Here is a 57,671-nt window from a genome sequence, read left to right as displayed (position 1 = left end):
GATACGGCTTGACGCCGGTGATCTGCGAGCCGAGGTGGCAGTGCAGCCCGGTCAGCCGGAGCCTCGGCTGGCCGAGGACGCGGGAGACGGCGTGCTGCGCGTGTCCGTCGCGCAGCGACAGCCCGAACTTCTGCCCCTCGGACCCGGTACGGATCTTGGCGTGGCCGCCCGCGCCGATGCCGGGGGTGATCCGCAGCATCACTCTCTGTTCGGCGCCCGGCGGGACCGCGGCCGCGATCCGGGCGATCTCGGCCGGGCTGTCGATGACGATCCGGCCGACCCCGAGGCGCAGTGCCGTGCGCAGGTCCTCGGGCGACTTGGCGTTGCCGTGCAGCAGGATCCGCTCGGCCGGGAACCCGGCGGTGACGGCGAGTTCCAGCTCCCCGGCCGAGCACACGTCCAGGCCCAGCCCCTCCTCCTCGACCCAGCGCGCGAGGGCCCGGCACAGGAACGCCTTGGCCGCGTAGTGCACCTCTGCTTCGGGGAAGGCGTCGCGGTAGGCGCGGCAGCGGCGCCGGACCTCGTCCTCGTCGAGCACGTAGACGGGGGTGCCGTACTGCTCGGCGATCCCGTCGAGCGCGACCCCGGCGACGGACAGTCTTCCGTTCGGGCGGTCCGCGGCCGAGGCGGGCCAGACGGACAGATCGTCGTCGGCGGGGCGGTGAGCGGAGGAAGGGCGAGAGGGGCGGGAAGGGTGAGAGGGGAGGGAGGGGAAGGAGTGGAGAGAGGTGACGGTCATGGCGGCGGCGCTCCCTTTCAGCGGGCCAGGGCGGCGGCGGACCAAGCGGACCAAGCGGACCAAGCGGGCCAAGCGGGCCGGGTGGACAGGGGCGGCAGGGTCGCTTCTGCCGGCGCCTGCGCCCGGGTCGATGCCGGTGTCGGCGCCTGCGCCCGGGTCGATGCCGGCGTCGGCGCCGGAGCGGTGAGCATGGGGTCGACGATCAGCGCGTCGACACCCAGCGGCGCGACGAGGGCACGCAGGGCCGGTACGGCCAGCGGCGCGCAGGCGTGCCCGGCGCCGAGGACGGTCCGCAACCGGCCGGGCGTGGTGAACGCGACCGCCGTACGCCGTCCGACGGGCGTACGGAAGAGCCGCACCGCGCAGCCGTGTGCGGCCGGCCGGACGGGGACGTACAGCAGCCGCCCGGCCGGCACCCGTTCGCAGGGTTCGGCGTCGTCTCCGTACGCGTACAGGGTGGCGGTCATGGCGGTCCTCCCGGAAACGGGTGCCCCGCGCCGTGCGCGCCGGGCCGTCATCCGTCACCCTGCCCGTCCCCGGCGCCGCCCGGACCTGCCCTGACGCGCTTCTGACGGCCCTTTGACGCGATTCGCCCGAGTGCCCCGCCCGGGTCGCGGCTGTGAGGGTCCCGCGCCCGTTTTCGAGAGGTTTTCCCGATCCCCTCGAACGACCCCCGCGGACCTGGCACTCTTGCCGTCGTGACGTACGTGGTGACCGTGGAAACGTGCATACCGGACGGCGCCGCCGAGCTCGACGCGCTCGGCCGGTTCGGCGCCGTCGTCCTCCTCGAACGGGGCTTCGGCTCGGTCGCCGGGGTCGAGGGCCCCGACGGTGCCGCCGTCGATGTCTTCGACGTGACCGTGGCCGCCCACCCGGGTGGCGCCGTGCTGACCGTCAGCGTCGGGGCACCCACCCTGGAGACGGCCGAGGACGCGGTGGGGGCCGTGACCCAGGAGGTACTGGACCGGGCCGAGCAGCTGACCGGCTGGCTGGTGCTGAGCAGCGAGGTCAGGCTGCACACCGAGCTCGCGCGGGAGAGCCTGGCCGCCGCCGACGGGCCCGGCGCCCCGCCCAGCGACCCCGCCCTGCGCCGGGCCCGGCACACCGCCCGGCCCGGCGCCGGCCCGCAGGCCCCGCGCCCCTGGCGCACTCCGCGCCCGGAGGACGGCGACGGTCCGGACGTGCTCGGCGCCCTCGCCTCCCTCGGCGGGCTCCCCTCGCCCGGCGGATACGACGGGCCGGGCAGCGCGGACGACGACCACGACCCGTGGGGCCTCGCCGGCCGTGACCGCGTGTCCGGGGATCCGGGAGACGACGAGGACGCCGACCTCTGGGCGGACGTCGTGGAGGAGGCCCCCGATCCCGAGACGGAACTCCGTTTCATGGCAAGCCGGTTGCGCGCCTTCGACCCGGCCGTCTTCGCCGCCTCCGGCGACACCGCGGCTCTGGCCGCCGGTGCCCTCGTCCATGCCGCCGAGGTCCTCATCGACGAGCTGTACGACGATGTGCAGGTCCTCGCGGAGGAGGACACCGACGTCGCCTCCTGTGAGGGCCACCTCTGGCACCTGGGCCGGCTGCCCGTCCGGCCCGGGTCCCGCTACGACGAACTCTTCGCGCGCCGCTTCCTGGTGACCGCCGTCGCACTCACCACCCGCTTCACCGACGGGAGTTTCCGCCGTCTCGGCTGCCCCGCCGAGGACATGGTCCTGCGCTTCCTCCTCGAACAGGCCCGTGTCGCACTCGACTTGTACGGTCTTCTCGACGAGGCCGTGGCCACGGCCCTCGACCGCTTTGGCGCCCATGTCCGCAAGGCCGCCGGCCCCGGCCCGCACGGCTGCCGGGAGGCCTCGGCCCGGGGCGGGGCCGCCGGATGGTTCGCCCCGTTCGACGGGGAACGGTACGTCCACCCGTACGCCCTCGACGCGTACGAGACGGAGCCGGGACCGGAGAAGGAGGGCCCCGGCACCTCCTAGCCCGGACCGGAGAAGGGGAGCCCCGGCGATTCCTGCCGCCCCGCCCGCGGGCGGGGCGGCGACGGGTACGGGCAGGGGTGCGCCCTTGCGGCCGTCAGCGCGCGATCCGGTGAGGGCGATTGTGCGGCCGTCTCACCTCACTTGACGGTGACGTAGGCACCCGTGGCCCATGCCGCCGGGGTCGTCGTGTCGCCCGCGAAGGTGTAGCGGTAGGAGCCGCTCGTGGACGCCTTGACGGTGGTCTTCAGATCACCGCCGGCGGCCGACTTGATCGTCTTGACCGTGGTGTAGGTGGTGCCGCCCTTCTTGCGGAACTGCAACCGCACCGACTGGCTGCCGTAGCCCCCGTACCGGCCGGTGTCCCAATTGGCGCGGGACAGCTTGCCCTTCACCGTGACGGTCGCGCCCTTCGTCACCGCCTTCGGCGAGGCGGCGGCCGTCAGGGTGGAGTCGCGCTGGACGCGAAAGCTCTTGAGGTCGTCCTTTTGGACGTAGTCGAAGTCCTTGGCCTGCGCGAACGCCGTGAGCCTCCAGGTGCCCGCGTACGTGTTGAGCATGTTGGAGGCCGGGCCGACCGTGAAGGTCTGCCGGCAGTTCACGCTCGTGGCACCGGACTTGGTACAGGAGGCGTAGTACGTGTTCGGCAGGATGCCGTAGTCCATCTTGGCGAAGGACGGGCCGTGCCACATCAGCACCTTCGCCATGCTGACGCCGGAGCTGTCGGTGACGGTGAAGGAGACCGTGAAGGTCTTCTTGGCGGTGGTACCGAGGACGACCGGCTTGCCGCCGTTGACGACGACACCGGAGATCTTGATGTCGCCCCGGTAGTCGTCGGCCCGCGCGGCGGGAACGGCGAGAGCGGTGAGGGTGGTGAGAGCCAGAGCGCCGGCCGCGACGGCGGCGGAGGCACGAATACGCATAGGTGTTCCCCACGGTGAAAGGGCTCGCGAGACGGCCTTTCGGCTTCCACGTGCCCGTCTGTGTCTGTGGAACCGATGAGTTCCGCGGAGGCGGACCCATGACGGGAGGGAAAAGTTGTACGCCGTCGTGAAGTCCCGCCGGAGGCGATCCCGGCTCCCCGACCGCGTCCGGCCGTTGTCCGGCAGGCGTCGAGTGGACGCACAGCCAGGAATCCGTGTACTCAGAGCCAACGACAACCCGCGGGAACTCGCCGCATTCTGAAGGTGGTTCCTCGCGGAGCGGCAGTGCCCCCACGCGTGCGGCAGCCGAGTGCCGCCTGCGCCGGAGCCGTCTTACAGGGCCACGGGGTACGGGGGTCCCCGTGGTCCTGTAAGACGCCTCCGGCGCGTTCCGGGGCTGTCGGCGCGCGGGCGGGAACGTCCCGAGCGGGCGTCACGTGGCCATGTCGGGGTTCCGGGCAAGGCGGCGGTACTCCTTGGGCGGGACGCCGACGGCGTTGCGGAACGCGCGGCTGAAGTCGGCGGCTTGGCGGAAGCCCCAGCGTGCGGCGACGGCGTGGATCGGGACGGCGTGCTGTGCCGGGTCGGCGAGGTCGCGGCGGGCGCGTTCCAGACGCTGCCGCCGTATCCAGGCCGCGACGGTCTCCTCTTCGTGCTGGAAGAGACGGTGGAGGTAGCTCGTGGAGATGTGGTGCGCGGCGGCGACCACGGAAGGGTTGAGCGCAGGGTCGTGCAGGTTCGCCTGGATGAACGCCCGGATGCGCAGGACGAGGGTCTGCTGATGGGTCTCCGAGGCGAGCGGGCCGTCGGCGTCGAGGGCGTGGGCGAACAGCGCGGACAGCAGGTCCACCACGATCGTCCCCAAGCGGGGGCCGTCGGCGGGCTGGTAGGAATGGGAGCCGTGCGCCAGTTGGGTGAGCAACTGTGCCAGCAGGGCACCGAACCCTTCCTTCGCGGAGAGGTGCAGCCCGGTCAGACGGTCGCGCAGACGGCCCGGGAACGGGAGCAGCGCCGTGGGTACTTCCAGCCCCACTCCGGTATTCAGCCCGTCGGGTGCCGCGATGGACCGGACTTCGAACGGGCGTGACGAACTGAGCACGTTGAAGCTGTCGGAGCCATGGCAGGCCTCATCCCGTTCCCTGCTGACGTGCAACATCCCCTTGATCGGGAGGGTGAGGTGCAGCCCCTCGGGGTCCGATTCCCGGACCAGCCGAGGGGTGCGCCGGAAGATCACCGGGGGGAACGACGACGGCCACGCCGACACGGCGCCGAGGCTCAACGTGCGCTGGACGACGCGGAGATCCTGCTGGTGCTCGCTGACGAGTTCCACCGGAGCGTGCGTTCGGCCAAGGAGCGTGCGCCAGGAGTCGAACCTCTCCTCGATCGGCACATCCTCACTCCGGTACACCGACTCCATCAGCATCGGCGTTCCCTCCTCTTCGTGTACGGACAACCGCCGACGGGCGGCAGGCATGCGAGAGGCGCCCATGGCGGGCACCGGTGTGGGGGGTGGCAGAGCATACCTAAGGCGTGACGGTCGGTGATCTTCGGGTGTCCTGCCCGTCACCGTGCCGCCCTGTGACCCACGCCACCGGACCGGGATGTCACACACGGGCCCCCGTCGGCGTCCTGTGTTCATGGCAGGGACGGACACAGGCGCAGGGGTCGGTACAGGGACCGTCCCGGGGGCCGGCACGGGTGCGGACGACGACAGGCGCACGACGGCGAACGGACAGGAGCGACGGATGACGGACGGCGAACACGGGGAACGGATGATGGACGGCGAACGCGGGGGACGAGAGACGGCGGTGCCGCGGGCCGAAGCCGGCGGCAGGGAAGCCGACCTGGCGACCGACACCTTCGTCACCCACCGGAATCTCCTCTTCACCGTCGCCTACGAACTCCTCGGCTCGGCGGCGGACGCCGAGGACGTGCTCCAGGAGACCTGGCTGAAGTGGACGGGCGTCGACCTGTCGGCCGTACGGGAGCGGCGGGCGTATCTCGTCCGGATCACCACCCGCCTCGCCCTCACCCGGCTGCGCACCCTGGCCCGGCGCAGGGAGTCGTACGTCGGCCCCTGGCTGCCCGAGCCGCTGCTCACCGCGCCGGACGTCGCCGAGGACGTCGAACTCGCCGACAGCGTCTCGATGGCGATGATGCTGGTACTCGAAACGCTGCTGCCGACCGAGCGGGCGGTGTTCGTCCTGCGCGAGGTGTTCGGCATGGAGTACGACGAGATCGCGGCGGCCGTCGACAAGTCCCCCGCCGCCGTACGGCAGATCGCCCACCGCGCCCGGGCGCATGTCGCCGCGCGCCGCCCGCGCGGGGAGGTGTCGGCGGCCGAGACCCAGGGGGTGCTCGACGCGTTCCGGACGGCGGTCGAGACCGGCGACCTGCAGGGCCTGTGCGATCTGATCGCCCCCGACGCGGTGCTGCTCACCGACGGCGGCGGGGTCGTCCGCGCCGCGCTCGAACCCGTCGTCGGCGCCGACCGGGTGATCGCCGTCCTCGCCCGGATCACCACGCTCGGCAGCCTGCGACCGGCCCGGATCAACGGCGGACCGGCGCTGATCGTGGGGACCGGCGGCGAGACCGACACCGTTCTCGCGCTGCGGGTCGACGAGGGCCTGGTCACGGGGCTGTACGCGGTGCGCAACCCGGAGAAGCTGTCCCGGATCGGCCAGGAGGCGGTCATCTCCCGTTGAGGGTTGAGGGTTGAGGGTTGAGGGGGGGGTGAGGACATGGCGGCCCGTTCGTGTGCCCTCGCCCGTCACCCGCGGACTGCGCGACTTCCACGAACGGATGACCACCCGGCCGCAGTCGAAGTTCGCCCGGCTGACGGAGGCGGAGTACGCCGCCGGACCGCACCGTCTGGCCGTCGACGCCCGGGCGGAACCGCCGGACCGGCCGTCCCCCGTGGTCGAGCGCTACGACGTACTGGTGCTGACCCGCTCCCGACCGCCGGAACCACCCGTCCTGGGCAGGGCCGCCCCTCCCCGGCCGGGCGTGGCGGGCCGCGGGAGCCGGCACCGGCATCGGCGTGGGCGGCGGCACCGGCGGCGGTAGGCTCGGCCGGGCCGCCGCCCCCTGCCCGGGCATGGCGGGCACGGCAGCGCGGGGCAGCGGAGGAGAGACAGTGTTCGTCAAGGTGTGCGGGCTCGCCACGACCGCCGACATCGACGTGGCTACCGAGGCCGGCGCCGACGCGATCGGGCTGGTGATCAGCGAGCGCAGCGTGCGCGGACTCGCCCGGGAGCAGGCGGCGCGGCTCGCCGCGCACGTGACGACCGGGGCGACCGGAGTGACCTCGGTACTCGTCGTCAACGACATGCCCGCCGCCGAGGCCGCCGGGCTCGCCCGCGACATCGGCATCGGCGCCCTCCAGCTGCACGGACCCGCCTACGGCGAGGAGGACTTCGCCGAGGCCTTCGCCCTGTTCCCGCACCTGTGGCGCGCCACCTCTCTCAAGGACCGGCCGGACACCCGGGTCGGCGTCTACCGCGAGGAGGTCCTGCTGCTCGACTCGCCCGAGGCCGGTTCCGGTGCCCGCTGGGACCTGTCCCTCCTCGACACCGCGCGGCCCGAGGGCAGCTGGCTCCTCGCCGGCGGTCTGACCCCCGGCAATGTCGCCGAGGCCATCCGGCAGGCCCGCCCCTGGGGCGTCGACGTCTCCAGCGGGGTCGAGTCCGCCCCCGGAGTCAAGGACCCCGAGCTGATCCGCTCCTTCGTCACCGCCGCGAAGACCGCCGGGGCACGGGTCGCGAGCTGAAGCCCGCGGCCCAGGAGGCCCGGCGGGATTCCCGGCCCGCGTACGGCGCAGCGCGGGCCGCCGATGTCGGACCCGACCGCTAGCGTGACCGGGCCGACACCGCACTCTCTCCGGGAGAACGACGACATGGACATCCTGCTCATCGCCGGCCTGTGGCTCGACGGATCCGCCTGGGACGATGTCGCCCTGGAACTGGCCGCGCGGGGCCACCGCCCCGTCCCGGTCACGCTCCCCGGCCAGGGCGACGGCGACATCTCCGCCACCCTCGACGACCAGCTGGCGGCCGTGCTCGCCGCCGTGGCCGACTCCCCTGGGAAGCCCCTGGTCGTCGGCCACTCCGCCGCGTCGAGCCTGGCGTGGCTGGCGGCCGACGCGCGCCCGGACAAGGTGGCCAAGGTCGCTCTCGTCGGCGGCTACCCGGCCGCCCACGGCAGCGCCTACGCCGACTTCTTCGAGATCCAGGACGGCGTCATGCCCTTCCCGGGCTGGGCCGCCTTCGAGGGCCCCGACGCCGCCGACCTCGACCAGCCGACCCGGGAGCGGCTCGCCGCGGGCGCCCACCCGGTGCCCGAGGGGGTGGCGCGGGGCGTGGTGCGGCTGACCGACGACCGCCGTTTCGACATCCCCCTGGTGCTCGTCTGCCCGGAGTTCACCCCCGCCCAGGCCCAGGAGTGGATCGCCGCCGGCGTCAGCCCGGAACTCGCCCGGGCCACCCGGATCGGGTACGCCGACATCGAATCCGGCCACTGGCCCATGACCACCCGCCCCCGTGAACTGGCGCGCGTCATCGCCGAGGCGGCGGAGAACACCGGCTCCTGAGAGCACCCGGCCGGACCGTCGACCGGACACCCGGCCGGTCCGCTGGGCCGCCGGTCAGACCACCTCCCCGGGCTCCGGTCCTGGGACGGGGGAGGGAGCAGGACCGGGAGCCCGGTCCTGCTCCGGTGCGCGATCCAGGCCGCGGCCCGGCTCCCGGTCCGCGGCCCAGCGCCAGAAGTCGACCATCATCCGTTCGTAACGGATGCCGAACTCCAGGGCCTCGCGCTGCCCCCGGGACATCGACTCGCCCACCGCTGCGGCCAGTTGCTCGTACTCCTCCAGGGCGCGAGTGTGCGCGCAGATCTGGACCGGGGCGTGGAGCCCGGGACGCGCGCCGAACCAGAGCTTCAGAATGCTCCGTTCGCGGGCCTCGACCGGGACGAACGCCGTGTCCTCCAGCCACCCGCGCAGTGCCCGTGCCCCCTCCTCGGTGACCCGGAGGAGCCGCCGTCCCCGGCCGCCCTCCCGCCGTACCTCCGCGACGAGCCCCGCCGCCAGCAGCCGGTCGCACTGCGCGTACACCTGCGCGTGCGGGACCGACCAGAACGGTGCGACCGTACGCGCGGCCTCGACCTTCACGTCGTACGGACTGGCCTCGCCGAGCGTGTCGATGACGCCGAGCACCAGGAACGAGGGCGTGGTCAACCGGACATCAGCCATGCCGCGACCGTACACGCCGGGCCTGCGCGCGCCGTGTTCCCCGGGGCGGTGCGCGCCGGCCCCCGGTCGCCGGGGCCGCTCACGACGCTTCCCGTTCGAGGCCCGGGGCCGCCGTCGCGGCCGTTGCCGTGCGGGATGCCGACGGGCCCGTCCGTCGCCCGTGCGCCCGGCGGCCGTACAACACCCGTGCCCCGACCAGGATATGGGCGCTGAAGGCCAGGAAGCCGGCACTGAGGCCCGCCCCCGCCGTCAGAGCCGTCAACTCGTCTACATCCATGGCCCGTTGCAACATCACCGCCGTTCCCGCCGAGAACGCGGGTGCCAGGCACATCGCCACCAGATGGGTGTGCCACTCCTCGCGCGCCCACACCGCGTCGCGCCGGGCCGCCCGCAGGGCGCGGACCTGCGGGACGGCGAGGAGCACGACGTACGGGACGGCGTACGCGAGCAGCAGCCGGCGCCCCGGGGTGCCGTGCCCGGCGAAGCCGTGGCCCAGCCACGCCAGGCCCGCGACGGCCACCGCGTACGCGGCGGCGAGCACCGGAGCGGGCCACCAACGGCCGCTCACGAACGGGTGGTTGTGGCGTCGGTCCATCGCACGGGAGGCGAGTAGGGCACCGAGGACGACGAGCGTGCCGAGAGGCATCAGTGCGACGAGGTTGATCTCCTGGAGCGTGAGCCCCGGATAGAGCGCGGGCAGCGCGCCCCACTCGATCCGCAGCAGGGGAGCGGTCATGAGGTAGGCGTAACACAGCAGCATCCATCGCTGGTGCAGCTCCGGCAGTCCGGCCACGGCGGTGAGTACGCCGAAGGTGACGCTGAGGACCGTGCCCGTCAGGAGCGTGGCGAGCACGACCCAGAACGCCGCTCCGCTGAAGGCCTCTTCGGGCCGGGTGCGGATCAGATACAGCGCGACGCCCGCCATCGACACGTACACGGCGGCGGCGTAGAGGATGCCGAGGGTCCGGTGGAGCCGGATCCGCCGCCGGACCGCGGTGAGCAGCTGGGCGGGGCCGAGCAGCATGAGCAGTCCGCCCAGCACCGAGTGGACGATCAGCGGGCCCAGGCTGCGGGCGTACGGGACCGCGCGGTCCTGGATCAGGGTGGCCGCGTACCCGGGGGAGACCGACCGGCCGAGCAGCCACTGGCCGAGGGAGGGCGCGCCCGGGCGCGCGAACGGCCAGAGGCCGGTCATCGCCACCGGTGCGTAAAGGAGGCAGACCACGGTGACGGCGAGCGCGGCGGCGCGCCCCCAGCGCACGCCCTCGCGTTTCCCGGCCGGGCCGGTGGGGCAGGCGGGGTCGTCAGGGGCGGTGGTGCCGGTCGTGCCGGTGTCCGTCGTGCCGGGTGTGCCGGTCGTGTCGGCCGTGCTGTTTCCGGTGCGGGCTTGCGTGGCTCGTGACATGGCGGCTCCCCGGCCCTCACGCGATGTGATCGCGCCTCGATAGTCCAGAAAGGACTATCGAGGAAGGTAGGGGCAAGCCCCGGCACGGTCAATGGTCCGGGCCGCTCCGGCGAGAGGGTGGATTGATACCCCTAGGGGTATTTGACTTTCCCCGCCGCACCCGTTTACGGTCGGGAGTGTTGATACCTAGGGGGGTATTCGAGGTCGACGGTGGATGCGGGCACGCATTCCGGGACCGCCGGTCACGGGGCCCGCTCCAGCGGGCGCGCCGCATCACGCGAAAGGGAGTTCCGCCGTGTTTTTCACCCAGTACTACCTCGACTGCCTTTCGCAGGCGTCGTACATGATCGCCGATGAGTCGACGGGTCAGGCCGTGGTGGTCGATCCTCGTCGTGATGTGTCGGAGTACCTCGCGGACGCCGAGGCGCGTGGTTTCACGGTGGTGGGTGTGATCAACACGCACTTCCACGCGGACTTCGTGGCCGGTCACCTGGAGATGGCGGCCCGTACGGGTGCCTGGATCGGTTACGGGCAGCGCGCGGAGACGGAGTACGCGATCCGCAAGCTCGCCGATGGTGAGCGGATCGTTTTGGGTGATGTGGTCCTGGAGATCATGGAGACCCCGGGTCACACGCCGGAGTCGGTGAGTGTGCTGGTGTACGAGCACGCCACGGACACCGTCCCGTACGGGGTGATGACGGGTGACGCGCTGTTCATCGGCGATGTCGGCCGCCCCGACCTGCTGGCCTCGGCCGGGGTGACGGCCCAGGAGCTGGGCGGGATGCTCTACGACAGTGTCCAGAACAAGCTGATGGGCCTGGCGGACGAGGTCCGCGTGTTCCCCGCGCACGGCGCCGGCTCTGCCTGCGGGAAGAACCTGTCGACGGAGAAGCAGTCGACGATCGGGCAGCAGCGGGCGACGAACTACGCGTGCGCGCCGATGAGCGAGGAAGAGTTCGTCGCGATCGTGGCGGCCGGTCAGCCGGCGGCGCCGGGGTACTTCGCCTACGACGCGGATCTGAACCGTCGTGAGCGTGAGCTGTTCGATCCGGCGGCGGCGCCGAAGCCGCTGACGGTGGAGGAGTTCACCGCGCGGCGTGCGGCGGGTGCGGTGGTGGTCGACGCGCGTGATCCGCACGAGTTCGCGGCGGGTCATCTGCGGGGTGCGGTCAACGTGCCGGCCGACGGCCGGTTCGCCGAACAGGCGGGCACGGTCCTCGCGCCCAAGGACGAGCTGCTGGTCCTGGCGCCGCAGAACCGTGAGGAGGAGATCGTCACGCGTCTGGCGCGGATCGGTTTCGACCGGGTGACGGGTTATCTGCGTTCGCCCGAGGACGCGCTGGTCGCCCTGGCCGGCGAGGTCACCCCGGCGAGCCGGCTGACCGCCGCCCAGCTGCGCGAGGAGCTGGCCGGGGACACCCCGCCGCTGGTCCTCGATGTCCGTAACTGCGGCGAGCGGGGCAGTGTCGGGTTCATCGACTCGGCCCTGCACATCTCGCTGGGCGAGCTGCCGACGCGTCTGGAGGAGATCCCGCGTGACCGGCCGCTGGTCCTGCACTGCGCGGGAGGCCACCGTTCCTCCATCGCGGCCAGCTACCTGCGCCACCAGGGCTTCACGGATGTGTCCGATGTCCTGGGCGGGTACGCGGCCTGGGCCCTGCTCGACACCTCGGAAGCCTGAGCCCCTGCCGGAACCCCACCCGGCACCCGCCCCCCGGTAGGGGCCGATCAGCCACCGGAACCCGGTCGTGACCCCCGCACGGCCGGGTTCCGGTCCGTCTGCCCCTGACCTGCCCGGCGGCCCCGTCCGGGCCCGCCCGGCGACCCCCGAGCAGCGCCCGTCCGGCGCTGCTCGGACGGCCCCGGCGAGGCCCCGCGAGTAGACTCCCGTAGGGGTACGAGCACCGCTCCGGAGGCCGACGCGGAGGTGTCGACGTGGCCGATCCCACAGGAGCGACCGCCCCACGGGCGGAGTCCGGTTTCGCCGGGCTCGCCGCCGAGAACCGGCGGCTGCGGGCCGAGGCCGCCCGCCGCCGGCTGCTGGACCTCGCCACCGGCGTGCTCGCCGCCCAGCTCGGTCTGTCCACGATCGAGGCGTACGACCATCTCGTCGCCCTCGCCGACGCGACCGGACTGTCCCCCGAAGACCTCGCCGCCGATGTCGTGAACGCCGTCGGCGCCCCCGGCGACCCCCGCGTCACCCCGCCCGAACCGCTGCCGCCCGGCCTGGCCCGGCGGCTGCGCCGTACCGCCGTCGCCGCCGAGACCGCCGAGGACGCCGGAGACGGTGTCCGTACCCTCCTGGAGGGCGGTCTGGTGCCGCTCGGCGCCGACAGCCTGTGGCTGTGGCGTACGGTCGACGGCTGTCTCCGGCTCGCCGGGCACGCGGGTGTCGGCGCGGCGGAGGCGATGGCGTGGCAGTGGATTCCACCGGCGGCCCCGGGGCCGTTCCACAGCGCCCTCGTCGACAACACCGCCGTATGGGTGGAGGGTGCCCCCGCGCCCGGCGCCTCCGTGACGACGCCGGCCACGCCGGCCACGCCGGCCACACCGGATGCCCCGGAGATCCCCGACGTCTCGCCCATCGGTCCGCCCACCAGTCAGGCCGCGGGTCCGCCCGCCGGGTCCGCCGAACCCGCCGACCCGGTCCCGCTCCCCGGGGCCCGGCCCGGCGCGGCCCGGGCGCTGCTGCCATTGCGGCGGCGCGGGGTTACCGTCGGAGTGGCCGTGGTGGGCTGGCCGGGGCCGGTCGTGTTCGGGCCCGCGCTGCGGCGCGCCGTCGGAGGCCTGATGGACGTGGCCTCGGCGGTGCTCGACCGGCCGGACGGCGAGGAGTCCGGCGCGCCGGTCCTGGTCGACGTCCTGGACGCGCTGGCACATCCGGGGGCGCTGCTGCGCACCGACACCGTGACCGGCGAGCCCGTACTCGAACACGCCAACGAGGCCGCCCTGACCGCTCTCGGTGGCATCCCGCCCGCCGAGAACCGCTCGCTCGAACGCGTCTTCCCGCAGGCCCACGGAGAACTGGCCCGGCTGGTGCTGCGCGCCCGCCACACCCGGCACCCGCAGCACGCCCCGCATCTGCCGCGCGGCCACGCGGCACCGCCCCCGGGCCCCCTGCTCGACGTCCGCGTCCTGCGCGCAGGGGCGGAGCGGGCCGTCGTGCTGTGGCACGCCGTGAGCGACCCGGGTCTGGCCGCCGGCCGCGCGGTGGCCCGGCTACAGAGCGTCGCGACCTTCCAGGACAGTCTGACCAGCGGCGACACGGTCTGGTCCGAGCAGGCGTACGCAATTTTCGGCATGTCCCGCGAGGAGGCCCCGGTGCCGCTGCTCGCGCTGCGCGGCCGGATCCACCGCGAGGACGGCGACGCGCTCACCACGCTCCTGCGCACCCTGACCGACGGCCGCTCGGGCGCCCAGGCGGTGCTGCGGACCGTGCTGCCCGACGGGTCCGTCCGGCATGTCCGGGTCGCGGCCGAGCCGCTGCTCGAAGGGGACACGGTCACCGGCTTCGTCGGCGTCTACCAGGACGTCTCCGCCACCCGGCGCACCGAACTCGCCCTCACCGCGACCTTCGACCACCTCACCGCCGTCCGCGACCAGGCCGAGCTCCGCCACCAGCTCGCGCTCCAGCTCCAGCAGGCGATCGTCCCCGAGGCGACCGCCCTGCGCGAGCTGCCCGGCGGGCTGACCGTCGCGGCCCGCTACCGCCCCGCCGCCGAGGAGTACCAGGTGGGCGGCGACTGGTACGACGTACTGCCGCTGCCGTCCGGCAAGGTCCTGGTGACCGTCGGCGACATCGCCGGGCACGGCATCGACTCCGTCACCGGCATGGTCGCCCTGCGCAACGCGCAGCGGGCGCTCGCCTTCACCGGCCGCCCGCCGGGGCAGCTGATGAGCTGGCTCAACGAGGTCACCCTGCGCACCGGCGACGGATCCACCGCCACGGCCGTGTGCGCGCTGTACGACCCGGAGGACGGCGAACTCGTCTGGTCCAGCGCCGGGCACCTCCCCCTGCTCCTCGTCCGCGACGGCCGGGCCCGGCTGCTCGAACCGCCCCAGGACATCCTGCTGGGCGCGGTCCCCGCTTATACCTACGAGGAACGGCGCACCGCCCTGCGCCCCGGGGACACCCTGCTGCTCTATACCGACGGCCTGGTGGAGCGCCGACACGACGGTCTCGGGGCCGGGATCGCCCGGCTGGTCGCGGCGGCGGGGCGGCTCGCGGCGGGCGGGAGCACGGAACGGCTGGTGGACGGGCTGCTCGGGACGGAGATGGGGGACACCGACGATGACACGAGCATCGTCGCGGTCCGGGTACGGCACCCCGGTGAACCGACCGCCGGCGACCTGGGTGCGGCGGAGGGAGAGGCGGCGGATGCCGGGCCGGGGGAGGGCGAGTCGACCGGGCTCTGAGGAGCCGGGCTGTGAGGGCCGGGCTGTGCCGGCCCGGCCCCTGAGCGCCCGACCCTTGAATGGCCGGCCCCTCTGAGCAACGGACTTCGGCGCGTACACGTGCGCGGGCCGGAACGCGGGCTCGGCCCCATGGGGGATCGGCGTCAACTCCCCAGCCGATGACCGATCTTGGCCATCAGCTCGTCTTCGTCGACCGGCTTGGAGAGATAGTCGTCGGCGCCCGCCTCCAGAGCGCGCAGCCGGTCGCCCGGCATGGCCTTCGCGGTGACCGCGATCACCGGAAGCCCGGCGCGGGAAGGGAGCCGGCGGATCTCCTCGATGGTCCGGTAGCCGTCCATGCCGGCCATCATCACGTCCATCAGGACCAGATCGACATGGGTGTCCCCGGTGAGCAGATCGAGGGCGCGCAGACCGCCGTCGGCGGTGAGGACGCGCAGCCCGTGCGACTCCAGGACCTGGGTGAGGGCGAAGACGTTGCGGGTGTCGTCGTCGACCACGAGCACGGTGGCGGGAGTGGTGGAGGTAGCGGCGGCGGTGGCGGGCGCGGCGGCCCGGTCGTGCGGGGAGTCCGCAGGACCGGCTTCCGTTCCGGGTTCCGTCCCGGCTGCCGCACCGGTCTTCGTCTCGGCGCCCGCCGCCGCCCGTGCCGCGTCCGCCGTGGTGCCCGCGGCACCCGCTTCGCCGCTCTCGACGCCCCCCTCCACCGCCCGTTCGGGCAGATGGAAGGTGAAGACGCTGCCCTCGCCCGGGGCGCTCTCGACCTCGATGACCCCGCCGAGCAGCGCGGCCAGCTCCCGGCTGATCGACAGACCGAGGCCGGTCCCGCCGTACTCGCGCGCCGTGGTCCCGTCCCCCTGGTGGAAGGCGTCGAAGATGTGCCGCAGCCGGTCGCCCGGGATCCCGATGCCGGTGTCCGCGACCCGGAAGGCGAGCACCGGCCGGCCCTCGCCCTCCGCCGCCTCGCGCAGGGCGGCGGGGATCTCGTCGGGCGGGGTGTGCTCGACGGTGAGCGAGACCTGGCCGCGTTCGGTGAACTTCAGCGCGTTGGACAGCAGGTTGCGCAGTACCTGACGCAACCGCGCCTCGTCGCTGGTCAGATGGGCCGGTACGTCCGGGGCGACGGTGACGGTGAAGTCGAGGCCCCGTTCGTCGGCCACCGGACCGAACGCCGCCTCAAGGTACTCGAGCAGCTGGGTCAGCGCGAAGGGTTCGCGCCGTACCTCCAGTTTGCCCGCCTCCACCTTCGACAGGTCGAGGATGTCGTTGATGAGCTGGAGCAGATCGGAGCCGGCCGAGTGGATGACCTCCGCGTAGTCGATCTGCTTCTCCGTCAGATTCCCCTCCGGGTTCTGGGCGAGCAACCGGGCGAGGATCAGCAGGCTGTTGAGCGGGGTGCGCAGTTCGTGGCTCATGTTGGCGAGGAACTCGGACTTGTACATCGACGTCCGCGACAGCTGCTGCGCCCGGGTCTCCAGCTCCTGCCGGGCCTGTTCGATGACCCGGTTCTTCGACTCGATGTCCTTGTTGCGGTCGGCGAGCAGCTCCGCCTGCTCCTGAAGTTCGGCGTTGGAGCGTTGGAGTTCACGCTGGCGGGCCTGCAACTCCTGGGTGCGGGAGCGCAGTTCGTCGGCGAGGCTGCGGGACTGGGCGAGCAGTTCGTCGGTGCGCAGATTGGCCACCAGTGAGCTGAGGACGGCCCCCGCGCTGACCACGAACCGGTCCAGGAAGTCGCGCTGGAGCGCGCCGAAGGGCTGGAGGGAGGCGAGTTCGACGGCGCCGAGCACCTGGTCCTCGACCACGATCGGCAGCACGACGAGGGCCGCCGGGCCGCCCGAGCCGACGGCCGAGGAGATCGTGGCGTACCCCTCGGGCAGCGGGTCGACGAGCAGAGTGCGCCGGTCCCGGGCCGCCTGCCCCACCAGCCCCTCGCCGATCTTGAAACGGCGTGCGTGCCGGCCGGGGCCCGGGGTGGCGAGCCCGTACGCCGCGGACATGGTCAGGACCGGTCCGTACGGCCCCTCCTCCAGGATGAAGAACGCCCCGTACTGCGCCGACACCAGCGGCGGCACCTCCGCCATGATCAGCTCGGCGATCTCGGAGACCCCGCGGGTGCCCTGGAGCAGCGCCGTGATCCGGGCGAGGTTGGTCTGGAGCCAGTCCTGCTCCTCGTTCGCGCGGGTGGTGGCGCGCAGCGACTCGACCATCGCGTTGATGTTGTCGCGCAGTTCGCCGACCTCACCGGGGGCGTCCATGGTGATGGAGCGGGTCAGATCGCCCTCGGCGACCGCGCTGGTGACCTCGGCGATCGCCCGCACCTGCCGGGTCAGGTTCCCGGCCAGCTCGTTGACGTTCTCGGTGAGCCGCATCCAGGTGCCGGACACGCCCTCGACCTCCGCCTGGCCGCCGAGCTTGCCCTCGGTGCCGACCTCGCGGGCCACCCGGGTGACCTCGGCGGCGAACGACGACAGCTGGTCGACCATCGTGTTGATCGTGGTCTTGAGCTCCAGGATCTCCCCGCGCGCCGACACGTCGATCTGCCGGGTCAGATCGCCCTGGGCGACGGACGTGGTGACCTGGGCGATGTTGCGGACCTGGTTGGTGAGGTTGTCCGCCATCGAGTTGACGTTGTCGGTGAGGTCCTTCCAGGTGCCGGACACCCCGCGCACCCGGGCCTGGCCGCCGAGCTTGCCCTCGGTGCCGACCTCGCGGGCCACCCGGGTGACCTCCTCGGCGAACGACGACAGCCGGTCGACCATCGTGTTGATGGTCTCCTTCAGCTCCAGGATCTCGCCCCGCGCCTCCACCCGGATCTTCTGGGTGAGGTCGCCGCGCGCGACGGCGGTGGCGACCTGCGCGATCGAGCGCACCTGCGAGGTGAGGTTGTCGGCCATGGTGTTCACACCGGTGGTCAGCTCCTGCCAGGCCCCGCGCGCCCTCGGCTCGTGCACCCGGCCGCCCAGCAGCCCCTGCCCGCCGACCTCGCCGGCCACCCGGGTGACCTCGGAGGTGAGCAGCGACAGCCGGTCGACCATGTCGTTGTAGACGGCCGCGATGTCCGCCAGGACACCGTCGGCGCCCTCCGGCAGCCGTACGGACAGATCCCCGTCCCGTACGGCGGTCAGCCCGCCGAGCAGCCGCCGCAGCGCCCGCTCGTCGGGGGCGTCGGGGGCGTCGGGTGCGGCCGGTGGCGTGGAGGGGTGGGACGCGTTGCCGGGCTCGTGCGGCTCGTGGTGCTCTTCGGGCGAGGGGCGTGCGGAGCCCTGATCGCCGCCGGGCGCTGCTCTGCGCTGTGCCATGAAGGACCTCGTACGCCATGACGCCGTTCCGGGATTCCGGGATGCCGGACGCCGTGACGCGCTCGTACGGAGGGACGGTGCCTGCCCTCCGTCCACTCTAGGGCCGCGCCCGGCCCCGGGCCTTTCGGGCGCGCGCCGGCGGCGGGGTGGGGCGGTCAGGAACCGCCGGCCGGTCCCGTACCGGACAACGGTGGTGCGTCCGTGTCCGGTGGTACGGGCTCGGGCGGCATCGGTACGGTTTCCGCGGGCGGCGCGGTCCCGGGCAGCGGTACGGCTTCCAGCGGTGGACCGGGCTTCCCGGGCGGCGCGGTCTCCGGCAGTGGCACGGCCTCCGCAGGCGCCACCTCCATCGGTGGCACCTCCACCTCGAACCACACCGTCTTGCCCCCGCTGCCCCGGGGCACCGAACCCCACCGGGTCGCGAGCCGCCGCAGCAGGAAGAGCCCGTGGCCCGAGGTGCGGTCCGGCCGGTGCGGGCCGTGCGCGCGGGGCGGGACGGGGCTGGTGTCGCTGACCCGGACCCGCAGTGTCCGCCCGGCGCGGTCGAGACGGATCTCGTACGGGGCTCCCCCGTGCCTGCGGGCGTTCGTGACGACCTCGGAGACGAGCAGCAGCGCGTCCGCCACGGGGATCCGCTCGGGGTCCCCGTCCGGCCCGAACCAGTCCCTCAGCGCCCGCCGGGTGAGATCGCGGCACTCCGCGATCACCTCGGGCCCGTCCGTCAGCGCGCGGCACAGGGAGGCGCGGCCCGCCGGACCGGAGAGAATCCCGGGACCGGCGGGGGTCCCTTCCGCCTCCGGGGGTCGCGCCCCGGGGTCCGTCCCTATGGTCATACGCTGCGGCTATCCACTCCCGAGCGGATCAAACCGTGTCAAAGGACGGCCGTGCGGGAATCCTCCTCCATGGACGTTCCTCACGGGACGCTCGACCGACGGACCCCGCCGCAAGGGCCCCGGCCGCACGCCAGTGGCCGGGGTACGGCAGTACCGGGCGCCGCAGCCCGGTGACAGCGCGCCGACAGCGCGGCGCAGGCCCACCGCCTCCGTCGAAGGAGCGACATGGCCACTGTGACGGCTGCCGGCGCGCCCGCCACCGTGCGGCGCGCGGCCTTGGCGGGTCTGCCCGAGATCGCCCGCCCCACGAGCGTCTCCACCCACCGGGCGCAGACACTGTCCGTCGCGCTGCTGGCCCGGCTGCGGGACCTGGAACCGGGCACGCCCGAGCACGCCTACGTCCGCAACACCCTGGTGGAGCTGAACCTGAGCCTGGTCCGGTTCGCGGCGCGGCGCTTCCGGCACCGCCCCGAGGAGGTGGAGGACATCGTCCAGGTCGGCACCATCGGCCTGATCAAGGCGATCGACCGCTTCGACCCGGGCCGGGGCATCGAGTTCTCGGCGTTCGCGCTGCCGACCGTGGTCGGCGAGATGAAACGGTTCTTCCGGGATACCAGCTGGGCCGTCCGGGTGCCGCGCCGGCTCCAGGAACTGCGGATCGACCTCGCCAGGACGGCCGACCTGCTCGAACAGCGGCTCGGTCACCGGCCGACCCGCGCCGAACTCGCCGCGTGTCTGCATCTGAGCGAGGAGGGCGTCGCCGAGGGCGAGCTGGCGGCCCGCGGCTACACCGCCCGCTCCCTGGAGAGCGCCCTCGACGAGGACGCGGAGACCCCGCGTACGTATCTGCGCCTGCTGGCCGCGCCGGAGGCCGCGTACGAGCTGATCGAGGACCTGACCTCGCTCCGGCCGCTCATCGAGGGTCTCGACGAACGGGACCGACGGATCCTCTCGCTCCGCTTCGGTGCGGAACTCACCCAGGCGCAGATCGGCGACCGGCTCGGTCTGTCCCAGATGCACGTCTCCCGGCTGCTCGCCCGCATTCTCGACGAGCTCAGGGCGGGGCTCCTCGCCGACCGGGACGACCGGGATGCTCGGGACGCCGACCGGAGTGATCCCTCCGAGGACCCGGGTGATCCCCGCGACGATCACGGCGATCACGGTGATCGAGGGGCCCGGGCGGCGGGGACGGGCGGCTGATCTCCAGCCACACCACCTTGCCGGGGCTGCCGTCGGCCTTGGCCGCCGAGCCCCAGGCGACCGCCAGCCGGTCGAGCACCATCAGACCGTGTCCACCGGGCAGGGCGGGGGAGCGCGGGGCACGCGGACGCGGGGGTACGGGGTTCGCGTCGGACACCTCGATCCGCAGCCGGGCACCCGGGCACGGCCCGTCCCCGACCACCTTCCCGGCCCCCTTCACGTCCCTGTCTCCGTCGTCCCGGTCTCCGTCCGGGGCTTCGTTTCCGTCCGCACTCCTGCTGTGGCGCAGCACCAGTTCCTCGGGCCCGTCCGCGTGCAGACAGGCGTTGGTCACCACCTCCGAGACCAGGAGCAGCGCGTCCTCCGCGCGTTCGCGGCCCTCCGGAGTCGTCGCCGGGAGCCAGCCCCACTCGGCGAGCGCCGCCGCGGTGAAGTCGCGACATCGGGTCACCGCGCCCCCGGCCCCGCCCAGGACGAGCCGGCGGACCTGCTCCTTCGGCGTGGTCGGGGCGGCGCTCTGCGCGGTGGGCGGGGCCGGGGCCGGGGCGGCGGCCGGGCCCCGCGCGCCGGAGGCGCCTGAGCCGGGCGCGCTCACGACCCCTCCGGCGCGGGTACGCCGGCCGCGGGGCAGTCCGCGAGGGCGGCGGCCGTGTTCTCGTACACCCGGAAGACGGACAGCGCGCCTGTGATCTCGAACATCCGGTCCACCGGCGGCCCCAGCCCGGCGAGGTCGAGCCGGCCGCCCTCGTCCAGCATCCGCAGGCGGGCGCGGAGCAGCACGTTCAGGCCGGTGGAGTCGCAGAACCGCAGGCCCGCGCAGTCCACCACGATCCGCCGTCGGTGGCCGGTGTGTGCGGCCAGGGCCTCTTTGAGAGGGGCCGCGGTGTCGTGGTCGAGTTCGCCGGTCAGGGCGAGGACGACGGTCTCGTCCAGGGAACCGGTGGCCCCGGTGGCCCCGGAGGGGCCCGGCGGCGGGGTCAGGGTGCGGACGGCCAGGCGCTCGGTACGTCCGGCCGGCGCTTCCCGGCGATCCGAACCGCCTGCGCCGCCTGTGCCATCCGCGCCGTGCTTCGCGTTCGTATCAACCGTGCCGTTGCCGTTGCCGTTCATGTCGTTCATGCCGCCCATGCGCGCGCGGCCTCCCTTCCGTGCCTTCCCGCCCTCTTGTCCTCCGCCTTCTCCGCTGCGTTCCCGCGCCATGACTCAGCCGAACCCGAGGGCGGCGCGGTCCTTGGCGAACGTGAACAGGCGCTGCGTCCCGCTCAGCGCGAACAACTGCCGCAACTGCCGGGGCACCGGACCGGCCAGGACGATCCCGGGGTCGGCCGAGCGCGCCGCCACCAGCGCGTGCAGGAACGCCGAGTCGCCGAAGCACACCTGCGAGATGTCGAGCACGGTGTGCCCGTCGTCGTCGTGCCGCGCCTCGGCGAGTGCCCGGCGCAGACACCCGACGGTGTGCAGATCGAACTCGCCGGTCGCGGAGAGCACGACCGTGCCGGGCCGCGGCGACGGCTCGCGGACCACCCAGGCCGCCCCGTTCGGCATCCGGTACGTCCGTGGCCCGGGTGCCGCGCGGTGTGCGGAGCGGCGACACCGTACGGGATCCATCTCCGTACCTCCGCGACCTCCGTGCCCCCTTCGTCTCGTTCCTTCCCGCTTCTTTGTCGATCTTGCCGTCGGGGGTCGCCCCGGTCGTCCGGGGCGTCCCCGTGTTCCTCTACGGAGCGGTTGCCCCGTCCGGCGCCGGGCATGCGCGCCTTTCCGGGCCGGGCGGGCGATCCGGCGGCGGGAGGGGGAGGTGCGCGGTGGGCGGTGGTCAGGGGCGGGCGCTGAGTTCGATCGCGCGGAGGGCCGCCGAGAACGCGGGGCCGTCGCCGACGTCCAGAGCCGTGTCCGTGAGCTTGATGACATGTTCGTCCCCGTGTGCGAGGGCGAGCGCGACGAGTTCCTCCGCCGTGAGCGAGCCGGGCGCGGTCGCCGGACGCGGGGCGGCCGCGCCGTACATCGCGGTCACGGCTGCCGCGGCGGTCCACGCGGCCGCCAGGCTCGGCGCCCACTGGGCGTGGGGGAGAGCGGGCAGGACCCGCAGGACGGCGTTGGGGGCCGTGGCCGAGTGGACCAGCATCGTCGCCTCGCCGTGGCCGTGGGTCGCGTACCGGTGGGTGGCGGCGTGGACGAGTTCGGTCAGGCGCGCCCGTACCGACTCGGGCTCGGTGACCCCGTCCGCCCACACCGGCAGGCCGGTGACCAGGGCGAGCCGGTCCGGGAAGATATCGCGCCGCTCGGCGAGCGGGGGCACCGCGTCGAGCGCGTCGGCTGCCCGACGGGCCCCGGGGAGCGGGGCGACACCGGTGACGGGGAGATGGCGGGCGGCCCAGTAGCCGAGGGCCTGGCCGAGCTCGGCCAGCCGCGGTGCGGTGACCTCCGCGGCGGCGTCCTCGGTGGCCAGCAGGGTACGGACGGCGTGACCGACCCGGATCAGCGGGTGCGTGGCCGCGCCGTACAGACCCGTCAGCAGCCGGGGCCACCATTCGGCGAGCACCGCGCGCCACGGCCGGCCGGCGAGTTCGCGGTCGAAGAAGTCGATCCAGTCGGCGGCGCGGCGGATGTCCCCCAGAGCGTCCGCCCAGGTGGCGTCGGTGACCGGGGCGACACGGGACGGGAACTCGTCGAGCTTCGGCGCGTAGCGGTCGAGCCAGCGGTGCACCGCCGCGGCCCGGCCGTGCGCGGCGAGCGCCTCGACGGCCATCGGGGCGTGGTTGCTGAGCCGGCCGTGATGCTCGGGGCCGGTGGTGTGCAGGCGCTGGAGGGCCTCGTCGAGGATGCCGGACGGGTCGATGTGAGCGTTCGTCATACCGGGGACGGTAGGGGTGCGACCGTCCGGCGCGGAACGGTCGGAGGCCCTAGACCCCGGGGCCCGGTTCCGGAGGTCTAGAGACCCCGGGCCCGGTTCCGGAGGTCTAGGTCCGTCGGACCTGGTCATGCGACTGTCCGGCGGTGTCCGGGGGCCGGTGGTGGCACCGGCAGAGGTCCGCCCGCCGGCGAGGTGGTCTCCGTTGGAACTCCCGGCGGGAACCTTCGCTTCGCCCAGGGCGGTTCGGGCGGGGCGTCAGCACTGGTGGAGGCCGGCGGGGGCGACACTGCCCGTGTCGAGGTCCACCGCGGCGACATTGCCCTTGTAATCCTGGTCCTTGAACTGAGTCCAGTACCAGATGTCACCGCCTCCCGGCTGGGCGTCGCCGTGCCCCCAGCACCGGAACCGGACGGTCTCACCGGCGGTGAGGGTGCGGGCGCTCCCGGAGTCGTAGGCACGGTCGCGGTACACCTTGATCTCCGCCTTGGCGACGGTGCAGTGCATGAACTCGCCTCGGACCTCGCAAGGGGCGGCCTGGGCGGGTGGACCGGCCGCCGGGGTCTTTGCGCCGGACGGGCTGTCGCTCAGGGCGGCGTTGGCCAGGCCGAACACTCCTCCGCCGATGGTCGTGAGCGCGGCCGTGACCAGACCGACCTTGCCCGCCTCGGACAGGCCGCCGAACCACGCCCGTGCCCGGCGCGGGCCCGATGGCCGCGGCGGCGAAGCCGCCGGCCTGGACCCCGAGTCGGTGGTCGGGCTCGGGGCCGGGGCCGGGGTCGGGCTCGCGGGCGAGTGCGGGGCCGGGGTCGGGTCGCTGCTGGGAGAGGGCGGTGCCGAGGACAACGAGACCTCCTGGCCTTCCGTGGGCGGGCGGACTGACGACGGTAACGCATGCGTGTGACCTGGAACACACCGTGAGGCCCAGGGGGCGTGCCCTGTTGACGGCCTGGGAGCATGGTCATGGGCCGTTAGGGCGTGTTTCGAAAGTCCCTCCTGGCCCGCGACGCCTGGCACGCACTCCCCCGTGGCCCTTCGGGCACGGGAGGTGCCCCCACGCTGCGTTGTCGGAGTCATCCAAGTACGTCCAGTACGAGGATGATCCTCCGCCTTGCGATGCTGCTCGGCATCCGAAGGATGAATCAAGGCGCCGAGACGGAGCGAGCGAAGCGAGCGCAGTGCACCAGACGCCGCAGGCCCCGCCCTCCGGGCGGACGGAGCTACTTTCGAAGCACGCCCTAGGCGGCGGCGTGAGAGCGCCCGGTCTTCGGACCTGCCCCGGGCGGGTGCGGCTCCTCGGCCGTGGCCCGCCTCATGAGCGATGGCCGAAGAACTCGACCTCGGCCAGCGCGAGTCGATGCCCGTGCCCGGCCCCGTACCAGGTCTCCGGGGCGAGCCGGGCCCGGACCACGTCCTTGCCGCGTACGTCGAAGGTCTGCTGGCCGGGTTGATCCTTGAGGGTGATGTGGTGAGTCGACGTGTTGCCGTCCGCCGCGATCAGCTCGACCCGGATCCGGGCCGGGCGGGCCTGCGTGAGGAACTCGTCCTTCTTCGCCGACGTCCCCCCGAAAACCACCAGCTTCGTCACCCGTACCCCGGGCGCTTCGAAGTCGGCCTCCAGTGTCGCGCCGTCCTGCGTGGCGGGCGCCCAGTAGCGGTTGTTGAAGCCGTCGAAGGCCGCGTCCGCCGGATGGCCCTTCAGTGCGCTGGACGCCCGGACGGCGGCCGGCGGCAGCGACTCGGGCGTCCCCGTCTCGTCGCGCGCGAGCCCCAGCCAACTGCCCATGTGCGGCAGGGCGAACCAGACGCCCACGGCGAGGAGCAGCAGTACCACGGGCAGCGCCACCCGGGGGCGGCGCCAGGCCGGGCGCGGGCGGGTGCCCGCGACGGGGGCCGCCCGCCGCTCGCGGCGCAGCAGCCGGCGCCACCACGGCGGCCGGACGGCGGGCGGCGGCCCGGGGTCCAGGAGGAGCGCGCACCGGACGCACAGGGTGCGGTCGGCGGCGTTCTCGGTACGGCAGTTGGGGCAGCGCACGGTCGCGGTCGGCATCTGCCGTACGGGCTCGGGCGGCGCCTCCTCCCGCTCCGGGGGCGGCCCCGGCACGGCCGGACCGCGCTCAGCCCCCGGCCGCCGCAGCCCGGGCCCGGCCTCGATCCCGGCCCCGGCTAGGGGCGCGGACGGGGGACGGGGCGGTGTAAGTGGTGCGGGTGGCGCATGCGGTGCGGGTGGTGTCGTGGGAACAGGAGGGACGGCCGGGGCAGGAGAGGGCGAAGGCGCGGACGGCATGGGGTGAGTGGGAGGGGCGGGAGGGGGAGACGCTACGGGCGCGGCGGCGGGGGCCGGCGCGGGGACCACCGGCGGTACGGGCGGCGTGAGTGCGGGCGCTCCTGCCCCCGGCGCCTCCCGTGCCTCGGCCCGTACCTCCCGCCCGGTACCACCCCCGCCCCCGCCCCCGGGCCCTCCGCCCCCAGGCCCCCCGTCCCCGTCCTCGTCCCAGTCCAGGAACGCCCCGCACGACGAACAGAACAGCGTCCCCGCCTCGTTGCGCCGTCCGCACGACGGACACACCATGCCGCCCGGGCCGCCGTCCCGCCCGTCCGTACCGCTCATTCCGCGCCCCCCGGCAACAGTTCCAGCGTGAACCCCACATGCGCCGGGATCTCCCCCCGGATCAGCTCCTCGATCCGGGCCCGGCGCACCCGCCCCGGATCGGCCGTCGGCAGCCGCACCGTCACCCACGGCCGCCCGCCGCCCGGCAGCGGAGTGCCCGGGGTCGCGGACCAGACCGTGCCGCCGCTCTCCGTGATCAGCGGCTCCACCCCGCCCGTCTCGACCCGCAGCGCCTCCGCGAGCCCGGCCACCGTCCCGCGCGCCCGGTGCCGGGCCACCGCACCCCGTACCTCGGCGCGCCGCCGCTCCACCGGGACCGCGCCCGGTTCGCCGGGCGGAGGCGCCGCCACCCAGCCCGCCAGCCACTCCAGGAAGTCCTCGGGCGCGTGCCGGGGGTCGAGGTGCGCGGGCAGATTGTCGACGCTCAGCAGTACCGGGGCGAGGACCTCGTCGAGAGCCGCCAGGAAGCGCGCCAGGAAGTCGTGCTCCAGATAGACCGCCGGCAGCAGGTCGATCAATGGATGTGGGCTCGGCAGCCCGGGGGCATCGCTGCGCACGGCGGTCAGACCTCCCGGACCCGTAACTGATGCTCGTACGAGAAGACCAGCGCGTGCGGGTCGAGCGCGATCCGCCCGCCGGGCACCTCGGTGCGCTGCCCGGTCACCGGATCGGCCCGGTAGAGCCGTACGTCGTCGACCAGGTCGACGCCCGGGACCCGCTGGAGCACGGCGTACGCCTCGCCCGTCTGCACCGGCCGTCCGAACGGCCAGCCGTCGCCGGACGGCCCGCCGGTGAGCGGGTCGAAGTAGCCGTTCAGCGCGGCGAGCGCCGTCTCGCGGACCCGCTCGGCAAAGGCGCCGCGCCCCGCCTGCACGGTCGCCACGAAGGTGACGCCCTGGTAGTACGGCGGCTCGACGGCGAGGCGCGCCCCGATCGGGCGGCGGGCGTCCAGATGGCCGGCGATGCGCTCCAGAGTGCCCGCCGGCGGGATCAGGTCGTCGAAGGCGATCCGGCCGTCGGCGCCGCCGCGTCCCGACGGCACGACGAGCAGCCGTACCCCGGCCTCGCCGTCGTCGGGTACGCAGTGCACCCGGGCCGCGTCCGGTGCCACCTCGCGGGCGAGGAGCTCGTAATCCCTTGGTACGACGGCACGTTGGAGGGTGCGCAGGGTCAGCGGGCCCCGGATCCGGGCGCTGTCCACGCTCTCGCCGTCGACGCCGCCGATCGCGGGCCGCCGGTTCTCCACCCGTGCCACGAACGGCACCGTGCCGCGCAGCACCCGCAGCGTCCCGCGCGCCACGTTGCCGTGCGCCCCGCCACCCGTACGGTACGAACGGACCCGCACGGCGGCTCCCTTGGCGGGGACCGCGCCGAAGTGCCGTACCGTGCCGTCCCGTTCCCGCACCGCCGGACCGAACTCGACCCGCCCCGTGCCCTCGTCGAGGGTGAAGTGGCGGTCGTCCGGGCCGGAGTGGGCGAAGTCGTCGACCCGCGTCCACACCTCGGCGGGCGCCGCTCCGCCACCCATGGTCGTGGTCGTGGCCGGGATCGTGGCCCCGGTGGGCTCCCGAGGGGCCACCTCCAGGGCGAACTCGCCCGGCACCACCGGCGGTCGGGCGATCGTGAACGCCTGGCCGGGTACGCCCTCCGCCGCGCCGAGAAGCTCGTCCGTGATCCGTTCCGCGTGCTCCGCGCCGACGGTCGCGCCGATCGTGAACGCGGTGACGCCCCGGACCACCGGCGGTGCCACATATGTCGGCTGGTCGGGCGCCGCCGCGACGAGCCGGCAGCGCAGCCAGCCGCCGGTGCGCCGGACGATCCGCCCTGGGGTGTGCGTGGCGGGCAGATGCAGGATCAGCTCGCCGGACCGGTTGAAGCCGCCCGTGTCGTCCTTCTCCACCTCGCACGCCGACCAGCGGCTCCCGTCCCACGCCTCCCACACCAGGGGAGGTCGCAGCGGGTCGACCCCGACGCCCTGGACGTCGCAGTCAAGCCGGAGTACCACGACCCCGGCCGGAACGGCCGCCGTGAGGCCCAGGTACAGCGCGTCGCCGGGGGTGGGGGAGGGCGAGAAGCAGGGCACCTCGCGGCCGAGTGCCAGCTCCTCGGTACGGTCCGCGGCGCCGCGCCCGCCGCCGCCCTTCGCCATCCTCGGACCGACCCCGGGCGACGGTGCCCCGGACCCGCCGGCCGGTGAACTCGGCCCGCCCCCCTGCCCGCCCCTCTGCTCGTCGCCGTCCGCCGCCGGCCAGGTCGCGAGGGCCGCGAACGCGCACGGCGGGATCGTCAGATCGCGGGTGGTCGTGAATACCACCGCGGGCTCGGTCTCGGTACGGACCGTCGCCACCTCCGTCCCGGCCCGCACCACCACCGGCTCCGGCTGCGGCGCCGACAGCCGGAACGTCACATCCGTCCCCGCCGCCGTCGGCGGATGCAGCCGCACCCCGATGAGATCGAGGAACGTCAGATAGCTCTTCTCCGGCACCCGGTTCACCCGGTAGACGAGCTGGTCCACCATGGTCGCGAACGCCTCGATGAGCGTGACCCCGGGATCCGACACATTGTGGTCCGTCCACTCCGGGCAGCGCCGCTGGACGTACCGCTTGGCCTCGTCCACCAGGCCCTGGAAACGCCGGTCGTCCAGATTCGGGCTCGGCAGGGTCATGCCCGGTCCTCCTGTGGGATCACATAGAACGGGAAGACGAGATTGCGCGGGTCGTTGGCGCCGCGCACGGTGTAGCCGATGTCGATGTACAACACTCCGTTGTCGGCCTCGTCGAAGCGGACCGCGACCTCGGTCACCTCGATGCGCGGCTCCCACCGTTCCAGCGCGAGCCTTACCTCGTAGGCGAGTTGTCCCGCCGTGCCCGCGTCGGCCGGCGCGAAGACGTAGTCGTTGACGGCGCAGCCGAACTCCGGCCGCATCGGCCGCTCCCCGGGCGAGGTCGCCAGGATCAGCCGGATCGACTCCTCCAGCTCGCGCTCGCCCCGGACGAGGGCGATCGACCCGGTGGCATCGGTACGCGGCGGGAACGCCCAGCCCGCGCCGATGAACTCCTGTCCCATACCGCTTCTCAGCCTCCGATCAGTACCGACGCGCAACCCGACACGACCGCCGACCCGCAGCCCGACAGATCGCCCGCCCGGACCGCCGGCCGGCCCCCGATGAGGACCGTCGCCGAGCCGGGCGGAACGAGCACGGACGGCGGATGGCCGGCCGGGGACTGGCACTGGTGCGCGGTGCCGACCGTCGCCGCGGGCCGCCCGCCGATCAGGACCGACGGCACGCCGGGCGGGCCGATCACCCCCGGATGCGCGGTGGGATCGCCGACCCGCGCCGCGGCCGCCGCCGTCTGTGCCATGTCCCGCTCCGTCCCCGCCGATTCACGGACTCATCGCTTCGCCGCTTCGTCGCCTTGCCGGGCATTCGCCCGCGACGATCAGTTGATCTTGACCAGGGGCGCGCTGACCGACAGCGTCGTCCCGCCCTTGAGTTCCGTACGCTGCGTGCCGTCCACCGTGACCGAAGCGCCCTGGACGTCCACCGCGCCGCCGGTCGCCAGCCGTACCGCGCCCTGCCCGCCGTCGACGCTCACACCCTGGCGTCCCGCCAAAGTCACGCTGTCGCCGCGCAGTTCGAGCGCGCCGCGCTCGGCGTCGACGCTCACTCCGCCCGAGGCCGTGATCGACACCTTCTCCTTCGCGCTGATCCGCACCGCGCCGTCGCTGCCGATGGTGACCGTCGTCCCCGACTGGTCCAGGTCGATCGTCAGCTTCCCGTCGCCGGTCCGCAGCTTCACGCCCTGCGCCCCGCCCGCCGCGTCGAGCAATTCGAGCCGGTGCCCGCCCTTGGACGCGAACGCGCGCCGGTCCACCGCCCCCGAGGTCGGATCCACCTGCCCGCCGCCGGACGGCCGGTCCTGGCCGTTGTACAACCCGCCCAGGACGTACGGACGATCGAGCCGCCCCAACTCGAAACCGACCACCACCTCGTCGCCGACCTCCGGGATGTACGGCTCGCCGCCCCCGGTGCCGGACGCCTGTGCCGTACGCGCCCAGTCGCTCGCGTACTCGTCCGACAGCCACGGGAACGCCACCTTCACCCGGCCCGAGCCCTCCGGGTCCTGGGTGTCCGTCACCGTCGCGTTCACCAGACCGCCGCCACCGGCGTTCAGGGACCGGCCGGATGCGCCGCCGCCCGTCAGGCCGTACAGCGAACGCTCCTGCTGCCCCGACACCGTCAGCCAGGTCTCGTACCCGCGCAGCGCGTCGAAGACATGCCGCGACGACGTGACCGTGTACCGGCCCTCGAACGGCTCCCCGACCGCGTTCAGCGCCACCGCCGAGCCCGCCCGTACCTCCGGATTGCCCCGGATCACCGCCTCCAGCTCCGCGAACGCGCCCGCGATCCGCTCGGCCAGCGCCTTCGCCGCCCGGTCGACCCGCTCCTGCGTCCCGTACCCGCCGTCCGTCACCACATGGCGGGCCTCCCCGAACGGCGCCGTCACCTCGGCCGCCGTCACCCCGAGCGCGAGCGACGGCGAACTGCCCGCCGGGGCCCGGCCCACCAGCGCCCGTTTGCCCCGCACGTCCCAGCCGCGCACCTCCACCTCGGAGACCTGCTCGGCCGCCGACACCGACGCCCGGCAGCGCAACAGATTCGCCCCCAGCTCCAGGACCAGCGGGTCGCGTTCCGCGCGCGCCGAAGCGTCCGGCGCGCCGCCCGCCTCCGGCGGCTTCGCCACATGCAGCCGCCCGCCTTGGACATACGCCTGCGCGCCCGCCTCCTCGGCCAGACCGCGTACGAACTCCCAGTCCGTGACGTTGGATTGGACGACATGGTCGAGCACCGGGCCCGCCACGTCCACCGTGCCCGGCTTCAGCCCGGCGCGCCGGGCGACCTGCGCGACGATGTCGGCGAGCGTCATGTTCTGGTAGCCCGCCACCCGCGCCCCGCGCAGCAGCCGGCAGGTCTCGTCGAGCCCGCGGACCACCGTGAACGTGCCCGACTCGTCCAGCTCCAGTTCGAGCGCCGTCACCATCCCGTCGAGCAGCGGACGCGGCTCCGTACCGCCCCCGCCCCGCGCCAGCAGCCGGATCTCCGCGCCGACCGCGATCCCGCCCTGTGCGAGCAGGGTCCGGTCCGGGTCGCGGAACCGCAGCAGGAACAGATCGGGCAGCGTCCGGCTGTCGTCGACGTACCCCTCGACCAGGGTGTTCATCAGCCGGGCCGGCAGCGGCCGGCCCGCCACCTCCACGACGAGCGCCGACGCGACACCGGGCGGCGCCATCAGCGCTCCCCCCGGATGTCGGTCATGCGCCCGCCGCCGGTGGCGTATCCACCGTCCCGCCGCCTGTCGTCCGACCGTGCTCCGCCCCGCAGCCGGCCCAACTCGTCGGGCGCGGGCAGCAGCAACTGCCGTCCGGGGGCGAGCCGCAGCGGATCGTCGATGCCGTTCGCCTCCGCGATCACCCGCCAGGCGGCCGGATCCCCGTACTCGCGCTGCGCCAGCGACGGCAGTGAATCCCCGGCCGCCACTCGGTGCGTCCGCCGCGCGGTGAGCGCCCCTGAGGTCGGATTCTGCCCCGGGGTCTCGCCGCTGATCTCCTCCATCGTGACCTGGCAGACCGCCCGGATCGGCACCCCGGACGTCGTGAACAGGGTGTATTTCGCCTGCACTTGGCTGACATAGCCGGGAAAACCGGTGAGCCCGCCCCAGTGGAACACCACCCACGGCGGCGACGAACGCTGCTGCTGCCGGGTCTCGCTCGTCGGCACACAGCACGCGAAGAGCTGCTCCACCGCCGTCACCACCCGGTTGTCCTGGGTGTCGCCCGCGTCGAAGAACATCTCCACCGTCAACTTGCTGGGCTGCGGCCCCTGGTACTCCGGCGGACCGGCGCTCTTCGCACCCTTCGCCGGAGTCCGCTTCCACGCCGCCGCCTTCGTCAGGCTCAACTCCTTGGGATTGAACTGGAATTCGATCCGGCCGCACGGGCCGCCCGGAGTGAGGCCGCCGCCCGACGGCGGGGTGCGCAGCTCCAGATACGCGTGCTCCAGCTTCGGCCGCGCGGACGCGCCCTTCCCGGACGCGGCCGTGACACCGGAGGTACCGGCCGCGCTGAAGGCGATCGGGCCGCCGGGAGGCGGTGGGGCCATGGACTCAGCCCTCCATCACATAGCCGTGATGGGCGATCTCGATCGTCTCCATCGCCACCTTCGGCGACTCGGGCGTGAACGACGGCCCCGTCCACCGCACCGGCACCACTTCGAGCAGCCCCCACTGGGCGACGGTCCGCCCGTCCCCGGTCCGCGCCTCGATGTGCGCGGTCTTGCGGGTGAACCCGGTCGTCATACTGGCGAACCAGCGCGCCACCTTCTCGGTGTCCCGGGTGAGCGGCCTGGACAGCTTGACGTTGGAGTACTTCAGCCGGGTCGGCAGCTGCCACACATGCCCGTTGTTCCCGCCCTCCTCCCGGGTCTCCAGGACGACCTCGCAGCCCAGTCCCTCGCAGGTGTTGAACGACCCGAGTTCGATGTCGTCGACGGTGACGACGAAGCAGACGCTGACGGCGGGCTCGTCGTTCTTGGCGGCGGTGGCCATGGGAGCTCACTCCTCTCGGATGCGGGTCAGAGGCGGGTGATCGGGGGAGCGCGGGCTGTCAGGGTGCGGGCTGTCAGGGGGTTCAGGGGCGGGTGTCGAGAAGTCGGCCCGCACGCTCGCGGTCGAGACGCAGATCGGCCTTGAGGAGGCGGGCGAGCGGCGGATAGAGGGCGCGGACGAACTCGTCGGTGACGGGTGGAGTGCCGGGCGCTCCCGGGGAGCTGGGCGGACCGGCGGTGGGAGATCCCGGGGGCGCGGTGGCCTCGGGGCCGGGCTCCGGCGCCGGCTCGGGTTCGGGCGTCGGTTCGGGAGGCGGTTGAGGAGCGCCGGCGGCGGGTGCGGGTACGGGATCGGGCGGCGGGGGCTCCTCGGTGACCGTCTCTCGCTGGACGAAGAACCCGGGGGCGGGCGGCACGGATGGCGCGGACGGCACCGCCCGAGGGGGCGGTGAGAACACCACGCTTCCGTCGGTCATCCGCTGCGCGATCCCGGCGGCCACCGCCACGTCCCCGGCACTGCGCGGCGCGTGGGGCGCGGTGGCCCCGGGCGCCGGGGGGACGGACGGTGCGGCGGGCGACTCGGCCCCGGGCCGCAGCCGCTGGACGGCGACGACGGCCGGGGCGGGCGCCCGCGTCGCGCGCTGCACGGGCGCGGTCTCCCAGCGCAGGGCCTGGACGGCGGGTGCGGCGGAAGCCGGCGCCACGGTCCGCCCGGCCTGTTCCTCGGTGACGGTACGCAGCTGGAGCGGCCGGTCCGCGAGCAGCGGCGCCACCGGCTCCGGCGCGGGCTCGGGCGGGGGCAGGGGCGCCGCTTCGGGGAGGGGAGCGGGCTCCTCGCGTACGGGCGTGAGTGCGGCAACGGACGTACTTTCCCGCGCTGTAGGAAGGGGCGACGAAGGTGGGGCGGACCCCGAGGCCGTCCGCTGGGCCGTGGGCGGCAGCCCCGGCAGCGGCGCCCCGAGGCCGGGCGCGCGGCGCGGCGCGGGGGAGGGGACCGACGGGACCGACGGCATCGGAGGCACCGACGGCGCCGACTGGTCGGTGGACCGCTGGACGCCGGGCGGAGGCGACGCCGGGGCTTCCTCGGGCAGGTCCACCGGTGTCCGCTCGCCGACCAACGGCCTTACGGGAGAGGCAGGTTCGGCGTCCGGCGTATCGCCGGGCGCGGATGCCGGATCCGCTGCCGAGGGCTCATCTGGTACGGGACCGGAGGCGGCGGGCAGCTCGGTCTCGCGCTGGACCGGAATCCCGGCAGTGCTTCCCTCGAACGGCGACGACGGTGACGGCGACATCGAGGGTGACGGCGAGGGTCGTGGACCGGCCGGACGTACGACAGCCGTTACGGGATCCGCCCCGGCCAGGGTGCGGCTGACGACCGGGCCCGCCGTCGCACCGGGGCCGTCGAAGCCGTCTCGTTCGCCAGGCCCTGTCCCGGCCGCCGTCTCCTGGAGCGCGGATGCCGGGAGCGCCCGTACCGGAAAGTCGACCACCGACCGCTGGACCGGTGCCGTCACGCCTCCCGCCACCCCGCTCGGTGCGTCGGCGCTCACCAGATGCCCGAGGGGCGAGGTGAGGGCGGTCGTCCGCCGGGTCGACAGCGCGCCCTCGAAGCCGGACGGATCGGTGAGGAGGGGTGGGGTGTCCAAGGCGCGCTGGATCGGCGGGAGTTCCGTCAGGTCGAACCGGTCCTCGCGGGCCGCGGGCGGCGTCGGTTCGGGGGCGGGCCCGGAGCGGGGAGCCGACTCCGGCGACGCCGCGCCCGGTCTCGTACCGCGCAGCCAGGACAGTAGTCCCATCGTTTCGGCCCCTCCCCGTCATCCTCCGCCGAGGCGGGTCGCCTGGGCGACGAACCTCAGCCGTTCCGCGTGCTCCAGGTCGAGGAGCTGATCCAGTGGCCAGTGGAAGTGATAGGCGAGGTACGCGACTTCCTCGTAGAGCCGGTCGGCCGCGTACGTCACGATTCCCCCAGGCGGCCACCGGCGAGATCCACCGCGAACTCCTCCTGGCAGGACGGGCAGGTGACGGCGGCCCGGGTGTGGCCCTCGGCGTTGACGCGCCGGTAGAAGTCCTGGAGGAAGGCCAGGTCCGAGGCGAACAGATCCTCGACGATCCCCGGATGGATGTCGTCGACACCGCCGATCCGGGTGACGACCCGGGAGATGAGGACCACCGACAGATAGGCGGGGTTCTCCCGGACCCGGTCGTCCCGCAGCGGCACCAGCTCGTCGCGGGCGGTCGCGAGACGCATCACCCCGTCGCGGTGTACGACGCCCCGCTCGTCCACGTACCCGCGCGGCAGCCGGAACGGGAACTCGGTGCGCAGTCCCACCCCGGGATCCGCGCCGGAACCCGGGGCGAAGCCGGAGCCGGGACCGGCCCCCGGAGCGAATCCCGTCCCTGGCCCGGGACCCGGCCCCGGACCCGTTCCCGCGGCCGTCGCCGCTGCCGCCTCCGGGTCGAAGCCCTCCGCCCGGCGCGGCACGGCCGCCCCCGAACGCCGCATCAGTCGACTTCCATGCTCTCGTAGGTGATCACCAGTTTCTCCGTGAGTACGGAGGTGTCACCGGCCTTCAGGGTGCCGATCTCCAGGGACTTCGGCCAGGCGTTGATGAGCTTGTAGCGCTTGATGGGCAGGCCCTCGTAGTCGTAGACGATGATGGCGCCGTTGCGGCGGGCGCTCGCCATCTGCCCGAACCGCGATTCCTTGACCCACCGCTCGAAGCTGTTGTCCTCGGTCAGACCGCGGCTGACCGTCACCTCGCCCGCCTTGGGCCGGCCGGGCAGCTTCTTGATGGCGTACTTGCCGTCGGCGGTGTTCTGCTTGAGCTCGATGACGTCCTGTTCCATCTTCAGACCGCTGACCTCGGTGATCTGTTTGATGAGCACGCTGTCGAACTCCAGGCCGAAGGAGTGTCCGACGGAACTGTCGAGATGGGGCAGGGGCACGGTCGACTCCTCACTCGTCCACGGCACCGGTGCCGCTGGTCAGCTGTGACAGGCGGAACACCACGAACTCGGCCGGCCGGACCGGCGCGACACCGATCTCGCAGATCACCTGGCCCCCGTCGACGCTCTCCGGAGGGTTCGTCTCGCGGTCGCACTTCACGTAGAACGCCTCGTCGGGCGTGAGGCCGAACAGCGCACCCTTGCGCCACTCGTTGACCAGGAAGGCGGCGACGGTGCGGCGGATCCGTGCCCACAGCGCGTCGTCGTTCGGCTCGAACACCACCCACTGGGTGCCCGCGAGAATCGACTCCTCCAGGTAGTTGAAGAGCCGGCGGACATTGAGGTAGCGCCAGGCCGGATCGGAGGCGAGCGTCCGCGCGCCCCACACCCGGATGCCCCGGCCCGGGAAGGCGCGGACGCAGTTGACCCCGGCCGGGTTGAGCCGGTCGTGCTCGCCCTTGGTCAGCTGGGTCGCGAGCGCCACCGCGCCCCGGACCACCTCGTTCGCCGGTGCCTTGTGCACCCCGCGCTGGTCGTCGTTGCGGGCCCATATCCCGGCGACGTGGCCGCTGGGCGGCACGAGGGTGATCCGGCTGGTGGACGACGGGTCGGCGACGCCGATCCACGGGTAGTAGAGCGCCGCGTACTTCGAGTCGTAACCCGCCCTGTCCGTACGCCAGTCGCCCACCTCCCGCGGGCTGAGGCCGGGCGGCGGGTCGAGGACGGCGACCCGGTCGCCCATCAGCTCGCAGTGCGTGATGAGGGCCTGCTGGACCGCGATCACGCCGTCGAGATCGAGCAGCCCGCGCTCGTACGCGCTCATCAGGTCCGGGACGGCGACCGTGGTGATCTCCTCGACGGCCTCCAGGCCGCCGATCCCGGACCGGCGGTCCGCGTTCCCGACGTACACCTCGGGACCGAGGGCCGTCGTCCCGGATCCGGCGGGCGCGGGTGCCGCCGCGGCCAGGGTGACGGTCTGCGGCTCGGGGCGGGCGGGCGCGGCGCCGGTGCCGGGCTCGGTGATCTCGATCAGCGCGGAGGCGGCGTTGACGCGGGTGGCGACGTTCTCCTTGCTCCGCTTGGTCGTGACCGACGCGTACTCCTCGGCCTGCTCGCCGTCGCGCCGGACGATCAGCCGGAAGGCGTCGGTCGGCGGGTCGTCGCCCTCGGCGTCCGCGATCTCGACGGTGATCGTGCCGGTGACGCCGGGCCGGGCGACGACGGAGTACGCGCCGATGGCGGTGGGCCCGGCCGCTGCCGGCAGACCCGCTCCCGCTTCCGGCCCCGCTCCCGCGGCGTCCGGGGGAGCGGTGCCGTCGTCGACCCGTACGACGTAACAGGTCCCGCCGCCGTTGGAGAAGAAGCCGTACACCGCGGCGGCGAGATACGTCCCCTCGACGAAGTCGCCGAACCGGGCCGTGAACTGGCTCCAGTTGGTGATCAGCGTCGGTTCGTCGAAGGGCCCCTTCCGTGCGAAGCCGATGAAGGCGGCGACAGAGGTGCCCACCCCCTCGATGGGGCGAGAGCCCGACTCGACCTCTTCGACGTAGACGCCGGGGGACAGATACGACGGCATTCGGTGCTCTCTCTCCTCGATGTCACGTCACGTCACTCTTCGAGACTCCTCGAGCGGGGAACCGGCGCCATTCTCGCCACCGTGCCGATCACCGGGAACGGATGATCGGCCGCCCCCCTGGGCACCGTGGGCTGCCCGATGGGGCAGCGCGGCCGGGGTCCGGATCGGCCCCGTTTCCCTCGGTACGGGGTGCGGGTCCGGGCAGGCTGGCGGTACGGCTTGGCCGACGGCCATCTCCGTCGCACACGTTCGTACGTACGCACCTCCGCCCGCGCACCGCCACATCATCGGACGCTCGCACCTTCGCGTACCGCCCTCGCACCTTCACACCCCTCACGCTCTCGTGCACCGCTCTAGCTCGCTGCCGCTCCGGGGAGGCGACGGATGAAGGAGTCGCCGGACCGGGCCGCGGGCCGGTCCATGGACAGGGCCACGGACCGGGCGGTGCAGCGGTCGGGCGGTGCGGATTCTCGCGGACGGACGGGGGGCCTGGCGCCGCACGCCGTGCAGCGGCTGCAAGGGGCGGCCGGCAACGCGGCGGTGGCACGCCTGGTCGCCCAGCGTTATACGGCGCCGGTGAAGACGCCCGCGGCCCAGGCCCCCGGATTCCGCCGGGTGAAGGCGGACGTCGCGGCGAAGAAGACCCGGCTGTCCGTGCACGCCCCGGCCGCCGCCGAGTCGAAGTCCGCGCAGGACGCGGCGGTCGCACCCCCCGACGACAAGGAGGCGCGGGGGAAGGCCGCGAACGCCGAGAAGATGAACGCGGCGAAGCCGGGGGAGTTCGACAAGGCCGCGTTCATCGCCGCCGTCGACAAAGCGATCGAGGCACAGGCGCCGAAGAACCTCGACGAGGCCGACAAGTTCGCCGACTCCGGCAAGGCCGACAAGGTCAAGGGCGAGGTCGACGGCAAGGTCTCCGACGGCAAGAACGCGTCGGCCAAGGACATCGACACGGCGACCAAGGCCGCGCCGGACACCTCGGCGGCCAAGGACAAGCCGGTCACCCCGATGACCCCGGACCACCCGCCGGGCAACCCGGGCGCGCCGTCGGCCGCCGACGCGATCCCGGCCAGGCAGCCGGCCTCGGTGACCGACTTCTCCCAGGGACCGGCCGGCAACGACAAGGCGATGGCGGACGCCGATGTCACCGAAGAACAGCTCGCCAAGGGCAACGAGCCGGCATTCGACCACGCCCTGAAGGAGAAGAAGACGGCGGAGGCCGACTCCGCGAAGGCCCCGGCCAAGGGCAGGGCGGCCGAGGACCGGCAGCTCACGGAAGCGAAGGCGGGCGCCGCGGCCTCGGGCACCAAGGCCGTCAACGCGCTCGCCGCCACCCGCACGGCGGCGGGCAAGTCCGTCGACGGGGGAAAGGGCGAGACGAAGTCGAAGGACGAGAAGAAGCGGGCCGCCGTCACGGCGAAGCTCCAGCATGTCTTCGACACGACGAAGCGGGACGTCGAGGGGATTCTCGGCGGCCTCGACAAGAAGGTCGACGACGCCTTCACGAAGGGGGAGAAGGGCGCCCGGGACGCGTTCATGGCGGACCAGAAGGCCCGGATGAAGGCGTACAAGGACAAGCGGTATTCGGGGTTCTGGGGCAAGGGACGGTGGCTGAAGGACAAGTTCGCCGGCCTTCCGGAGGAAGCCAACCAGCTCTACCAGAAGTCGCGCGAGCTGTATGTGGCCCGGATGCGGACGGTCATCTCGTCGGTCGCCGACCTGATCGGTGTCGAGCTGGGCAAGGCCAAGGCGCGGATCGCCAAGGGGCGGGCGGAGCTGAAGGCGGAGGTCGACAGACTCCCCGCCGATCTCCGGCAGTACGGCGAGGAGGCGGCAAAGGACTTCGCCGGCCGATTCGAGGACCTGGAAGCCACCGTCAACGAGAAGTCGGAGCAGCTCGTCCAGGATCTGGCCAACAAGTACACGGCCGCCCTCAAGAAGATCGACGAGGAGATCACGAAGCTTCAGGAGGCCAACAAGGGGCTGATCGACAAGGCGAAGGACGCGATCGTCGGCGTCGTCAAGACGATCAACGAGCTGAAGAACCTGCTGCTCGGCATCCTGGCCAAGGCCGCCTCGGCGGTCGTGAAGATCATCAAGGACCCGATCGGCTTCCTCGGCAAACTGGTCAAGGCGGTCGGCGGCGGCCTGCATCTCTTCATCACCAACGTCGCCGACCACCTGAAGAAGGGCCTGGTCTCCTGGCTCCTGGGCACCGCAACCCAGGCCGGCCTCGACATCCCCCAGAAGTTCGACGTCAAGGGCATCATCCGGATGCTCGCGTCCCTCCTCGGCCTGACCTGGGAGAGCATCCGCGCCCGCATCACCCGCAAGGGAGTCCCCGAACAGGCGCTGAGTGCCGTCGAATCCTCCGTCCCCATCGCGGGGAAGCTGGCCCGGGAGGGCCCGGCGGGCGCGGTCAAGGAGATCGAGGAGGAGGCGGGCGACCTCAAGTCCACGATCCTGTCGAAGCTGACCGAGTATCTGGTCCCCACGGTCGTCGTCGCGGGCATCACCTGGATCCTGTCGCTCCTCAACCCCGCCTCGGCCTTCGTCCGCGCGGTCAAGGGCATCATCGACATCGTCACGTTCATCGTGAACCAGGGCGCCCAGATCGTGGAGTTCGTGAACGCGGTCCTGGACGCGGTCGTCCAGATCGCGAACGGCGGCCAGGCCGGCGTCCCCAAGATGGTCGAGACGGCGCTCGCCGCGAGCATCCCCCTCCTCATCGGCTTCCTCGCCTCCCTGCTGGGCATCGGCAGCCTGGCGAACAAGGTCAAGTCGGTCTTCCACACGGTCTCCCGCCCGGTCAACCGCGCCATCGACAAGATCGTCGGCTTCATCGTCCAGAAGGGCAAAGCCCTCTGGCAGAAGCTCAAGAAGGACAGGGGGAGTCCGGATCCTGGGTCACGCAAGGCGGGCGGGAAGGATACGGAGAAGGACTCTCCTAGTCGTCGCCATGTTCTGGACATCGTCAGCGGGATTGACGCCAGCCGAAAATTCATGTCATTCGGCCATGCGCATACCATCAGGGCGAAGGGGAATTCTTCGGGGGCGTTGAAGCTTACCCTGGCGAGCGAGGAAGAGGACTTCAAGAAGAAGGTTGCACGAGTCATTTCCGAGCTGCAGACGTACCCTACTCCCAGGAAAGTGGGGAATGTTTCTCCTGGCGATATGGTCGACAGGCTGAGTACCTCTGTAGCCTCCGCGCAACGCCTTCAGGATTCCTTTGGCGCATGGAAGGCGCAGGAGCAAGCCAGGGCCACACCGAATCCTGCCGCTGCGAATGTGATCAAGACTCGGGTGGATGCCTGGATCGCTGCGGGATCTCCTGACGTGGTCGATGCGTCCGATATTCCGCGGCCTACGTTGCCCCCCGGATTCAACAAGCATCGGGAGATTCTCTATGAAGGTGAAGGGAATCGCTTCAAGCGGGCCAAGATAGCCGTCATCGGGCGGGACTTTCCTGGGATCTTCGACGATGTGCAAGCGACTATCAGGCCGTACAAGGATGCCCGAGCCGCCGGTGCGAGGCCTGAGGAGCTGCGGACCCAGAAGGCGTTGGCCGCGCAGAAGCTGCGGGACATGACGATGCTGGGCGCCGCCAAGGATGACGCCAGAGTCCCGGTGAAGGTGCTGAAGGAGTTCAAGAGGAGGGGGGATGTCAACGGCAGAAATATGCGGTCCGCCTCGAATTGGAATGTCGATCACATCGTCCCCCTTGCTGCCCACTGGCATGCCATCGGGTTCAATTCGGATGACAAGCCCAGGGTGGATACCACGCCAGAGGTATCGAACCTCCAGCTCATCGCGGCAGACGCCAATAAATCTGCTCAGGCCGATTACGGAGGTGTCAAGTACGAGTTCATGAAGAAGCGGCCGGGTCCGGACTTCAGTACTGACAAGGTGGATTTGGTGTGATGGAAGGGTCAGAGCAAGAGCGCGTAAATCGCACTATTCGACATCTCGGTTCCTCGGGATGGATTGTATCCGCAGCGCTCAAGGTGCCGAGAGGAGGGCCTACCGTATCTTTTCCTGTCGAAATCGGAGAGTACTTCGACGGTGAAGGATCCTTGGTGAGAGACTTGCCCTTCTGGTGGACCGAAGGAATTCCTTCCAGGCTTCAGTCAGGGTTTGCGAGATTCGACCTCTGCGCCAGGCTCGACCTGGAGGCGGACGGGGGAGAGGGGAAGATTCTTGCGGCGCGCGGCGGGCAATCCGACTTGTGTCGCATCATCAAGACGTTCGCTGCCCTCGAAGCCCTGGGATACCTGGCGGAACCTGACTTTGCCTACACGACGTCGAGTGGATGGACCGACGTTCGTGAGCGTAAGGGGGAGGACGCGAAGGCGGTCTTCTGGAACAGCCAGGCCCACCTGGACTGTTTCGACGACGAGGGAATGCTGACCGACGATCTGCCGCTTCACTGGTCCGGCGACCCGGAAACGATCGCGGCCGCGCTCCGGCAGTCAGGCCTCGGGGTCGAGATTCCTGAAGTTCCCGAGATGGTCTTCTATGTGTGTCCCGAGGGCGAATACGAGGAGTGAGCCGGCTGCGCGCCGCAGGGTCTTCCGCCGGACCGCCGGACCGCCGGACCGCCGGACGCCGGCCCTAGCGGCAGAGGTCCAGATAAGGCCCGAACTCCGACGCCAGCGTCAGGCGCCCCAGCTTCTGGTACTCCCGTTGCACCGCGTGGATGAGCATCGGCATCGTCAGCGGGGTACCCGCCTCCGCCGCCAGGTAAGCCGACGTCACCGCGATCGAGCGGATGTTGCCGCCCGACAGCTCGAAGGCCTCGGCGCAGAAGTCCAGGTCGAGGCCGGCCGCCCGGGGGAGGTGCGGGCCCAGCGTCCGGTCCCACAGCAGGCGGCGCTGGGCGGGGTCCGGGACCGGGAAGTCGATGACGAGATCGAGGCGGCGGGTGAAGGCGTCGTCCAGGTTGGCGCGGAGATTGGTGGCCAGGATGGCGAGGCCGTCGAAGGACTCCATGCGCTGGAGCAGATAGGCCGACTCGACGTTCGCGTAGCGGTCGTGCGCGTCCTTCACGTCGGACCGTTTGCCGAAGATGGCGTCCGCCTCGTCGAAGAGAAGGACGCCGTTCACCCCCGCCGCCTCCGAGAAGATGCGTTCCAGGTTCTTCTCGGTCTCGCCCACGTACTTGTCGATGACCGTCGCCAGGTCGACCGTGTACAGGTCGAGCCCCAGGTCCGCCGCGACGACCTCCGCCGACATCGTCTTGCCGGTACCGGAGTCACCGGCGAACAGGGCGGCGACCCCCCGCCCCCGACCGCCGCCCGGGCGCATCGACCAGGCGCCGAGGACATGGTCGCGGTGCCGGGCGCGGGCGGTCAGCTCGCGGAGCTGGACCGCGGTGTCCGGCGGGAGGACCAGGTCGTCCCAGCCGACGGAGGGTTCGATACGGCGGGCCAGCCGGTCCAGGCCCGCCGCGTTCTGGGCGCGGGCGCCCTGCCGGACGTGCTCGGCGGTCACCGGGCCGGACTCCAGCCGCGCCGACTGCACCGCCGCCCGCGCCGACCGCACGATCTGTTCCGGGGTGAGGAGGAACGGGGAGAGGAGGGCGGGGAGGTCCAGGTCGACGGGCACACCCGCGCTCGCGCGCCACGCCTCCGCCCGCGCCTTTGGGCCCACCCGGGGCGCCCGGACCAGCAGCGGCGGCCGGCTCGACCACGCCGCGTCCCACGGCACCCGGCCCACCAGCGCCACCGGGACCGGCACGTCCGTGACCATCCGCAGCAGGCCCGTCCGCTCCCGCGCCACCGCGTCGACCGGCGCGCACACCAGCCCCGCGCCCGTCAGCCGCGCCTCCCGCACCAGGCACCGCACCGCCTCCGCCGGTGCCGGGTCCTTTGCGAGCCGCGTCAGGTCGACACCGAGGACCGCCCGCCCCGCCGCCTCCAGTGCAGCCGCGGCCAGCGCCGCGCCCCCGCCGCCCTGCTCCTCCCGCAGGTACACCAGGCACGTCGTCTCGTCGGCGAGCAGCCGGGCCAGTGGCGCCGGGTCGCCCACCCCTCGTACGGCCTCCCACGGTGCCCGTACGTCCGCCAGCCGCGCGTCCGGGGTGTTGTCGCCCAGCAGGAACGCGGTGACCCGGTCCGGGACCCGGAGCGCCCGCCCGAGGAAGGGCCGTTCGCGGTCCTCCACCAGCAGCAGGCCGCCCGCGCGCAGCGGTGCCCGCTCGCCCAGCCGTGCCCGGGACTCGCGGTCCGCGTGCGGCACCCCGCACAGTCCGAGCGCCAGCCCGATCGTCGGCCGGCGCCGGGTCACGTCGTCGTTCAGGTAGCCGTAGAACGCCTCGAACCGGTCGTCCAAATCCGGCAGCAGCGCGACCAGCAGGATCTCCATGTCCAGGGCCGACAGTGAGAACTCCCGTACCAGCGCACCGAGTCGGGAGTCGGGCCCGGGTGCGGGAAGCGGGTGGACGCCGGGGAAGGAGCGGTGCCCGTCCAGCAGTCGCTCCACCGCCTCGTCCGTCAGGTACAGGCCGCGGAAGGCGTCGTCCGGATCCGGATCCACCTCCCGGCGCGCGTCCACCGCCCGCCGGACCCGTAGCTCCATCTCTCGTGCCAGCGACAGCAGTTCGTCCGTCACGTGCCGGCCCCGCCGGACCCGCCAGGCCCAGTGGCCGGGCCCGGTCCGCCCGCCGGGCCCGCCCGGTCCGTCCCCTCCGCCCCGCCGAACTCCCCGAAGCGCACTCCGAGCCCCTCCTCGCCCACCGGCGGCCCGACCAGATACCTCGGCGACGCGGTCACCGGCACGCTCACCACCAGGTCGAGCGACGGCTTCAACTCCCCACCCAACGCGCTCCATACATCGGCGAACGACCGGTCCTCCGGCGGCGGCAGCGCGATCGACATCGGTACGGCCGTGCCGATCTCCGCCAGGGTGCCGGTGAGCCGCGCCGGCGGCAGCGCCTCGAAGCGGAGCAGACACGCCAGGAGCGCGGAGAGCAGCCGGTGTTCGTCCTCCGGGCGCTTGGTCCAGGCGGTGATCAGATACGAGAGTTTGAAGTAGCGCGGCGGCCGGCGCCGGGCCACGATCACACCCCGCTCGTCGTACTCGTTGTGCAGTCCGCGCTCGCGCCGCCGCATGTCCTCTCGGATGTCGTACAAGTACAGGTTCACCGTCGGCGCGTTGACCTTCGCCGCCCACTCGCGCGTCGGCGCGTCGAAGACCACCGCCACCTGCGCGCCCTCCAGCACCTCGGCGCGGATCAGGGCCCGAAGGATGTCGTCCACCTCGTGGATCACGCCCTCGTCACCCCCGCCCCGCGAAGTCCGGTGGCTGCAAGGCGCGTTGGACGACGAGTACGGGCTTGGTGAGCCGCTTCAGTCCCCGCACCTCGGCGCGCAGGTCGCGCGGTCCGAGCCGGTCCTTGCGCAGGACGAGGACCTGCGACTCGAAGCGGCCGTCCCGGCCCGCCGACAGAGGGGCGCTGTCCGCGGTCAGGCCCGCCGACCAGGTGAGGCGCACACGTTCGCCCGGCGGGAAGTCCATGCCCCGCACGATTACGGGCTCGCCCGGCCGTACGACCCGGGGGGTGACCTCCAGGCGGGGCTGGAGCACCCGCAGTGGCGCGGTCGCGGTGTTGTCGCCCGGATCGGGGTCGGCGGGCAGGCCGCGTACGGACACCCGTACCGTGCCCGCCGTCGCCGCCCGGTACGTGGCCGTCTGCGTCACGACCACCCGGCCGCCCGGCGGGATCAGGCACGGCGCGGCGTCGGTGCACCGGCCGGTCCGGGACAGAGTCCGGCGCGCGGAGTCCGCCGGCCCCGGCCAGGAGGCCGCGGTGAGGACGGCGCGCGCGGGGTCCGGGCCGGCGTTAGTGAGCGTGTAGCGGGCGGCGACCTCGCGGCCCGTGTACGTACGGGACGGGGAGAGCGCGACGGACACGGCCACGTCGGCGGAGGGCGGCACCGGCGGCGGCAGCACCGTGAACACGGCCGTGTCCCGGCCGGTGTTGCCCGCCGCGTCCGTCGCCTCGCACGTCACCGTGGTCGTGCCGACCGGGAAGAGCGAGCCGGACGCGGGCGTGCACGAGGGAGTCAGCGGGCCGTCCTGGGCGTCCACGGCCGTCGCCGTGTAGGAGACCCGGGCCCCCGACGCGGCGGTCCCGCGCGTCGTGCGGTCGTCGACGGTGACGACCGGAGCGGAGACATCGTTGACGGTGATCGCGATCCGCTGCCGGTACGCGGGGTCGTCGGCCGCCGTCGCCGAGACGCCCGGCGTGTCGGGGGCACGGGTCCCGAGCAGGAACTGCACCGTGCACGTCAGAGTGGCGCCCTGCGGCGCGTCCGGTGCGACGGCGACGGTCTCGGCGAAGGCGGCGGTCTGTCCGCTGGTCACATCGCGAGTGGGCGGGTCGAGGGTCACCGAGAGACCCGGGTCGCAGTCGTCCATCCGATAGCCGACCCGGGTGGGCAGATTGCCGAGCCCTTCGACGATCGCCTCCGCCACCCCGCTCGGATCGATCGAGGAGAGCATGCTGCCGCCGGTGGCCTCGATGATCCGGGTGGCCTGTCCGGGATCGGTCCGCGGATCCTCGATCTGGTCGGGGTTGCCCGCGTATCCGGTGCCGTCCAGGCCGTCGCCGATCGTGGTGGCCACGTCGACGCCGACGACGCGCGCGTTCTTGTCCCGGAGCGCGTTGATCGTGTCGCCGATGCTGTGATCGAGGCTGGGGTTGTGGCTGGAGGCGTCGCTGACGAGGACGACGACGGGGCTGGACCCCTCACGGAAGACGGTCTGCCCGCCGGCCCCGTTCGCGATCTGCCACAGGCCGTTGATCCAGTCCTCCGACGGGCCCATGCTGCCGTTGCCGAGTCTGATGTCGAGCGCCTCCACCCCCGCGCGCAGCAGGGTGTCGTCCTGAGTGAGCGGCGCGGTGACCTTGAAGCCCGCTCCCGGGTCGACCTCCTGGTCGCCGAAGGTCGCCACCGCGAACCGGGCGTCCGGCTGCGCCGAGCGCACCTTGCCGATGATGTCGGGCAGCCCCCGGCGTACGTCCGTGATGACCTCGTTCATGCTCCGCGTCCCGTCCACCAGGAGCACCACCTCGGGCCGCGGCGGCACCGCGGGGGTCAGGACCCGCTTGTCGACGGCGAGGGACTCTCCCGGGTCCAGCGCCCGGCTCACGCCGGCCGGTGTGACCGGCGACTCCGGCTCCGCCACCGGCAGCGCCGTCGCGGGCGTGCTCGCCGGGATCGTGCCCGCGGCGAGCAGCAGCAGGGCGGCGAGGGCGGTCCGTACCGGTCCCTTGGGCCCCTTGGCCCCTCTGGACCCGCCGGCCGGCGACTGGAACCAACGCACGGAACAACCCCCTCGCCCCAGACGTCTTCGGCCCGAGGATCCCGCACCCGGCCCGGGCCGTCCCGTACGGTGAGCCCTCCACGGGGGAAGGGCCGGGTGCCCCAACGGGCAGCCGCGTACGACTCCTTGAAGAAGCGGCCGAAGCGGTGACGGCAGCGATGCCGGCGACCGCGGCGGGGACATCGCTGACGCGCGGGCCGTGCCGCCCGTGGCCCCGTCAGATCAACCCCTGCCGCATCGCGTACGCCACCGCGTGCGAGCGATTGCGCAACTGCAGCCGGGTAATGACCGCGTGCAGCACGTTCTTGATCGTGCGCTCCGAGTACGACAGCTTCGCCGCGATGTCCGCCGTGTCGTAGCCCTCCGCCACCAGCCGCAGCACGTCCACCTCGCGCGCCGCGAGACCGGTGAAGTGCAGCCCGCGCGGCCCGAGAACCTGACCCTGGAGCCGCCCGACCTCCTCCAGGAGCCGTCCCACCAGGTCGGAGGGCAGATGCCCGGCGCCCTTCGCGACCGTGCGGATCACCTGCACCAGATGCTCCGGCGTCGCCTCCGCGCGCCGGATCACCCCGGCCACCCCGCACTCCGCCGCGCTCACCAGCCGCTGCTCGTCGATGTCGGTCGTCACCAGGACGGCTTTCGTCGAGCTGGTCCGCCGGATGTGCCGCAGCAGCCGCAGCACCTCCTCGTCGACCGTGTCCACGACGAGGACGACGACCTCGGGCGCCGGATCGGCCGTCTCGCTCCATTCGGTGACCTCGATCTCCGGGCGGGCCCGCAGCTGACTCGTCACTCCGGCCTGCGAGATGGGGTCCTGGGCCCGCAGCGCCACAGCCGTTCGTTCCATGCTCGTGCTCCCCCGGTGGAGGCGACCGCCGCGCGCGTGCTGATGGGGTGTCACATCGGGTCGGAATGCGACACCGGGCAGGCAAACCCGTCGCGGCCGCCGGCGTTCAGAACAGTGGAAGTCGTCGACAACGCCGGTCTCCTGCGTCGTTCGGCGGTCTGGAGATGCCCTGCCCCATCCGCAGCAAACGCCACTCGCGGGTTCGGGCACCGAATCTGCCCGAATGTGTTCCTTCTCTGGCGATGCCGTGGAGCGGCCCGGACCCTACGGTGCGCCCATGAGTCTCACGGCCAGCCTCGACGCGACCTCCGTCACCGCCGTACCGGGCGAAGAGACGCGCCTGTCCCTCCAACTCCGCAACTCCGGCTCCACCGTGGAGGAATACCGCTTCGAGGTGGCCGGGGCCGCTGCCGCCTGGACGACAGTCGAACCGGCGACCCTCTCCCTCTATCCCGGCGACAGCGGGACCGTCTTTGTCGCCTTCCGCCCGCCGCGCGATTCGACCGTGCCCGCCGGGGAACTCCCCTTCGGCGTCCGCGTCGTCCCCACCAGCGACCACGCCGAACCCGTCGTCCCCGAAGGCCGGGTGACGGTCGCGCCGTTCATCGAGATCACCGCCGAACTGCTGCCGCGCGGCTCGCACGGTGTACGTCGCGGTGCCCACAAGATCGCGGTCGACAACCGGGGCAACGCCCCGCTCACCGTGGGCCTTACCGCCCGCTCCGGCACCGAACACACTCGGATCGTCTTCGACCGCCCCGAACTGAGCGTCGAACCGGGCCGCGCCGCGTTCGCCGGACTGCGCGTCAGGCCCGGCCGCCTCCTGTGGCGCGGCACCCCGGCCACCCACACCTTCCAGGCGGTCGTCCAGGCGCCCGCGCCCGAAGGCGAGGAACCGCCCACCCCGGTCCTCCTCGACGGCTCCTACCAGCAGGAAGCGATCCTGCCGCGCTGGCTGCCCCGGGCCTTGATCCTCGCCTGCGTCCTCGCCCTCGCGCTCGTCGGCCTCTGGTACGGGCTGCTGCGCCCCGCCGTGAAGTCCGCCGCCCGCGAGGCCATCACCCCCGAGGCCATCGCTTCCGCCGCCACGTCCCAGCCCGGCAAGAATGGCGGGCAGGGCGGTGGACAGAGCGCGGGGCAGACCGGCGGCACGGGCGCTACGGGCGGCGCGGGACAGACCGGGGGCGCGGGCGGCGGTGGAGCGTCGGCGGGGCCGGGGGTGAAGCCCTCCGCCTCCGCCGGCGCCGCCGGGGCGCTTCCGGCGCCCGCGCCGACCAACGCCGAGGTCCAGGTCAAGGACGGCGTCGGCGGCGGGGCGAGCAGTGACACGGCGCTCACCGTGCCCGCCGGGAAGACCTTCCAGCTGACCGACATCGTCGTCCAGAACCCGCAGGGCGACGCCGGAACCGTCGTCGTCACCGTCAATCGCGGCGCCCGTGTCCTCAGCCTCGCCCTGGAGAACTTCCGTGACTCCGACTACCACTTCGTCACCCCGATCGTGGTGTCCGCCGACGGCCGGGTGACCATGACCGTCGACTGCCGCAAGGTGGGCCGACCGGTCAACGCCCCCGCGCCCGACCGCTGTTCCGAGTCCCTGTTCGTCGGCGGCACGATGCGGGACGTCAAGCCCTGACCTTCCGGGGGTGGTTCACGAGGGCGGCGCCTCCTCCTCGTCCTCGGCACCGCCTTCCGCCGCCCGCTGAACGAACGAACCCTGCACATCGGCGGGTTGCTCGTCCTCGTCTTCCGTCGCCGCCCGCTGGACGGCGGGGGCGGCGGGGGCGGCGGGGGCGGCGGACACCGGTGCGGGGCCGGACGCCCCCGCACCCGGATCGGGCGCGGGGGTAAAATCCCGTACGGGGGCCGGATCGGCCGTCACCCGCTCCGCGTTGGCGACTGCCTCCTGCTCGAAGCGGTCCGACGGATCGCTCACCCGGATCCCGCCCGGCGCCTCGGTGCCGTCGACCGGCCCGCCGCGCTGCTGGATCACATGGGTCAGCTCGTGCGCCAGCGTCGTCCGTCCCTGCGGCGACGACGGATCGTACGCGTCCCGCTGGAACACCACATCGCTGCCGACCGTGTACGCGTGCGCCCCGATGCCCTTGGCGGACGCGTCGGCCGCCGCGTCGGTGTGGATCCGTACGTCGGAGAAGTCGGCGCCCATCCGCGCCTCCATGTCCCCCCGGGTGTCCGCGTCGAGCGGCCGTCCGCCGCCCGAGGCCAGCACGTCGTGTACGGGCGACCGCGCACCCCGCGTCCCGGCCGGCTCGGCCCCCTCGGCGCCCTCGGTCTCCTCCGAGGCGGTGGTACGACTGCGCCGCACCAGGGCGCCGACCGCCCCGTTGCCCGCGGCGCGCTGGAGTACGCCGAGGCCCGACGCCCCGACGACATCCGTACGGCCCGCTGCGGCGGCCTCGAAGAGCCGGGCGGTTCTGGGCCCGTCGTCGCGGGTGCCGCCGGCGTCGAGGTCTCCGTCCGGCCCCCGGCCGGTGTCGCGCTCCCGTTCGGCATGGAGGCCGTGGCCCGGGTCGTGGCCGTGCTGCCCGTGGTCGTACTGCTCGTGCTCGTGGTGCTCGTGGTCGTGGTGCTCGTGCGGGTGGCCCTGGTCGTACACGCTCATCGTCGGCTCCCCGAGGGTGACGGACGGCACTCCGGGCGGCTGCGCGGCCACCCTGTACCTCAGCCTGGCCACCCGGCCGGTACCCAGTCCAGCCCGGCCCCCCGACCGCCGGGTGCACGAAGCGCTGCCCGTTCGGGCAGGTCGGGGCGGGTGTCCCGGGAGGGTCGGAGGGTGCCCGAGAAGGCCAGGGCAGCCCGGGAGGGCCCGAACGGGGACGTGCCATGTTCGGGCCCCCCGGGCCCCCGGGCCGACGGGTCAGGACGTCAGGATTACCAGCTGCCGGGTGGCCCGGGTCATCGCCACATAGCGGTCCACCGCGCCCGCGACCCCGGTGCCGAACCGTTCCGGTTCGACCAGGACGACCAGATCGAACTCCAGTCCCTTCGCCAGCGCCGGGCTCAGCGAACGGACCCGGGGCCGCTCGCCGAATTCGGGAGCGCCGATGACACAGGCGACGCCCTCGGCGTGCTCCGCCAGCCAGCCGTCGAGGACCGCCTCCAGGTCCGCGACCGGACCGCGGAGCACCGGAATGCCCGAGGCGCGCACCGACGTCGGCACGTTCGCGTCCGGCAGCGCGGCCCGGATGACCGGCGCGGCCTCGGCCATCACCTCTTCCGGGGTGCGGTAGTTGACGCTCAGCGACGTCTGCTCGATCCGGTCGAAGCCGAGCCGCTCCAGCCGCTCCCGCCACGACTCCGTGAAGCCCTGCCGGGCCTGGGCGCGGTCGCCGACGATGGTGAAGCTGCGGGACGGGCAGCGCCGCATCAGCATCTGCCACTCCGCGTCGGTGAGTTCCTGCGCTTCGTCCACCACGATGTGTCCGAACGGCCCGTCCAGCGGCCGCAGTTGGTCGCTCGTGAGGGCCGCTTGGTCGATCAGGCTCTCCTGGAGGTCCCGGCCGTGCAGCATGGTCACCGCACCCTCGCCGTCGGGGTCGGCCCGCACGATCTCGTCGATGACCCGCGCCACGCGGGCACGTTCGGCTGCGGCCTCCGCCTCGCGCAGCCGCTGCCGCCGGGACGCCTTGGGGTCGCCGAGCCGCTGCCGGGCCGCGTCGAGGAACGGCAGATCGGACACCGTCCACGCCTGGGGGTCGGTGCGCTGGAGCGCGCGGACCTCCTCCGGGGAGAGCCAGGGCGCGCACATCCGCAGATAGGCGGGCACCGACCACAGGTCACCGACCAGATCGGCGGCCTCCAGCAGCGGCCAGGCCCGGTCGAACGTGCCGACCAGCGCCCTGTCGTGCAGCAGCGCCCGCCGCAGCAGCGCTTCCGGAACGCCGCCCTCGGCCTCGTCCTCGCCGTCCTCGGAGCCGTCGTACGGACGGTCGGCGGCGCGGGCGTCCAGCTTGTCCCGCAGGATCGCGACCAGCTCGTCCCAGATCCGGCCCCGGGCCTCGTTGTGCGGGGTGCCGGGGTCGGGGGCGTCGAACGCCTCGGCCCAGTCCCAGGCCGCCAGTGTCACGGCGCCCCACGGGGTGGTGACCGTCATGTCCTCGCCCGGCGGCTCCTCGTAGAAGCGCACGGCCTTCTCGATGCCGCGCACCAGCTCCGGCGACGCCTTCAGCCGGGCCACCTCGGGGTCGGACTCGGGCACCGCCACCGCGCCCTCGGCGACGAGGTCCCGCACCGTGCAGGTGCGCACCCCGTCCTCGCCGAGACCGGGCAGGACATCGGAGACGTACGCCAGATACGGCTGGTGCGGGCCGACGAACAGCACACCGCCGCGCCGCTGCCCGAGCCGCGGATCGGCGTGCAGGAGGTACGCCGAGCGATGCAGGGCGACGACGGTCTTGCCCGTGCCGGGGCCGCCGTCCACCACCAGCGCACCGCGCGAACCGGCCCGGATGATCGCGTCCTGATCGGCCTGGATGGTGGCGAGCACGTCCCGCATCCGCTCCGAGCGGTTGCCACCGAGGCTCGCGATGAACGCGGACTGGTCGTCGAGCGCCGCGTGCCCGTCGAGCCCGTCGGCGGTGAACACCTCGTCCCAGTAGTCGCCGACCAGGCCGCCGCTCCAGCGGTACCGGCGGCGGCTGGCCAGACCCATCGGCCGGGCGTGGGTCGCCGCGAAGAACGGCTCGGCGGCCGGGGCGCGCCAGTCGAGCAGCAGCCGCCGCCCGGTGCTGTCGGTGAGCCCGATCCGCCCGACGTACACCGTGCCGGAGCCGTCGGCGGGAACCATCCGGCCCAGGCACAGATCGAGCCCGAAGCGGCGCAGCGTACGCAGCCGCGCGGTCAGCCGGTGGATCTCCTGGTCGCGTTCCAGGGCCTCCCGCCCGGCCCGGCCGGGCGCCCTGCGCAGCAGGTCGAGGCGGTCGGACACCTCGGCGACGCTCTCGTCCAGACAGGACGCGAGGGCCGTGAAATGACGCTCGTCGTCGCCGATCAGCGCCGGGTCGGCCTTGGGGGACAGCTGGTCGGACAGGGCGAAGGAAGTGGTGACAGGCAAGGGGGAAACTCCCGTGATCCGCAGGTCGGGCCTCGGCGTGCGATTCTGCGGGACGAGGGGGGCCTTGCGGCAAGGCCCCCCTCATGCTATACGTTGAGCACGGCGAGAGGTGAGGGCACCTGCTCGCCTTTCGTTTGCACAGAGTCCCTTCGCGCGTACGACCCGGTGCCTACGCGTGTGCGGCGCGACGGCGTGGAAAACGCCTCGACCAGCCCCCCGGTGCCCGGATCATGGCGGGATGACCCCGGCCGTATCGACCGCCTCAGCGGCGGACACCCTCCAGGACCATGCCGTCCTGTGGAGCATCGGCGAGCTCCGCTCCGGCGACCTCGTCGACGCCGCCTGCGACGCACTCGTCGCCGGACTCGACAGCCCCGCCCTGCGCTGCCTCGCCGCCTGTACCCGTGGTGAGGCCGACTACGACGTCCCAGACCTGCTTCCCCCGGCGCTGGAGGAACTAGGACTCACCTTCCGCCCCAGGGGCAGTCTCTCCGGGCGGGAAGCCGCGGTGCGGGTCCTGGCCACCCGGATGCTCGCGGGCGAGTTCAGCCCCGATGAGCTGGTGTTTCGCGTCCACCGGCTCTGCGGCCACGGGCTGCCCCTGGCCCGCCGGCTCGCCGAGCTGAACGACCGCTACGGCCGGATCGAGTACGGCGAGACCGCGCCGGCCGAGCTTGATGCCGCCGCCGTCGTCGAAGCCCGCCGACTCGTCCACCGCCCGCCTGTTCCCACCGGGGAGGCGTCCACCGACCCGGCGCCCACCGCCCCGGCACCTGCCTGACGAAGGCCGGCGGAACCCCCGTCCCTCCCGACCCGGCGGAACCGTCCCTCCCGAGCCCGCGTCCCTCCGTGCGTCCCCACGACCGACGCCGCCGAAGGATCCGCCCATGCCCCGTACGGCCGCCCGCTACCTCTATCTCGCCCGGCACGCCGAGGCGACGCCGGACGAGAGCGGACTGACGGAGGCGGGCCGCCGGCAGGCCGTCCTGCTCGGGGAGCGGCTGCGCGGGGTCCCGCTGGCGGCGGTCCACCACGGGCCGCTCGCCCGCGCCGAACAGACCGCCCGGCTGGTCGGCGAGCAGCTCGACGGCGCACCCCTGCGCTGCTCCGAGGCGGCCGGAGACTACGTTCCCTACACGCCGGCGCGGGAAGAGCTTCCGCCGGAAGCGGCCGATGCCCTGCTGGCCTTCCTGGAGCGGGTCCCGGCCGAGGAGAAGGAGCGGGGACCCGGGCTCGCGGCGGCGGCGCTCGCCGCGTTCACCGGGCCCGTCGACGGAGACGAGCCGCGCCATGAACTGGTCGTCACCCACAACTTCCTCGTCGGCTGGCTCGTCCGGGCCGCGCTCGATGCTCCGCGCTGGCGCTGGATGGGGGTCGACCACGCCAACGCGGCCCTGACCGTGATCCGTTACGCGCCCGGCCGGCCCTCCTCGGTCCTGCTCTTCAACGACTCCGGCCATCTCCCCGCCGCACTGCGCTGGACGGGATTCCCGCCGGAACTCCACGTCTGACCCGCGAGCCCCCGGCGAGATCCGAAAGAAGGCCCTGACACGGACAGGGCGGTGGCCCCGGCACCAGGAGGGTGTCGGGGCCACCTGAGAGAGCCGGCGCCGGAGCGCCGGAAGGTGAATCGACGGGACGTCAGGAGACGGAGCCGAACATGGCCGTTCCGGGCGCCTTGGGGTCGTTGCTCGTCCAGACGTCGCGAGCGGCGCTCACGAACTCCTCGATGCTGACGGACCCGTCACCGTTGAGGTCGATACGGCGGAAGGTCTCGGCGCTGAGCGCCTCGTCGACACCGAAGGCCTGGTAGATCCGCTCCACCTGCGCGCGGGTGAGCAGGCCGTCCCCCTCCTCGTCGGCCGCGCGGAACGTCACCTCCGAGACCCGGATCATCTTGTCCACGTACTCGGGATCCTGGTCGAGGCCGCGGGCGGACGCGGCGGTGAACTCCTCACGGGTGATCTGGCCATTGCCTTCGACGTCTGCGGCATGGCGGATGGTCTCCCACCATGCCGCGAAAGTCCCCTGGATCTCGGCGAGCAGGCGCGGCTCCATGTGTTCACGCAGCGCGCTCATCCGCTGCGCCATGGTCCGGAAGTCGTCGGCGCCGAGGACCCCGTCACGGGAGATGTCGAGAGTGTCGAAGACCCGGTCGATGTTGGACTTCTGTACCTGTCCGAGCACTTGGTGTTCCTTTGCATTCGAGGTCTTTCTAGAGTCCCGATCTGAATCCGGGATTCCGGATTTCGGGCGGGTCGGTCGGCCTCTGTGTGGGGCGGGGGAGAAACAGGGATCAGACGGCTTGGTGATCCCGTTGCCGCGGGGTCATCACCACACGGTCGGGGGAGAGCGCGGCGCCGGCGATCTCGCGGGGTGCGCGGGCGGAGGCGGATTCCAGCCGCCACCGCTGGGCGAGGGTCGCCACGGTGAGGGCGAGCTGGGTGAGGGCGAAGTGGTCGCCCACGCATTTGTACGGGCCGGTGCTGAAGGGCAGATACGGCGGGCGCGCGGCGTCCGCGGGCCGGTCGCCGCCGTGGCCGCACGGGGCGGGGCCGGACTCTTCGTGCTCGCGGCCGGGCAGGAACTCGGCCGGCCGGGGGTAGATCGCCGGATCCCGGTGCAGCGTGGCCGGGCTGAACAGCAGCTCGGCCCCGGCGGGCAGCAGCGCCGTACCGAGTCTGACCGGGGCGGTGGGGCGGCGTGTCAGAATCCACGCCGGGCTGTGCAGCCGCAGCGTCTCGCGAACGACGCTGCGGGTGTATGGCAGGGACGGCAGGTCGTCGAAACCGGCGGGCCGGCCACCGAGCGCCGTGTCGACCTCGTCGAGGAGACGGGCGCGCACCTCAGGATGGACCGCGAGCTCGTGGTGCAGCCAGGTGAGCGTGGTGGCCACCGTCTCGATGCCCGCCGTCATGAAGGTCATGGTCTCGTCGCGCAGTTGGGTGGCGCTCAGCGGCCGGCCGCTCTCGGGGTCCCGCGAGCCGACGAGCAGGGACAGCAGATCGCCCCGCTCGCGGCCGCCCCGCCCTTCCTGCCGTCCCTCGCCTCCCGTCTCGCCCGCCTCCCCGGACTCCTTCAACGGGCCCCGGGCCGCGATCTGTTCGCGCACCAGCCCGTCGACCAGCGTGCGCAGCCCGTGCTGGGCCGCGTCGAAGCGCCGGTTGGCCGGGATCGGCAGCCGGTCGAGCCAGCCCGCCGGGGTGACGACCTTGCGGCCCATGCCCCGGACGAACACCGGGAGCCAGCGCTGGATCCGGGCGATCCGCTCGCTGCCGATCTCGCCGCCGAACAGCACACGCGCCACGACCTCGCTGGTCAGTGCGTACATTTCGGCGCCGACATCGATCGGCCGGCCCTCGGTCCAGCCCGCGAAGCGGGTGGCGGCGACCTCCCGCATGACCTCGGCGTACGTCTTCAGCCGGTCCCGGTGGAAGGCGGGCTGGACGACCCGGCGGCGGCGCCGGTGGCCGGGTCCGTCGATGGTGAAGAGGCTGTCTCCCTGGTAGGGGCGGAACCGCTCGTTGAAGCTGCCCTTGCGGTACGTCTCCACGTCCGCGGCCAGCACCTGCCGGACCAGGGCGGGGGAGTTCAGCACGTACACCTGCGCCGGTCCGATCCGGACCCGGACGATGTCGCCGTACGCGCGGATCGACTGCAACAGGCCGACGGGGTCGCGCAGCAGCGGAAGGGCGTGGCCGAGCAGCGGCAGGGCGCCCGGCGCGGTGGGGACGGGCGTGCCCTTCGCCACCGCGCCCGGTGACGGGGCCGCGTCCGGTGGCCCGCCCGGGATGGCGGTCACCGGGCCTCCTCCATGGCGGCCGTCCCGTCCTCGCGCGCGCTGCCGGTACCGGCACCCCCGTCGACGCCGGTACCCCCGTCGGCAGCGGCAGAGTCGTCCGCGTCGGTGGCCGAACCGGCCAGGGGGCAAGCACCGACTTCGGCCTCGGCCCCCGCTCCCGCCCCGTCCCCGGCTCTGCTCTCCGGCCCGGCTTCGGTGACGGGACGGGCCAGTACCCGCAGCCGCAGGTCGCGCGGCTCGATGATGCTGCGGCCACTGATCGTGACCGGGGTCGCGTCCGCGGGGGCGAGCCGCCAGTCGGCGAGCATGGTGGCGAGCGCCAGGGTGATGTTGTTGACGGAGAAGTCCCGGCCGACGCACTTACGGAAGCCGGTGCCGAACGGGATCATCGTCAGGGCCCGTTCGGCCTTCACCCAGCTCTGCGGGTCGCCGCTCCACCGCTCCGGGTCGAAGCGCTCCGGGTCGGGGAACAGGTCGGGGCGGTGGTGCAGCAGGTACGGGCTGATCAGGATGTCCGCGCCGGCCGGGACGCGATGGCCGCCCAGCTCGGTGTCACGGATCGTGGTCCGGCTGAACAGCCAGGCCGCCGGGGTGATCCGGAAGCTCTCGGTGACGACGTGGGACAGGGTCGTGAGCCGGGACAGGTGCTCGTGGCGCGTGGTGGCCCCGTCGCGGACGGTACGTGCCTCGGCGGCGACGGCCGCGTCCAGCTCGGGGTGGACCGCGAGATGGTGCAGGGCCCAGGAGAGCATCGCCGCCGTGGTGCCGATGCCCGCGATGAACATCGTCATCACCTGCTCCCGCACCTCGGTGTCGGTGAGGGACGCGCCCTCCTCGTCCGGGGTGAGGAGCATCGACAGCAGGTCGCCCCGGTCGCGGCCGTCGCTCCGGTACGCGGCGATGGTGGCGTCGATCCGCTCGTAGAGCGAGCGGCGCGCCTTCTCGTAGCGATGGTTGGTGGGCAGCAGCGGCACATGCCGGATGCCGGGGGCGACCATCCGCAGGAACGCCCCGCTCACCAGGGTGTCCACATCGCGCAGGGTGTCCCGGATCCGGTCCTCGGCCCCCGCGCCCTCGGCCCCCGCGCCCTCGGCGCTCGCCTCGGCACCGCCGTCCGCGGTGTCCTCCTCACTGAACCAGGAGGCGAACATGGTCGACACGGTGATGCGCAGCGCGAGTTCCTGCATCACCCGGTACACGTCGAGGACCTCGCCCTCGCGCCACGCCGCCGTGACGGCCTCGATCTCCCGGCCGGCCAGCTCCGCGTAGTCGACCAACTTGCTCGGGTGGAAGGCGGGTTGGGTGAAGCGGCGGAGCCGGGTGTGCTTGGCGTGCGGGCAGGTGGCGAGTCCGTCGCCGAAGAAGACGGCGATGTTCTCGAAGAAGGGGCCGCCCTTGTCGAAGTCCTGCCGTCCGGTGAGCAGGACCGGGGCGACCAGTTCGGGGGTGCAGACCACGTACGTACGGCGCGGTCCGAGCCGGATCTCCACCAGATCGCCGTGCTCGGGAAGGGAGTTCAGGAACCCGGTGGGGTCGGTGAGGAGTTGTCGCAGATGCCCCAGGAGCGGCAGGGCGCCGGGCACCTTCGGGATCGCGGGGGCGGCCCCTCCTTGGGAGGCCGCCGCGGTGGTGGTGTCGGTCGTCGTCGCCATGTCCGTACCTCAGTTCTCCGCCCCGACCAGCAGGTCGTTCGCCCAGTCCGGCAGCACACGGTGCTCGTGGTGCCGAGCGGAGATCCCCTCCCACTCGTAGTCGCCGACGATCCAGTCGTGAATGATTTCCGCGTACCCCAATACCGCCTCGCACTGGGCGGGTTCGAGGGCGCGGGCGAGCCGTCGCAGGTCCGTTTCCTCCAGTTCGACGAGCTCGTCGACCTTGCGCTGGGCGAGCCGGGAGCCGTATGCCAGCGCCTCGCTCCGGGAGCAGGAGCGGGTGCGCTCGATGACGTGGATGGCGTTGTGGCCGCCGGTGACGTCCTCGTGCCGCAACGACATCGAGTCGTTCCG

General features: G+C 73.0%; 48 protein-coding genes and 1 pseudogene (2 of these 49 only partly in view). 13 read left to right on the top strand and 36 right to left on the bottom strand.

Annotated elements, in window-relative coordinates:
• A protein-coding gene (gene lysA / locus ACGFRB_RS22430; RefSeq protein ID WP_393245275.1) for a diaminopimelate decarboxylase crosses the window boundary here: on the bottom strand, window positions 1-739 show its 5' portion. Its footprint begins 647 nt before the window's first position; only the first 739 of its 1,386 coding nucleotides appear in the window; it begins with the start codon at window positions 737-739; its stop codon lies off the left edge, out of view.
• Between the two features lie 17 nt (window positions 740-756).
• Window positions 757-1,206, bottom strand: coding sequence for an SAV_915 family protein (locus ACGFRB_RS22425; protein WP_393245273.1), 450 nt, complete (start codon window positions 1,204-1,206; stop codon window positions 757-759).
• A gap of 231 nt (window positions 1,207-1,437) precedes the next feature.
• On the opposite strand from ACGFRB_RS22425, the gene ACGFRB_RS22420 reads away from it, so the two are divergent.
• The gene (locus ACGFRB_RS22420; RefSeq protein WP_393245271.1) at window positions 1,438-2,712 is read left to right on the top strand and encodes a hypothetical protein; all 1,275 of its coding nucleotides are present in this window, start codon (window positions 1,438-1,440) and stop codon (window positions 2,710-2,712) included.
• 137 nt (window positions 2,713-2,849) lie between these two features.
• Here ACGFRB_RS22420 and ACGFRB_RS22415 read toward each other — a convergent pair whose 3' ends face one another.
• Both ACGFRB_RS22415 and ACGFRB_RS22410 read right to left on the bottom strand, forming a co-directional pair.
• Entirely contained in the window at window positions 2,850-3,632 is a 783-nt protein-coding gene (locus ACGFRB_RS22415) for a DUF5707 domain-containing protein (protein WP_393245269.1), read from the bottom strand.
• 433 nt (window positions 3,633-4,065) lie between these two features.
• A complete protein-coding gene (locus ACGFRB_RS22410; RefSeq protein ID WP_393245267.1) occupies window positions 4,066-5,055 on the bottom strand; it encodes a helix-turn-helix domain-containing protein in 990 nt (329 codons plus the stop codon).
• A 352-nt stretch (window positions 5,056-5,407) separates the two neighbouring features.
• Here ACGFRB_RS22410 and ACGFRB_RS22405 point away from each other — a divergent pair, with 352 nt between their 5' ends.
• The 4 genes from ACGFRB_RS22405 (at window position 5,408) to ACGFRB_RS22390 (ending at window position 8,220) form a co-directional block, all read left to right on the top strand.
• On the top strand, window positions 5,408-6,337 hold the full coding sequence (locus ACGFRB_RS22405) for an RNA polymerase sigma-70 factor (protein WP_393245300.1): 930 nt from the start codon (window positions 5,408-5,410) through the stop codon (window positions 6,335-6,337).
• A 52-nt stretch (window positions 6,338-6,389) separates the two neighbouring features.
• Window positions 6,390-6,698: a hypothetical protein gene (locus ACGFRB_RS22400; RefSeq protein WP_393245265.1), complete on the top strand. Its 309-nt coding sequence runs from the start codon at window positions 6,390-6,392 to the stop codon at window positions 6,696-6,698.
• Between the two features lie 70 nt (window positions 6,699-6,768).
• The gene (locus tag ACGFRB_RS22395) at window positions 6,769-7,401 is read left to right on the top strand and encodes a phosphoribosylanthranilate isomerase (RefSeq protein WP_393245263.1); all 633 of its coding nucleotides are present in this window, start codon (window positions 6,769-6,771) and stop codon (window positions 7,399-7,401) included.
• Between the two features lie 126 nt (window positions 7,402-7,527).
• Window positions 7,528-8,220, top strand: a complete 693-nt coding sequence (locus ACGFRB_RS22390) for an alpha/beta fold hydrolase (RefSeq protein WP_393245261.1) — start codon at window positions 7,528-7,530, stop codon at window positions 8,218-8,220.
• 54 nt (window positions 8,221-8,274) lie between these two features.
• Here the strand turns inward: ACGFRB_RS22390 and ACGFRB_RS22385 are convergent, their stop codons facing one another.
• Window positions 8,275-8,880 (bottom strand): PadR family transcriptional regulator, encoded by a 606-nt coding sequence (locus tag ACGFRB_RS22385; protein ID WP_393245259.1) that lies wholly within the window; start codon window positions 8,878-8,880, stop codon window positions 8,275-8,277.
• 79 nt (window positions 8,881-8,959) lie between these two features.
• Window positions 8,960-10,285: a DUF2306 domain-containing protein gene (locus ACGFRB_RS22380; RefSeq protein WP_393245257.1), complete on the bottom strand. Its 1,326-nt coding sequence runs from the start codon at window positions 10,283-10,285 to the stop codon at window positions 8,960-8,962.
• 295 nt (window positions 10,286-10,580) lie between these two features.
• On the opposite strand from ACGFRB_RS22380, the gene ACGFRB_RS22375 reads away from it, so the two are divergent.
• Together ACGFRB_RS22375 and ACGFRB_RS22370 are read left to right on the top strand one after the other, a co-directional pair.
• Complete coding sequence (locus tag ACGFRB_RS22375) at window positions 10,581-11,966, top strand: rhodanese-like domain-containing protein (protein ID WP_393245256.1); 1,386 nt, start codon at window positions 10,581-10,583, stop codon at window positions 11,964-11,966.
• 254 nt (window positions 11,967-12,220) lie between these two features.
• The gene (locus ACGFRB_RS22370; protein WP_393245254.1) at window positions 12,221-14,701 is read left to right on the top strand and encodes a SpoIIE family protein phosphatase; all 2,481 of its coding nucleotides are present in this window, start codon (window positions 12,221-12,223) and stop codon (window positions 14,699-14,701) included.
• A gap of 143 nt (window positions 14,702-14,844) precedes the next feature.
• On the opposite strand, the gene ACGFRB_RS22365 is transcribed toward ACGFRB_RS22370, so the two are convergent.
• A complete protein-coding gene (locus ACGFRB_RS22365; RefSeq protein WP_393245252.1) occupies window positions 14,845-17,997 on the bottom strand; it encodes a HAMP domain-containing protein in 3,153 nt (1,050 codons plus the stop codon).
• A 155-nt stretch (window positions 17,998-18,152) separates the two neighbouring features.
• A complete protein-coding gene (locus ACGFRB_RS22360) occupies window positions 18,153-18,830 on the bottom strand; it encodes an ATP-binding protein (RefSeq protein ID WP_393245250.1) in 678 nt (225 codons plus the stop codon).
• A gap of 225 nt (window positions 18,831-19,055) precedes the next feature.
• Between ACGFRB_RS22360 and ACGFRB_RS22355 the strand changes: the two genes are divergently transcribed.
• The gene (locus ACGFRB_RS22355) at window positions 19,056-20,030 is read left to right on the top strand and encodes a SigB/SigF/SigG family RNA polymerase sigma factor (RefSeq protein WP_393245248.1); all 975 of its coding nucleotides are present in this window, start codon (window positions 19,056-19,058) and stop codon (window positions 20,028-20,030) included.
• A gap of 591 nt (window positions 20,031-20,621) precedes the next feature.
• Here the strand turns inward: ACGFRB_RS22355 and ACGFRB_RS22350 are convergent.
• From ACGFRB_RS22350 to ACGFRB_RS22265, 18 genes and pseudogenes are all read right to left on the bottom strand, one after another.
• Window positions 20,622-21,158 (bottom strand): STAS domain-containing protein, encoded by a 537-nt coding sequence (locus ACGFRB_RS22350; protein ID WP_393245246.1) that lies wholly within the window; start codon window positions 21,156-21,158, stop codon window positions 20,622-20,624.
• Window positions 21,159-21,233: 75 nt separating this feature from the next.
• Window positions 21,234-21,575: an STAS domain-containing protein gene (locus ACGFRB_RS22345; RefSeq protein ID WP_393245244.1), complete on the bottom strand. Its 342-nt coding sequence runs from the start codon at window positions 21,573-21,575 to the stop codon at window positions 21,234-21,236.
• A gap of 271 nt (window positions 21,576-21,846) precedes the next feature.
• Window positions 21,847-22,884, bottom strand: coding sequence for a questin oxidase family protein (locus ACGFRB_RS22340; RefSeq protein ID WP_393245242.1), 1,038 nt, complete (start codon window positions 22,882-22,884; stop codon window positions 21,847-21,849).
• A 255-nt stretch (window positions 22,885-23,139) separates the two neighbouring features.
• Window positions 23,140-23,727, bottom strand: coding sequence for a hypothetical protein (locus ACGFRB_RS22335; RefSeq protein WP_393245240.1), 588 nt, complete (start codon window positions 23,725-23,727; stop codon window positions 23,140-23,142).
• 466 nt (window positions 23,728-24,193) lie between these two features.
• Entirely contained in the window at window positions 24,194-24,931 is a 738-nt protein-coding gene (locus tag ACGFRB_RS22330; RefSeq protein ID WP_393245298.1) for a discoidin domain-containing protein, read from the bottom strand.
• A gap of 459 nt (window positions 24,932-25,390) precedes the next feature.
• Window positions 25,391-25,453: pseudogene (locus tag ACGFRB_RS22325) on the bottom strand (zinc-ribbon domain-containing protein); the annotation flags it as partial.
• 35 nt (window positions 25,454-25,488) lie between these two features.
• Window positions 25,489-26,049: a phage tail protein gene (locus ACGFRB_RS22320; protein WP_393245238.1), complete on the bottom strand. Its 561-nt coding sequence runs from the start codon at window positions 26,047-26,049 to the stop codon at window positions 25,489-25,491.
• Window positions 26,050-26,054: 5 nt separating this feature from the next.
• Window positions 26,055-28,157: a putative baseplate assembly protein gene (locus tag ACGFRB_RS22315; RefSeq protein WP_393245236.1), complete on the bottom strand. Its 2,103-nt coding sequence runs from the start codon at window positions 28,155-28,157 to the stop codon at window positions 26,055-26,057.
• Window positions 28,154-28,558, bottom strand: a complete 405-nt coding sequence (locus tag ACGFRB_RS22310; protein ID WP_361232619.1) for a GPW/gp25 family protein — start codon at window positions 28,556-28,558, stop codon at window positions 28,154-28,156. Before ACGFRB_RS22310 ends, ACGFRB_RS22315 begins: the two co-directional genes overlap by 4 nt.
• 8 nt (window positions 28,559-28,566) lie before the next feature.
• On the bottom strand, window positions 28,567-28,854 hold the full coding sequence (locus ACGFRB_RS22305) for a PAAR domain-containing protein (RefSeq protein WP_393245234.1): 288 nt from the start codon (window positions 28,852-28,854) through the stop codon (window positions 28,567-28,569).
• A gap of 78 nt (window positions 28,855-28,932) precedes the next feature.
• Window positions 28,933-30,783 carry a VgrG-related protein gene (locus ACGFRB_RS22300; RefSeq protein ID WP_393245232.1) on the bottom strand — a complete coding sequence of 617 codons (1,851 nt, stop codon included), beginning with the start codon at window positions 30,781-30,783 and terminating at the stop codon, window positions 28,933-28,935.
• Window positions 30,783-31,652: a LysM peptidoglycan-binding domain-containing protein gene (locus ACGFRB_RS22295; RefSeq protein WP_393245230.1), complete on the bottom strand. Its 870-nt coding sequence runs from the start codon at window positions 31,650-31,652 to the stop codon at window positions 30,783-30,785. Before ACGFRB_RS22295 ends, ACGFRB_RS22300 begins: the two co-directional genes overlap by 1 nt.
• Before the next feature lie 4 nt (window positions 31,653-31,656).
• On the bottom strand, window positions 31,657-32,097 hold the full coding sequence (locus ACGFRB_RS22290; protein ID WP_363005883.1) for a phage tail protein: 441 nt from the start codon (window positions 32,095-32,097) through the stop codon (window positions 31,657-31,659).
• A gap of 82 nt (window positions 32,098-32,179) precedes the next feature.
• Window positions 32,180-33,892 carry a hypothetical protein gene (locus ACGFRB_RS22285; protein ID WP_393245228.1) on the bottom strand — a complete coding sequence of 571 codons (1,713 nt, stop codon included), beginning with the start codon at window positions 33,890-33,892 and terminating at the stop codon, window positions 32,180-32,182.
• Window positions 33,893-33,910: 18 nt separating this feature from the next.
• On the bottom strand, window positions 33,911-34,054 hold the full coding sequence (locus tag ACGFRB_RS22280) for a DUF6760 family protein (protein WP_361232635.1): 144 nt from the start codon (window positions 34,052-34,054) through the stop codon (window positions 33,911-33,913).
• Window positions 34,051-34,599 (bottom strand): hypothetical protein, encoded by a 549-nt coding sequence (locus ACGFRB_RS22275; protein WP_393245226.1) that lies wholly within the window; start codon window positions 34,597-34,599, stop codon window positions 34,051-34,053. Before ACGFRB_RS22275 ends, ACGFRB_RS22280 begins: the two co-directional genes overlap by 4 nt.
• On the bottom strand, window positions 34,599-35,042 hold the full coding sequence (locus ACGFRB_RS22270) for a phage tail protein (protein ID WP_363005891.1): 444 nt from the start codon (window positions 35,040-35,042) through the stop codon (window positions 34,599-34,601). The genes ACGFRB_RS22275 and ACGFRB_RS22270 overlap by 1 nt, the downstream gene beginning before the upstream one ends.
• A gap of 10 nt (window positions 35,043-35,052) precedes the next feature.
• On the bottom strand, window positions 35,053-36,618 hold the full coding sequence (locus tag ACGFRB_RS22265; protein WP_393245224.1) for a phage tail sheath family protein: 1,566 nt from the start codon (window positions 36,616-36,618) through the stop codon (window positions 35,053-35,055).
• Between the two features lie 384 nt (window positions 36,619-37,002).
• On the opposite strand from ACGFRB_RS22265, the gene ACGFRB_RS22260 reads away from it, so the two are divergent.
• Both ACGFRB_RS22260 and ACGFRB_RS22255 read left to right on the top strand, forming a co-directional pair.
• On the top strand, window positions 37,003-40,539 hold the full coding sequence (locus tag ACGFRB_RS22260) for a hypothetical protein (RefSeq protein ID WP_393245222.1): 3,537 nt from the start codon (window positions 37,003-37,005) through the stop codon (window positions 40,537-40,539).
• Between the two features lie 155 nt (window positions 40,540-40,694).
• Window positions 40,695-41,165: a hypothetical protein gene (locus ACGFRB_RS22255; protein ID WP_363005899.1), complete on the top strand. Its 471-nt coding sequence runs from the start codon at window positions 40,695-40,697 to the stop codon at window positions 41,163-41,165.
• A 64-nt stretch (window positions 41,166-41,229) separates the two neighbouring features.
• Here the strand turns inward: ACGFRB_RS22255 and ACGFRB_RS22250 are convergent, their stop codons facing one another.
• From ACGFRB_RS22250 to ACGFRB_RS22235, 4 genes are all read right to left on the bottom strand, one after another.
• Window positions 41,230-43,194 carry an ATP-binding protein gene (locus tag ACGFRB_RS22250; protein WP_393245296.1) on the bottom strand — a complete coding sequence of 655 codons (1,965 nt, stop codon included), beginning with the start codon at window positions 43,192-43,194 and terminating at the stop codon, window positions 41,230-41,232.
• A 29-nt stretch (window positions 43,195-43,223) separates the two neighbouring features.
• Window positions 43,224-43,886 carry a DUF4255 domain-containing protein gene (locus ACGFRB_RS22245; protein ID WP_393245220.1) on the bottom strand — a complete coding sequence of 221 codons (663 nt, stop codon included), beginning with the start codon at window positions 43,884-43,886 and terminating at the stop codon, window positions 43,224-43,226.
• A gap of 7 nt (window positions 43,887-43,893) precedes the next feature.
• Window positions 43,894-45,945: an HYR domain-containing protein gene (locus tag ACGFRB_RS22240; protein ID WP_393245218.1), complete on the bottom strand. Its 2,052-nt coding sequence runs from the start codon at window positions 45,943-45,945 to the stop codon at window positions 43,894-43,896.
• Window positions 45,946-46,162: 217 nt separating this feature from the next.
• A complete protein-coding gene (locus tag ACGFRB_RS22235) occupies window positions 46,163-46,792 on the bottom strand; it encodes a response regulator transcription factor (RefSeq protein ID WP_363005907.1) in 630 nt (209 codons plus the stop codon).
• Between the two features lie 277 nt (window positions 46,793-47,069).
• Between ACGFRB_RS22235 and ACGFRB_RS22230 the strand changes: the two genes are divergently transcribed.
• Window positions 47,070-48,425, top strand: a complete 1,356-nt coding sequence (locus ACGFRB_RS22230) for a hypothetical protein (protein ID WP_393245216.1) — start codon at window positions 47,070-47,072, stop codon at window positions 48,423-48,425.
• Between the two features lie 15 nt (window positions 48,426-48,440).
• Here ACGFRB_RS22230 and ACGFRB_RS22225 read toward each other — a convergent pair whose 3' ends face one another.
• Window positions 48,441-49,412 (bottom strand): DUF4157 domain-containing protein, encoded by a 972-nt coding sequence (locus tag ACGFRB_RS22225; protein ID WP_393245214.1) that lies wholly within the window; start codon window positions 49,410-49,412, stop codon window positions 48,441-48,443.
• Window positions 49,413-49,667: 255 nt separating this feature from the next.
• Window positions 49,668-51,863 carry an RNA polymerase recycling motor ATPase HelR gene (gene helR / locus ACGFRB_RS22220; protein ID WP_393245212.1) on the bottom strand — a complete coding sequence of 732 codons (2,196 nt, stop codon included), beginning with the start codon at window positions 51,861-51,863 and terminating at the stop codon, window positions 49,668-49,670.
• A gap of 238 nt (window positions 51,864-52,101) precedes the next feature.
• On the opposite strand from helR, the gene ACGFRB_RS22215 reads away from it, so the two are divergent.
• On the top strand, window positions 52,102-52,644 hold the full coding sequence (locus ACGFRB_RS22215; RefSeq protein ID WP_393245210.1) for a hypothetical protein: 543 nt from the start codon (window positions 52,102-52,104) through the stop codon (window positions 52,642-52,644).
• Window positions 52,645-52,750: 106 nt separating this feature from the next.
• Entirely contained in the window at window positions 52,751-53,374 is a 624-nt protein-coding gene (locus tag ACGFRB_RS22210; protein ID WP_393245208.1) for a histidine phosphatase family protein, read from the top strand.
• Window positions 53,375-53,504: 130 nt separating this feature from the next.
• Here the strand turns inward: ACGFRB_RS22210 and ACGFRB_RS22205 are convergent, their stop codons facing one another.
• The 4 genes from ACGFRB_RS22205 to ACGFRB_RS22190 all read right to left on the bottom strand — a co-directional run.
• On the bottom strand, window positions 53,505-54,050 hold the full coding sequence (locus tag ACGFRB_RS22205) for an EF-hand domain-containing protein (protein WP_363005919.1): 546 nt from the start codon (window positions 54,048-54,050) through the stop codon (window positions 53,505-53,507).
• Window positions 54,051-54,159: 109 nt separating this feature from the next.
• Window positions 54,160-55,665, bottom strand: a complete 1,506-nt coding sequence (locus tag ACGFRB_RS22200) for a cytochrome P450 (protein ID WP_393245206.1) — start codon at window positions 55,663-55,665, stop codon at window positions 54,160-54,162.
• Window positions 55,662-57,317, bottom strand: coding sequence for a cytochrome P450 (locus ACGFRB_RS22195; RefSeq protein WP_393245204.1), 1,656 nt, complete (start codon window positions 57,315-57,317; stop codon window positions 55,662-55,664). The genes ACGFRB_RS22200 and ACGFRB_RS22195 overlap by 4 nt, the downstream gene beginning before the upstream one ends.
• Window positions 57,318-57,326: 9 nt before the next feature.
• Window positions 57,327-57,671: the 3' portion of a hypothetical protein gene (locus ACGFRB_RS22190; protein ID WP_393245202.1), read on the bottom strand. Its footprint extends 663 nt past the window's final position; only the last 345 of its 1,008 coding nucleotides appear in the window; its start codon lies beyond the right edge, outside the window — the gene reads right to left on this strand; its stop codon occupies window positions 57,327-57,329.

The sequence above is a fragment of the Streptomyces sp. NPDC048718 genome, assembly GCF_043198875.1.
Taxonomy (GTDB): Bacteria; Actinomycetota; Actinomycetes; order Streptomycetales; family Streptomycetaceae; genus Streptomyces.
Note: the sequence above shows the minus strand (reverse complement) of the source record. Positions and strands in the feature narration are given on the sequence as shown.

Coding starts and splice junctions, on each gene's coding strand:
- ACGFRB_RS22425 (WP_393245273.1), bottom strand. CDS start 1,206: ATGACCGCCACCCTGTACGCGTACGGAGACGACGCCGAACCCTGCGAA.
- ACGFRB_RS22415 (WP_393245269.1), bottom strand. CDS start 3,632: ATGCGTATTCGTGCCTCCGCCGCCGTCGCGGCCGGCGCTCTGGCTCTC.
- ACGFRB_RS22410 (WP_393245267.1), bottom strand. CDS start 5,055: ATGCTGATGGAGTCGGTGTACCGGAGTGAGGATGTGCCGATCGAGGAG.
- ACGFRB_RS22405 (WP_393245300.1), top strand. CDS start 5,408: ATGGACGGCGAACGCGGGGGACGAGAGACGGCGGTGCCGCGGGCCGAA.
- ACGFRB_RS22390 (WP_393245261.1), top strand. CDS start 7,528: ATGGACATCCTGCTCATCGCCGGCCTGTGGCTCGACGGATCCGCCTGG.
- ACGFRB_RS22385 (WP_393245259.1), bottom strand. CDS start 8,880: ATGGCTGATGTCCGGTTGACCACGCCCTCGTTCCTGGTGCTCGGCGTC.
- ACGFRB_RS22380 (WP_393245257.1), bottom strand. CDS start 10,285: ATGTCACGAGCCACGCAAGCCCGCACCGGAAACAGCACGGCCGACACG.
- ACGFRB_RS22365 (WP_393245252.1), bottom strand. CDS start 17,997: ATGGCACAGCGCAGAGCAGCGCCCGGCGGCGATCAGGGCTCCGCACGC.
- ACGFRB_RS22360 (WP_393245250.1), bottom strand. CDS start 18,830: ATGACCATAGGGACGGACCCCGGGGCGCGACCCCCGGAGGCGGAAGGG.
- ACGFRB_RS22355 (WP_393245248.1), top strand. CDS start 19,056: ATGGCCACTGTGACGGCTGCCGGCGCGCCCGCCACCGTGCGGCGCGCG.
- ACGFRB_RS22350 (WP_393245246.1), bottom strand. CDS start 21,158: ATGGGCGGCATGAACGACATGAACGGCAACGGCAACGGCACGGTTGAT.
- ACGFRB_RS22345 (WP_393245244.1), bottom strand. CDS start 21,575: ATGCCGAACGGGGCGGCCTGGGTGGTCCGCGAGCCGTCGCCGCGGCCC.
- ACGFRB_RS22340 (WP_393245242.1), bottom strand. CDS start 22,884: ATGACGAACGCTCACATCGACCCGTCCGGCATCCTCGACGAGGCCCTC.
- ACGFRB_RS22330 (WP_393245298.1), bottom strand. CDS start 24,931: ATGCCGACCGCGACCGTGCGCTGCCCCAACTGCCGTACCGAGAACGCC.
- ACGFRB_RS22315 (WP_393245236.1), bottom strand. CDS start 28,157: ATGACCCTGCCGAGCCCGAATCTGGACGACCGGCGTTTCCAGGGCCTG.
- ACGFRB_RS22310 (WP_361232619.1), bottom strand. CDS start 28,558: ATGGGACAGGAGTTCATCGGCGCGGGCTGGGCGTTCCCGCCGCGTACC.
- ACGFRB_RS22305 (WP_393245234.1), bottom strand. CDS start 28,854: ATGGCACAGACGGCGGCGGCCGCGGCGCGGGTCGGCGATCCCACCGCG.
- ACGFRB_RS22300 (WP_393245232.1), bottom strand. CDS start 30,783: ATGGCGCCGCCCGGTGTCGCGTCGGCGCTCGTCGTGGAGGTGGCGGGC.
- ACGFRB_RS22295 (WP_393245230.1), bottom strand. CDS start 31,652: ATGGCCCCACCGCCTCCCGGCGGCCCGATCGCCTTCAGCGCGGCCGGT.
- ACGFRB_RS22290 (WP_363005883.1), bottom strand. CDS start 32,097: ATGGCCACCGCCGCCAAGAACGACGAGCCCGCCGTCAGCGTCTGCTTC.
- ACGFRB_RS22285 (WP_393245228.1), bottom strand. CDS start 33,892: ATGGGACTACTGTCCTGGCTGCGCGGTACGAGACCGGGCGCGGCGTCG.
- ACGFRB_RS22275 (WP_393245226.1), bottom strand. CDS start 34,599: ATGCGGCGTTCGGGGGCGGCCGTGCCGCGCCGGGCGGAGGGCTTCGAC.
- ACGFRB_RS22265 (WP_393245224.1), bottom strand. CDS start 36,618: ATGCCGTCGTATCTGTCCCCCGGCGTCTACGTCGAAGAGGTCGAGTCG.
- ACGFRB_RS22260 (WP_393245222.1), top strand. CDS start 37,003: ATGAAGGAGTCGCCGGACCGGGCCGCGGGCCGGTCCATGGACAGGGCC.
- ACGFRB_RS22250 (WP_393245296.1), bottom strand. CDS start 43,194: ATGGAGCTACGGGTCCGGCGGGCGGTGGACGCGCGCCGGGAGGTGGAT.
- ACGFRB_RS22235 (WP_363005907.1), bottom strand. CDS start 46,792: ATGGAACGAACGGCTGTGGCGCTGCGGGCCCAGGACCCCATCTCGCAG.
- ACGFRB_RS22230 (WP_393245216.1), top strand. CDS start 47,070: ATGAGTCTCACGGCCAGCCTCGACGCGACCTCCGTCACCGCCGTACCG.
- ACGFRB_RS22225 (WP_393245214.1), bottom strand. CDS start 49,412: ATGAGCGTGTACGACCAGGGCCACCCGCACGAGCACCACGACCACGAG.
- ACGFRB_RS22215 (WP_393245210.1), top strand. CDS start 52,102: ATGACCCCGGCCGTATCGACCGCCTCAGCGGCGGACACCCTCCAGGAC.
- ACGFRB_RS22210 (WP_393245208.1), top strand. CDS start 52,751: ATGCCCCGTACGGCCGCCCGCTACCTCTATCTCGCCCGGCACGCCGAG.
- ACGFRB_RS22195 (WP_393245204.1), bottom strand. CDS start 57,317: ATGGCGACGACGACCGACACCACCACCGCGGCGGCCTCCCAAGGAGGG.